We start from the raw sequence: 57671 nt of genomic DNA on the forward strand, positions 1-57671 counted from the left end.
CTCAGGTGCATATTCAACTTTCCGGGGTCAACAACGTGCTGACCATCCCGCTCTCGGCACTCGGCGATGCGGTTGGAGATAATCGTTACAACGTGCGCCTGCTGCGTAATGGCGAGGTGAAAGAGCGCGAAGTGACCATCGGTACGCGCAACGACACCGACGTTGAAGTGGTGCAAGGGCTGGCAGAGGGCGACGAAGTGATTACCGGCGAGGGCAAACCCGGAGCGGCGAAATGACGGCGCTGCTTGAGCTGAGCGATATTCGTCGAAGCTATCCGTCCGGGGAGCAGAGCGTGGAGGTGCTGAAGGGCATCACGCTCAGCATCAATGCCGGGGAAATGGTGGCGATCGTCGGGGCGTCCGGCTCCGGAAAATCGACGCTGATGAACATTCTCGGCTGTCTTGATAAACCCACCAGCGGCACCTACCGCGTGGCGGGTACCGACGTGGCGACGCTGAGCGGTGATGCGCTGGCCCGTCTGCGTCGGGAGCACTTTGGCTTTATCTTCCAGCGCTACCATCTGCTGTCGCATTTGACCGCCGCGCAAAACGTAGAAGTGCCAGCGGTGTATGCGGGCACCGAGCGCAAGCGCCGTCTGGAACGTGCGCAGCAGCTGTTACAGCGGCTCGGGTTGGGCGATCGCGTGGAGTATCAGCCGTCACAACTTTCCGGCGGCCAGCAGCAGCGGGTGAGTATCGCCCGGGCGCTGATGAACGGCGGACAGGTTATTCTGGCCGATGAACCGACCGGGGCGCTGGATACCCATTCCGGCGAGGAAGTGATGGCTATCCTGCATCAGCTAAAATCGCAGGGCCATACGGTAATTATTGTGACCCACGATCCGGCGGTGGCGGTGCAGGCCGAGCGGATTATAGAGATTCGCGACGGGGAAATTATCAGTAATCCCCCGCCGAAAACGGCCGTACCGGGGGCGGCGAAAATCGCAGCGGCGGTGGAAATCACCGGCTGGCGGCAGTTTGTCAGCGGTTTTCGCGAAGCATTAACCATGGCGTGGCTGGCAATGGCCGCCAATAAAATGCGCACCCTGTTAACCATGCTCGGGATCATCATCGGCATTACCTCGGTGGTGTCGATTGTGGTGGTCGGAGATGCTGCCAAACAGATGGTGCTGGCGGATATCCGTGCGATTGGCACCAACACCATCGACGTCTATCCCGGTAAAGATTTTGGCGACGACGACCCGCAGTATCAGCAGGCGCTGAAATATGACGATCTGCTGGCTATCCAAAAACAGCCGTGGGTGCGTTCGGCGACGCCCGCCATCTCAAAAAGCCTGCGTTTGCGGGTGGGTAATACTGATGTGTCGGCAAGCGTTGAAGGCGTAGGCGCGCAGTACTTTAACGTCTACGGCATGACCTTCAGCGAAGGCAACACTTTCAATGAGGTACAGCTCAACGGCCGGGCGCAGGTGGTGGTGCTCGACAGCAACACCCGTCGCCAGCTGTACCCGAACAAAGCCAACGTGGTCGGCGAAATTCTGCTGGTGGGCAACACGCCCGCTACGGTGATCGGCGTGGCGGATGAGAAACAGTCGATGTTTGGCAGCAGTAAAATTCTGCGCGTCTGGCTGCCGTATACCACCATGGCCGGACGGGTGATGGGCCAGTCATGGCTGAACTCAATCACGGTGCGGGTCAACGAAGGCTACGACAGTTCCCTGGCGGATCAACAGCTGACCCGACTGCTCAGTTTGCGCCATGGGAAGAAGGATTTCTTCACCTGGAATATGGACAGCATCTTGAAAACCGCCGAGCGGACCACACATACACTACAGTTGTTCTTAACGCTGGTGGCGATAATCTCGCTGGTGGTTGGAGGCATCGGGGTGATGAATATCATGCTGGTGTCGGTCACCGAGCGGACCCGGGAAATCGGTATTCGAATGGCGGTCGGGGCGCGAGCCAGCGATGTGCTGCAACAGTTTTTGATTGAGGCGGTGCTGGTGTGCCTGGTGGGCGGGGCGTTGGGCGTGAGCCTTTCGCTGATTATCGCCTTCACCTTACAGTTATTCCTGCCGGACTGGGGCATTGGTTTTTCCCCGCTGGCACTGGTGATGGCGTTTATCTGTTCGACGCTGACCGGGGTGCTGTTCGGCTGGTTACCGGCGCGGAATGCGGCCCGGCTAGACCCGGTCGATGCCCTGGCGCGTGAATAAAAGACAGAAAAATGCCAGTCGTCAGGACTGGCATTTTGGTACACAATAAAGCGTAAGCGTTACGCAACTGCGGCGGCTTCAGCCTCGACAGGAACAATCACGCTAGCGTGGTTGCCTTTGGGTCCCTGATGGACATCAAACCGAACGGGCTGTCCGGCTTTTAACGTTCTGTAGCCATCCATCTGGATGGTGGAGTAATGCGCGAAGATATCTTCGCCGCCGCCTTCAGGGCAGATGAAGCCGAACCCTTTAGCATTGTTGAACCACTTAACAGTACCCATTTCCATACATCGACATCCTTCGAGAATCTTTATAATCAGATGGAAAGAACCGGTGGTGAAATCGGCAGGCTGTTCAAAACCTCGCCAACTCTCGCTTGTACAATTTAGATAAATCAGGCAACGCGTCAAGCGACAGTTAACGAAGTTCGGTGAAAAATGCACCAAAATTTGAAGCAGTTAACGCTATTGCAAGGAATGTGACGAAAGTCGCGAATAGCAGGAATGGCGAATGGCAGTAATAGAGGATAGTTATCTACGCTTTACTGTAGATTCATGAGAACTCGCTCTGGGAAGCCGACGGGATGTGTCCCGCCGGAGCGGCAACCGAAGATGAACACTGACAATGGGTAAGACGCGAGATTGGCTGGATTTTGACCAGCTTGCAGAAGACAAAGTGCGCGACGCGCTACAGCCGCCGTCGATGTATAAAGTGATTTTGCTCAATGATGATTACACGCCGATGGAGTTTGTTATTGACGTGTTACAGAAATTCTTTTCTTATGATGTAGAACGTGCAACGCAACTGATGCTCGCCGTTCACTATCAGGGGAAAGCGATTTGCGGGGTGTTTACCGCGGAAGTCGCCGAAACCAAAGTTGCGATGGTGAACCTGTACGCCAAGGAGAACGAGCATCCGTTGTTGTGTACGCTGGAACAGGCCTGATTTCAGGCATTCAAATTGGGGGAGGTGCCTATGCTCAATCAAGAACTGGAACTCAGTTTAAACATGGCTTTCGCCAGAGCGCGCGAGCACCGTCATGAGTTTATGACCGTCGAGCATCTGTTGCTGGCTCTGCTCAGCAACCCATCTGCCCGCGAAGCGCTGGAAGCCTGCTCCGTGGATCTGGTGGCGCTGCGTCAGGAACTCGAAGCCTTCATCGAACAGACCACGCCGGTACTGCCTGCCAGCGAAGAAGAGCGCGACACTCAGCCGACGCTCAGCTTCCAGCGCGTATTACAGCGTGCCGTATTCCACGTTCAATCGTCCGGTCGCAGCGAAGTCACCGGGGCGAATGTGCTGGTGGCCATCTTCAGCGAGCAGGAATCCCAGGCAGCCTATCTGCTGCGTAAGCACGAAGTCAGCCGTCTCGATGTGGTGAACTTCATCTCCCACGGCACGCGTAAAGACGAGCCGAGCCAGTCTTCCGATTCCGGAAGCCAACCGAACACTGAAGAGCAAGCAGGCGGGGAGGATCGTATGGAAAACTTCACCACCAATCTGAATCAGCTTGCTCGCGTAGGCGGCATCGACCCGCTGATTGGTCGCGATAAAGAGCTGGAACGCGCCATTCAGGTCCTATGCCGTCGTCGTAAAAATAACCCGCTGCTGGTCGGTGAGTCCGGCGTCGGTAAAACCGCGATTGCGGAAGGCCTCGCCTGGCGTATTGTGCAGGGCGACGTGCCGGAAGTGATCGCCGATTGCACCCTTTATTCGCTGGATATTGGCTCGCTGTTAGCGGGCACCAAATATCGTGGTGATTTTGAAAAACGCTTCAAAGCGCTGCTCAAACAGCTGGAGCAGGATACCAACAGCATCCTGTTTATCGACGAGATCCACACCATTATCGGTGCGGGTGCGGCGTCGGGCGGCCAGGTGGATGCGGCAAACCTGATCAAACCGCTGCTCTCCAGCGGCAAAATCCGGGTGATCGGTTCCACGACCTATCAGGAATTCAGCAATATTTTCGAAAAAGACCGTGCCCTCGCGCGTCGCTTCCAGAAAATTGATATTACTGAGCCGTCAGTGGAAGAGACCGTGCAGATTATCAACGGGCTGAAGCCGAAGTATGAAGCGCACCACGACGTGCGTTACACCGCTAAAGCGGTACGTGCGGCGGTGGAGCTGGCGGTGAAATACATTAACGACCGTCATTTGCCGGACAAAGCGATAGACGTGATTGATGAAGCGGGCGCGCGTGCGCGTTTGATGCCAATCAGCAAACGCAAGAAAACGATCAACGTTGCGGACATTGAAACCGTGGTGGCGCGCATTGCGCGTATCCCGGAGAAAAGCGTCTCGCAGAGCGACAGAGATACCCTGAAAAATCTCGGCGACCGCCTGAAAATGCTGGTCTTTGGTCAGGATAAAGCCATCGAGGCCTTAACCGAAGCCATCAAGATGAGTCGGGCAGGGCTGGGCCAGGATCATAAGCCGGTCGGTTCCTTCCTGTTCGCCGGGCCAACCGGGGTCGGGAAAACCGAAGTCACCGTGCAGCTGTCGAAAGCGCTCGGCATTGAGCTGCTGCGTTTCGATATGTCGGAGTACATGGAGCGCCACACCGTCAGTCGCCTGATTGGTGCGCCTCCGGGCTACGTGGGCTTTGATCAGGGCGGTCTGCTGACCGATGCGGTGATTAAACATCCGCACGCGGTACTGCTGCTGGATGAAATCGAGAAAGCGCACCCGGACGTCTTCAACCTGCTGTTGCAGGTGATGGACAACGGCACGCTGACCGATAACAACGGCCGCAAGGCAGACTTCCGCAACGTGGTGCTGGTGATGACCACCAACGCCGGGGTGCGTGAAACCGAGCGTAAATCCATCGGCCTGATCCACCAGGATAACAGCACCGATGCGATGGAAGAGATTAAAAAAATCTTCACGCCGGAATTCCGTAACCGTCTGGACAACATCATCTGGTTCGATCATTTGTCGACCGAGGTTATCCATCAGGTTGTCGACAAGTTCATCGTCGAACTTCAGGTGCAGCTGGATCAGAAAGGCGTATCGCTGGAAGTCAGTCAGGAAGCCCGCAACTGGCTGGCAGAGAAAGGCTACGACCGTGCGATGGGGGCGCGTCCAATGGTGCGCGTCATTCAGGACAACCTGAAAAAACCGCTCGCCAACGAACTGCTGTTTGGTTCACTTGTCGACGGCGGTCAGGTGACCGTCGCGCTCGATGCCGAAGCCAATGCGCTGACCTATGACTTCCAGGCGGCGCAGAAGCGCAAAGCGGAAGCGGCGCACTAAGCCTCCCGCCCGGCAGCGCTTGCTTGCCGGGCCTACGATCAGGTTATGAAACCGAACCGGGCGAAAGCCCGGTTTTTTTATGCCTTAAGATTTTGTAGGCCTGATAAGCGCCAGCGCCATCAGGCAACAACACCCAGGGGGCGAGCCAGACCCAGGCGCAAGCGTGATTTATGTGCCTTAAGCGAAATTTTGCGAGCAGCTTTCCAGAATGTTAATGATGATCTCGCTGGACATAAAAACAGTGGTAACGTTGCGACGCACCTGCAAAATCAGGTGCCGGGATTGGCGTCCTGAACATACACGGGAAAAATGACAAATATTTTGTCATTGGATTTCGGCATTGTTAAGGACTCTAACTGATGGAAAATACGCAAGACATTATCCCAGAACTGTACAGTGAGCTTAATTTCGGCACTCCCGATGTTATCGATCTTGCGGAGCGCTGCGAGCTACTGGCGCAAATTCTTCTCGACTGCAGAACCATCGAACAATACCAGCCGGTATGTCGCTGCCTGATTGCTTACCTTGATGCCCTGAAACCGGCGCTCAATGAGACATTGAGCGATCTGCGTATTATTGAACTGACCGTGGATGAAATGCCGCCGGAAACGAAAGACTGGCTGTTAGTCGACTCCGATACGCAGTGCGATTATTGCATGGTGACGGCGTACTCACTGCTGCAAACCACAGATAAAGCCGACGCGGCAACGACCGCCGGGCTACTGCACGATCTGGTTTGCTATATGGGTGACGAACTCAAAGCCCCTCGTTTTCTTTCCTCAGAGCCACAAACTGCTTAAATAAGGCATTCACGCCGGGGCATGTTCCCGGCGTATGACCGATTATATCCCTGAGTCTGCAAACCCTTTTTTTTGCACGTTTTGTAATATGTTGATTTTAAACATTTTTAGACTTGAGACATAAAAAGGGTTATTGACGAGTAAATTGCCTTTCTTGATGAAAAATAACGGGGTATGTTGGAAACCTTCCAGTTCACTGCCGAACAGGCAGCTTAGAAATGACAGTCCAGGAGACAAGAAAGGGGATTCTCGTTCACTGCCGAACAGGCAGCTTAGAAAGAGCAGAACACGCTTGAGACGTCGTGGAGCGAGTTCACTGCCGAACAGGCAGCTTAGAAAGTTCGAGTGTCCAGGTCACTTCTACGTTATCGGTTCACTGCCGAACAGGCAGCTTAGAAATTGCGGGTGATACCGTTTATTTTGACGTTACTGTTCACTGCCGAACAGGCAGCTTAGAAAATATAGTGCGAGGTGCTCAGCACGCGCCCCCTGTTCACTGCCGAACAGGCAGCTTAGAAAAGTAAATCCGGTGTGCTGAAATTAATCAGGCGGTTCACTGCCGAACAGGCAGCTTAGAAATCACCGCCAAAGCACTTGCCGACCTCGCTATTGTTCACTGCCGAACAGGCAGCTTAGAAAATTTATGGATGCTGCAGGTGTGGCCATGGACCGTTCACTGCCGAACAGGCAGCTTAGAAACCGTAGTCTGAGAGGGAGGCCTTCGGGCGACTGTTCACTGCCGTACAGGCAGCTTAGAAATGCATCTCCAGCGCTGGCGCCCAACCCTCGTAGTTCACTGCCGTACAGGCAGCTTAGAAATCCATCGCCTAGCGCAGGCGAGCAGACAAATCGTTCACTGCCGTACAGGCAGCTTAGAAACCGCAGTTTCGCGAGGAATGAGAACGGATCGTGTTCACTGCCGTACAGGCAGCTTAGAAATGTTTGCCGACCGTAAGAAACCATTCCGTATTGTTCACTGCCGTACAGGCAGCTTAGAAACACGTCGTGCCATTGATGTAGGTAACATCAACGTTCACTGCCGTACAGGCAGCTTAGAAAAGAGGAAGAAGAACCGAACTTTAAGGATATGTGTTCACTGCCGTACAGGCAGCTTAGAAATCTCAGAAAGAGCGGGGTTACAACCCCGCCTGGTTCACTGCCGTACAGGCAGCTTAGAAACCTGGCCAAGTAACGCGTTGCGAAGTGCCAATGGTTCACTGCCGTACAGGCAGCTTAGAAATCGCTACCGTTGCACCGTTGGCGTTAAAAGTGGTTCACTACCGTACAGGCAGCTTAGAAAACCAGCAAATCCACATTCCATTGTGACTTCACTGTTCACTGCCGTACAGGCAGCTTAGAAATAATGCTGAAGCGATAGAAGGAACTTGCCTTAGTTCACTGCCGTACAGGCAGCTTAGAAAATTCCGCTCGATGTTGGCCTGCAGCCGACGTTGTTCACTGCCGTACAGGCAGCTTAGAAAGCTTGCCAGTTATCGGGATCGGCTTCGGTAAGGTTCACTGCCGTACAGGCAGCTTAGAAAACGTAAGAAAGTGTTAATTGACCGCGTTCGTCGTTCACTGCCGCACAGGCAGCCTGAAAACACCCGGCGGCGCTGCGTTTACACGGGCTTACGTTCAAATGCTCAGGCTCCAGCACACTGCGCGTTCGTGTGCCGATAATGTATTGCCGCTTAGCTGCTCATAACGTCATTTATGAATCAAAATATTTCCTACTGCTGTATGATTAATTAACTCTTGCTTAATTTATTAGTTTCAACGGCGGTGAGATGTAAATGTATTTGTGTTATTTATTATATTTTGGATAAAGTACGAATTGGAAATATCTTGACTTACATCATCTTCATTTTTTCACTAGCAGCGCTAAAGTGTCTTCTAACTTAATTTGTCCGTTTACGAACATGGAATTGTAAAATGGATATTACCCCATCAGATTTAAAAACGATCCTGCATTCAAAACGCGCCAACATTTACTATCTCGAAAAATGCCGACTGCAGGTGAATGGTGGGCGGGTCGAATATGTGACCAAGGAAGGAAGTACCTCGAGTTACTGGAATATTCCCATCGCCAATACCACGGCGGTGATGCTCGGGATGGGAACCTCCGTGACGCAGGCGGCAATGCGGGAATTTGCCAGAGCGGGGGTGATGGTCGGTTTCTGCGGAACTGACGGAACACCGTTGTTTGCCGCCAATGAAATGGAAGTCCCGGTCTCCTGGCTGTCGCCGCAGAGCGAATATCGGCCCACGGAATATCTCCAGCACTGGGTGTCGTTCTGGTTTGATAATCAAAAGCGACTGCTGGCCGCAAAGCGGTTTCAGCAATTACGGCTGGCGCAGATTGAAAAGCAGTGGTTGAGCAGTCATATGAAACGTGAATTATCCTTTCAGCCCGCAGAAGATAAATTACGGACTCTGTTGCAGCAGGCCAATGAAAATATGGCAAACGCAGGCGATCATACCACTCTTATGTTAAAGGAAGCGCTGCTGACGAAAGCGCTTTATAAGCTCGTCAGCCAGACGGTCGGCTACGGTGATTTCAGCCGGGCAAAGCGCGGAGGCGGGATCGATCTGGCAAACCGTTTTCTCGACCAGGGAAATTATCTGGCTTACGGACTTGCCGCCGTTGCCGCATGGGTCACCGGTATTCCGCACGGGCTGGCGGTGATGCATGGGAAAACGCGTCGCGGCGGGCTGGTTTTCGATATTGCCGATCTTATTAAAGATGCGCTGGTCATGCCCCAGGCGTTTAAGTCCGCGATGCAGGGGGATGATGCGCAGACATTTCGCCAGGCCTGTATCGCCAACTTCCAGCGTGCCGACGCGCTCGATTTTATGATTACCACTCTCCAGCAAACGGCTGCTGAAATTGCCGGGAGCAGGGAATGAATATCCTGCTGGTGTCGCAGTGTACGAAAAAAGCCAGGGAGCAGAGCTGCCGTATTATCGACCAGTTCGCAGAACGAATGGGCGACAGCTGTTGGCAAACGGCGATTACGCTTGAAGGGCTAACCACCCTGCGCAAATTGTTGCGTAAAACTGCACGGCGAAACACCGCTGTGGCCTGCCACTGGATCAAGAAAAGCGGTCAGTCTGAACTGTTGTGGATAGTGGGGAATCAGCGCCGCTTCAACACTCAGGGCCGTGTGCCAACCAACCGGACGTCACGCCCAGTCGATGTAAATGACAATCTGCGCTGGCAAAGCGCCGAGAGCATCGCGCTTCTGGCGGCGCTGGCGGGGCTGTTTCACGATTTCGGCAAGGCCGGGGCGAGTTTCCAGAAAACCCTTCAGGGTGAAACCCCAAAACGTTACCAGCCTTATCGCCACGAATGGATCTCGGTGCGATTGTTTCAGGCCTTTGTCGGGGAGCAAACCGATGCGGCGTGGCTGGCTAAAATTGGCATGCTGTCCTCTAAAGATGATCGGGCGTTGCTGGCCCGGTTGAAAAGGGATAATCCGAAATGTAGCGACAGCCCGTTCACGACGCTGCCACCGCTGGCGGCGGCGGTGGCGTGGCTGATTGTCTCTCACCACCGCTTACCGCGAAATCTGCATTCTGACAGTAAGCATATGCGCGTTTCGGATTGCGGTGACTGGCTTCGGCAGCAGCTTAACGCCGACTGGAATGCGCTGAATCACGAGGATAAAGACTGGACGGCACGCGCCTTGAGCGATGTCTGGCGCTTCCCCGCCGGAACGCCGTTGCTGAGCGCCACCTGGCGGGAGAAAGCAAGGCAGATAGCCCGTCGCGCCATCAATGCCGGGAATCTGAGCCTGTATGGAACAATGGATAATCCCTTCACGCTGCATATGGCTCGCTTTTGCCTGATGCTGGCGGATCACTTTTACTCTTCCGGCGAACCCCAAACCAAATGGCAGGATCCGCAGTATCACGTCTGGGCTAACAGCGATCGTAATACCGGGGCGCTCAAACAGCGGGTGGATGAGCATCTGAACGGTGTGGCACATCATGCTTTGTTGTTGGGTCGACAACTGATGCATACCCGGGCGTCACTACCGTCGATAGGCAGGCACAACGGTTTTCGCGAGCGGGCAACCAATGCCCGTTACCTTTGGCAAAACAAGGCCTGGGATACCGCCGTGGCGCTACGGGAACGGAGTCGGGAAGGGGGATTTTTCGGCGTCAATATGGCGTCAACTGGCTGCGGAAAAACGTTCGCCAATGCGCGGATCATGTATGCGCTGGCAGACGAGCAGGAGGGCTGCCGTTTTACCGTTGCGCTGGGCCTGCGGACGCTGACGCTCCAAACCGGCGATGCGCTTCGCGAACGCTTGCACCTTGCGCAGGATGACCTGGCGATTTTGACCGGTTCTTCTGCAGTAAGAACGCTCTGGCAGCAGACCCAGAAAGAGGACGCATCAGAAGAGAGAAATGATCAAGGCAGCGCCTCAGCGGAGGGCTTTGCGGACGAGCAGTTATATGTGCATTACGACGGCAGTGCTCAGGCAGGTGTGTTGCAGAAATGGCTGGAGGGCGACCACAAGCTGGGCACCCTGGTCAGCGCACCGGTGCTGGTGTCGACCCTTGACCACCTGATCCCCGCCACCGAAGGCGTGCGTGGCGGCCAACAGTTACCCGCCATGCTGCGCCTGTTGACCAGCGATCTGGTACTGGATGAACCAGACGATTTTGACATCAGCGATCTGCATGCCGTCTGTCGGCTGATGAACTGGGCGGGAATGCTCGGGACGCGGGTATTGCTCTCTTCCGCCACGCTGTCACCGGAACTGGTGCAGGCGCTGTTTGCGGCCTATCTGACGGGGAGACGAATATGGCACAGCGCCTGCGGGGTATCCGAACGCCCGGCCCCGGTATGCTGCGCCTGGTTCGATGAATATCACGCGCAGGCAGAACAGGCAGATGACGATGATGCATTCCGCCTGATGCATGACGCTTACGCGCAAAAGCGGGCGGAGAATCTGCGGAAAAAGGAACGGCTGCATTTTGGTCGCATCGTTGCGCTGCGTTCGCCTTCGTCCTCGGTAGCAGATGTAGTGGCCGCAGTGGCGGGTACGCTGCATAAAGAAATGCTGGCGCTGCACGAGGCGCATAAAGAAACGCCCCGCAGCGGCAAAAGCGTTTCATTGGGGCTGGTACGTTTCGCCAATACCAATCCGATGGTTGCGGTAGCCCGCGCGCTGATGGCGCTTCCGTCGCCGGAGGATGTGCATATTCACTACTGCGTTTATCACAGCAGACATCCGCTGGTCGTCCGTTCGGCAATTGAAAAATGTCTCGATAACGCCTTCAACCGCCATCAGCGGGAAGCGCTGTGGCAGGTGCCGGAAATCAAAACCGCGCTGGAATGTAACCCTGAAAAGCAGCATCTTTTTGTTGTTCTGGGAACCTCAGTGCTGGAAGTGGGCAGAGACTGGGACGCCAGTTGGGGGATTATCGAACCCAGCTCAATGCGCTCGATCATCCAGTTTGCCGGACGTATTCAGCGCCATCGGCGGATCGCGCCCGAGCGCGAGAATCTGGCTATCCTCAGCCACAACGTCAAGGGATTGCAGCAGCGGTCCCCGGCATTCTGCAAACCGGGTTTTGAAACGCAAGAACACCGTTTATCCAGCCACTCTTTGGCTGAACTGCTCACACCGCAGGACTACGAAAACATCACCTCGATATCACGTATTTCGCCTTTAGCCAGCCCGAAGAATCAGCTAGCGGCGCTTGAACATCAGCGTCTGAAACTTGAGTTGATGGGCACGGAGGATAACAAGCCGGTTGCCGCCGATTTCTGGCGTAAGTCGATGCACTGGAACGCGCATATGCAGCATTTGACGCCGTTTCGTCATTCGCAGCCGGAGGCGATATTTTTCCTCCACATGCCTGACGACGATGAGGAACCCCGTTTTGCCTTTCATGCTACCGACGGCAGCGTTAAAGAGACTGAGCAATTCCGCAATCAAGATTTGTATGTCGCACCCGGAGTGAGTGTGTGGGGCTGTGTCGATCCGAAGGCGGTTCTCCTTGAGCAGGCAGATAGGCTTGAGATGGACATTGAAAAGGTTGGACCGGTTTTTGGCGAGATTCGGTTGCCGAGTCACGAAGGAGAGAATGAAACAGAAGACTGGCTTTATCACCCGTGGTTAGGGGTGTTTCGCGCCCTCTGAAAGAAAAAGAGGGCGCGAGCTGCTTGTACAGCAGTTAAGGTGAAATACAGAAGCAATCATCTCTATTTCTAAGCTGTCTTTCGACAGTACCGAGTGGAATGGTAGTGCACAACTCGTTGACAGACAATAAGAGCTGGGTATATAACGGCACTTCAGTATGTGTTTTAACCTAAAAACAGAAGAAATCATCTCTAGGTGGAAAATGTTCAATAACTTTAACAACTGCATTCTGATCGTAACAGTATGTGTTGTGGTGCTGAGGCCTTTTTGGGCTGAGATTATTCAGCATGAACCCACTAATATCACCGCAAATTTTAGCTTAACGATTAAGTAAGAGCCCAAAGGAGTTTGTATGGAAGGAAGGGCGCTGGTCCATTTTATCACCGATTACATTGCCTCCCGAAAGCAGGCAAAGCTCGAAAAGTTTGAGAAAGAAGCCGCCAAACGGTCCGCGCAGAGTGATGATGCCATCACCTTTGCCGCAGAACGTCAGGCTATCGAAACGCAATATGCCCCCCGGACCTGGCTGACAGATGCCGCCCGACGGGCCGGGCAAATCAGCCTTGTTACCCATGCGGCAAAGTTTACCCATGGCGATGCGAAATGCAGCAGTATTTATCTCGACACGCAGGGCGATGACCGCTATCTCAGCAGTGCTTCTCTCCCAACGCTGACGGCAGATGCCGTGGGCAATGCCGCGGCATTGGACGTGGCAAAGCTTTTACAAACACAAGTAGAAGGCGACTCTTTACTGGCTTGTCTGAAGCGGGGTGACCATCGGGCTTTACGTGCACTCGCGCAAGACGATGCGCAGCTGGCGCTATGGGTGGAAGGATTCAACCGGGCATTGATCCCGGCAGACCCTGCTTCACACAAGCTTGCAAAGCAGGTCTGGTTCCCGGTAGAGGATGGTTACCATCTGCTGTGTCCGCTTTTTGCCACCTCCTTTGCGCAGGGCGTGCATGAAAAAATGGTGGCAGCGCGTTTTAGTGATGAAGCCAAATCTATCCGCGAGGCGCATAAAAGCAGACAGTGGTATCCCCAGCCGCTGGTGATGTTTCGTGATTTGGCGGTGATGAATTTTGGTGGCACTAAACCGCAGAATATCTCCGCGCTGAACAGCGCCCGGGGGGGAAGAGTCTGGCTGCTTAGCGCTCAGCCGCCGGTCTGGAAAAAGACGGACAATCCTCCCGTCTCTATGCGTTCGATTTTTGCTTCTCGCGGGCAATTCCAGATTGAGGCGCGAACAGTGCTGACCCGGCTCTCACAATTAATGAGCCGGAGTGAGAGTTACTCAAATATGCCTATTCGCAAGGCCGTGGATGGCTATGTAGATGCGCTCATCGACACGCTGTTCATGCATGCCTCTACCCTCCAGCAGGAAAAATGGCAGGGCTGGACGCAAGACGCCCGTCAATTGAACGATCACCAGCAGCTGTGGCTTGATCCGTGGCGATGTCAATCCGATGACGTTTTCCGCCAAAATCGTGAGAGAAACGAGTGGCAGGAAAAGGTGGCGGATGATTTTGCCCGCTGGCTGAACAGTAATCTGCGCCAAAAAATTCCGGATGTGGCGAAGGCCGAGTTCCAACACTGGAAAACGCGCCCCCGGTTTCGCCAGCGTATGCGGGAAATGGAAGCGGTGATCCAGGAGGTGCTGCAATGAGTTATCTGCTGTTGTTACCGCATATCCGCATCGAAAACGCTAATGCCGTCGCAGGCCTGACCTGGGGATTCCCGGCGATAACCCACTTCCTCGGTTATGTTCACGCGCTGTCACGCAAGGTCAGCCAGACGCACGCGGTGCGGCTTTCCGGCTGTGCGGTTATCGCCCATGAACATCAGGTGCATGCTCATACCTCCGGGCGGGAATATCTGTTTGCGTTAACCCGCAATCCGCTTACCAAAGAAGGCAGAACGGCCTCTTTTAATGAAGAGGGGCGTATGCACCTGACGGTCTCGCTACTGGTGCAGTGTGAAGGGACTATCCCGAACGGTAAATACGGTATGGCGGCGCTCGTCGAGCATTTGAACCAGCTTTGTCCGGGTCAAAAGCTGGCGGGGGGCAGTATCGTCAGCATGCGCGAGCCGCAGATTTTTTATACGCCGACGGATGCGCCGCAGTGGCGGAAAATCCTCTGGCGGCTGATGCCAGGGTTTGCGCTCTGCGATCGTAGCGAATGGCTTAAGGAACATCATGGCCAGCTCCGGGAGGTATCGCCCGACAGCACGCTGCTTGATGCCTGGCTCGATTTCTCCACGCAAAAATTTCAGGCCGGTGAAGCCGAAACGAAAGATGGGCTGGTGCCCTGGCATTATCAGCCAAAACCGATGCCGGGTTATCTGGTGCCGCTGATGTGCGGTTTTCAACGCGTCTCACGGCTTTATGCCCCGGGAGAAGTGGCGAATACCCGTGATAGCTCGGTGCCGTTCGCGTTTGTTGAAGCCGTTTATGGCGTCGGCGAATGGCGAGGATTACACCGTATTTCCGACGTTCAGGCGCTGTTCTGGCGCTATCAAACCAGTGAAACCGGCTACTTCTGTGCAGCGCAGCCGGTTTCTGAAGATTACCCAGTCAATGACGATGATGATTCAAAATAAGGACACGACTATGGCAAAGGCTCCGACTACGGTGAAAACCGCATCTGTACTGGCTTTCGAGCGCAAAATGGCGACCTCCGATGCAATGATGTACTCCGGTACCTGGCAAGGAGAACAGTGGCAGCCGATCCGAATTCAGGAAAAAGCCGTGCGTGGTACGATCTCCAACCGGCTGAAAAACGCGGCAAAGCTCGATGCCGATATTCAGAAGCCCAACCTGCAACGTGTGGACACGGCAGCACTTCCAGCGGATGCTGATACGCTCAAAGTTGTGTTCACCCTGCGTGTGCTTGGCTCACTGGCAACACCGTCGGTGTGCAACGATATGGCCTATCAGGATGCACTACAGCAGGTGATCAACGGCTACATTAGCGAATACGGGTTCGGTGAGCTGGCGCACCGTTATGCCAGCAATCTGGCAAATGGTCGCTTTTTGTGGCGTAACCGCATTGGTGCGGAACAGATCCAGGTGACGATAAGCGCAGGCGACAAGCACTGGACGTTTAACGGGCATGACTACTCGCTGCGTGAATTTACGCAGCAGGACAAGGCACTTGCTGAGCTGGGGGAAATCGTTGCTCAGGGGCTGAATGGTCAGTCTTGGGTGATGCTGACCGTCGAGGCGCAGGTGCGCTTGGGGGCCGGGCAGGAGGTCTTCCCGTCTCAGGAACTGGTGCTGGACAGCAACAGCACCAAAAGCCGGCTTCTGTATCAGGTGGCTAATGTGGCGGGTATGCACTCGCAAAAGATTGGCAACGCCGTACGCACCATCGATACCTGGCATCCTAAAGTTGATGAGTTGGGGGCGATTGCGGTCGAACCTTATGGCTCGGTAACCAGTCGCGGCATCGCCTGTCGCCAGCCGAAAGAGAATATGGATTTCTATACCCTGTTGGATAACTGGGTCATCAAAGGCAAGAAGCCTGACGTTGAGCAACAGCACTACGTGATGGCGGTACTGATCCGGGGTGGTGTCTTCGGTGAGAAAGGCGAATAAGGAGGCGACATGGAGAGTTACCTGGAGATCCGGGTGTTATCCGATCCTGAATTCAGCGACGAGATGTTGATGGCTGCGTTGGTGGCGAAGCTACACCGTGCCCTCGGTGAGCGAGGCAAGGGCGATATTGGCATCAGTTTTCCCCATGTAAATCTTAAGCTCGGGGAGTGTCTGCGCCTGCACGGCACCGCGGCTGCTTTACAGGAACTGGAGGCAAAAGGTTGGCGAAAAGGGCTGAATGATTACGTGGCGTGCCAGACGATTGCCCCGGTTCCACAAAATGCACTGTGGCGAACTGTAAGCCGCGTACAGCCTAAAGGGAGCCAGGAGCGTCTGCTGCGCCGCTCGGTACGAAAAGGATGGCTGACTCAGCTAGAGGCTGACAGACGACTATCTGATGCAGTGGATCAACAGATGCTGTCGCTGCCGTTTTTAAATATGAAAAGTTTGTCGAACAAGAATTCTTTCCGTTTGTTTATTCAACATGGTGAGGTGGTCGATCAGCCAGTTGCCGGGACGTTCAGTACATACGGGCTGAGCCCTGTGGCGACGATCCCCTGGTTTTAAATGACGATACGTGAGTGATAAAAAAATCGGTCCATGCATATGCATGGACCCTTCAGAGAGCTGACCATGTTCTAAAGCGCCCGGCACAGGCATCAGTCCAGAATAATACGCTTAGAAGCTAATTTTTACCCCTGCAACGGCCTGCCAGTAATCCACGCCTTCATCTTCAAGTCGGTGCTGATACTGAAGCCCCGTATTCAATGACACATTTGGGACCGGATTGCTGATAATCCCCAAATCGATCATCGCAGAACTTCCGGCTGCACCGCTGCGGAAACTGTTGCTGACGTTGCTGTATTTGTCTCCAATCTCCAGCGTCATGTCATCACTAAGATCTTTGATAAACAGAGTATTCGCCGTTATAGCCCATTTCCCTGCGTTTGCCGTATCCCAATCATAGCGATAACGCATTCCCAGTCGCACTGTCGGACGAGTGATATCATCGTAGTGCACCTTAGTGTTATCAGTGTCAGTGAAATCATCCACTTGTAGATACTGGATGCCTACACCCGCGGTTGGCGTCAGTTGATGATCTCCCAGATTGAATCGATATCCAATATCAACAGAGCCGCTGAAAGAGGTGGCATTGATATCTGCAACTTCACTGCCACGCAGGTCGGTAGAAACATTGCCGTCATAGATGGCAACGTCTGACGCGAGATCAACGATTAACCCGCTCTTGTTTTGATATGACAACAGGGAGGATAAGCCCCAGGCGGTATATTCCGTTTTGCTATTGCCATCTGCAGCATCGGGGGTGACATCCAGATTGGCGCTAGAAACACCCAGGTTCAATGCCAGAGAGTGTGTATCATCCTCCAGATGCATCACCTTCCCGCCAAATAACCAGCCTTCCTCTTTCTGCTTATAGTCGTAACCATAATTCATAAAGCCCAGGGTGGAATGATAGTTGTCTTCCCCGTTGAGATACTGGAAGAAGATACTCAGCTTATTGTCATCGTGCGCTAACGCCAGGTTGCGGAACGTTTCACTCACCCGACTGTTGTAACTCAGCAAGGCCGAAGGTAAGGACAGATAGGAAGGCACCTGCGGCGTTACCGCCGGACGTGCATTTTTCCCATTGTCATCGTCATTGTCATCAGGCGTTGGTGCGGGTGGCACTGGCGTGTTATCGCCATCATCCGGGGCTGGATCGGGAACCGGCGTATCATCCCCGTCATCTGGCGTCGGGTCTGGGACCGGCGTGTCATCGCCGTCATCTGGTGTCGGGGCAGGCACCGGTGTGTCATTGCCATCATCTGGTGTCGGGTCAGGCACTGGCGTATTGTCAATCGGTACGGTGTTATCTCCTTCGGTCAGCATATTATTTTGCAAACGATAGTCCCAGAACCGATCGCCATCCCCTGTCACTTCACGCTGTTCTTCAGCGCTGCGACCCGGTGCAAAAGCATAAAGGCTGTAGGCATACGCGCCACGCGCAACATACTCGCCGACCAGTTTAAAGCTATCTTTTGCAGCGTTACCCGCTACCTGAATCAGTGAGATACCTTCCTGATTGTCTGCCGCTCCGTCATTATCCACATCCGTGAAGTATCCTGCTCCTGACGGCGTAACCTGAACACGGATTGGGCTACTGGAAACAACGTCACCGTCGATCAGCAACCTGTCTGTTTGTGCTGAGTCCGGCTCGAAATGCGTCCGTAAGCTGAGCAGGTTATTGTGGCCTGCGGACAGCGAGCCGTTAACGGTTTGTGTTGCTGGCGCAAAGAGATCGTTCTCGGTTTCAGTTGGCCAGTAAGGAAGCAACTGCACATCATCTTTCAGGATGAGATTCTTGACTGTGCTTTCACCCGCTAACACGGTGTTTTGTTCCATAGTGACGGCTGAGGCAAGAGAACCGTTGAGGATCAGTGCGCCGCTGTAAATGTGTGTTGAGCCGGTGAAGGTGTTGTCACTGTTGATATACAACGCCCCTGGCGCCATTTTTTTCAGCGTCCCGTTGCCGGACATCACGGCATCAATGACGACATCATTCGTGCCGTCAGTGCTGCTGGTTTTACTGTCAGTCTGATCCACAGAAATCACACTGCCGGTGGCAAGTTCAACCTGACCGCTCAAATGTGACTTGCTGTTCAACAGCATGTTTGCCTGTTCATTAAGCTTAATGCTGGCATCCAGTCTGGCATGCTCATTCACCCGCAGGGTGGCATGGCTAGCGACGTCAAGCTGGTTGATGTTGTAGGTCTCATCAATCCAGTCATCGCTGAAAACGGTGCCCCCGGCATGGGGAGTCGGGCGTCCGGACAGTCTAAGAATGCCGTTTTGCACGGAAAGTTGATTCAGATCGGCCCCACCGGCCAATTCCCAGATGCCCGATGCAGAATCAGGGACATAATCGACGTTTAAATTGTTGGCCGTTTCCTGACTGCCGAGATGACCGATGAATAACTGATTGTCGGTATTATTTAAGGTCAGCGTGCTGACCTGGTCTGTATTGCTGTTAATAATCGCCGCACCAGAATCACTGTGATTAATGGTGTCGAAAGCCATGTCATAGCCATTCAAATCCAGGTTGCCGCCGCGATAACCGAAATAAATGTCGCTGCTCTCAATCTGGTTTTCACCGCCGATTTGCACGGTTGGGCGACCACTTACGATGGTGACTTTGGAGAAGGCGTGTTGTTCACCCGCGTCATTGGCCTGCTGGGCTAACACCACCATACCGTCGCCAACATTCAGCGCACCGCCATTATTACCCACGGCATTGACGTACAGCGTGCCTTCACCAATTTTATGCAGGGTATCGCCAGCCAGCCCATTCACTTCCCAGTCAACGGTTTTACCGGCATCGACTTCAATGCCGCCGCCCACCCAGGTGCTGTTTGTATCTTCAGCTGACACCACCCGATAATCACTGGAGAACTGAAGTTTCGCGGCACCGTGGTTGACTGCGTTGTCGAGTACGATCAGGCCACCATCACCGGCAAAGCGCAGATCTTTCGATGCATTGAGCGCTTCATTGGTGGCCTGTGAAGGCAGTACAGTATCGACCCCATGCCACAGCCAGCTATTTTCGCCCTGCGTAATATTGGCTGTAGTCCAGTGAATAGCGCCCTCAGCAGCCACATCCGTCACATCCGGATCGGTATTTTCAGCGATAACGCCCTTGAGGAAATTGAGTTGCATATCCAGCGTATAGCTGGTGTTGCCGTAGGGAAGGTTGGTCGCACCCCAAGGGGAGACGCCATAAATCTTCCATTCTTTTTCAACATTATCGTAGACATAGACCGGGCTTCCACTGTCTCCGGATTGGATAGCGGAACTGAAAGGTTGAGCGCGTGGATCAGGTGGGCCGTAGTTCGTCCAACGAAGTCGCCAGCTTTCAAATGTTGGGTTTACAAATGTCCCACCACTTTTCCAGTTATAGGCTCCGGTAATATAGACCGGCTTTTGGGTGATCGGGTCGACCTGATATTGTGTTCCGGACCCAGCCCGAGCGAAATACACATAGCGTTCACGGTTATTTCGCACATCATCCGGATTTACCATAGGCATCGGTGCAGCATCAGTAACCACTTTATTCAGGCGCGGGACATGAAAGTCTTTGCCCCATTGTTCATAAGCAGGATGAACGTTGCGGCTAATTAATTTATAAGTGGTTCTGTATTTTGCGTGATTTCCGAAATCAACAGAGGTATAACCGGTATTATGCGCGACGCTGGCAACATAAGAGGGGGAAATTAATGTAGCAAAGCCCTGGCTATTAATTGCACCAAAATCCGGCATTGGGAAATTAAGAATGCCTGCCGATGTGCCATCCATCTTAAAAACTTCGATGTTTTCTTCACCGACCTCGTACTTGCCGAGGTTCTCCGCAAAGTCGCGATAGTCCTGCACGGACACGTCTTCGCGCATGATCCCGGCGTCGGCATCAAACAGCGCCAATGCAATTAGGCTACTCAGTAGCCTTGGCTTCCATTTCATTTATTCTTCCTTGAACGTTGAATAATTAAATTTGGTTAAATAGTCAATAATGCTAGCAGGGGAGGGAGGTGTGCGGCAATGGACATTGGCCGGACTAAAGATGGGGTGATGTGAAATATTTAGTTTGCAGAGGAACTAATCGTAAATAAAACAGTCTTCTAGTGGGCGAATACATATATCTTAAATGTATTGTTAGCGATGCTTAATTTTCGATTGTTATGAAAAAGGTAAATGATTTTGCAGGGCCCTTTTTCGCTACCGTCATTAAAAAACGAGAGCCACATCCTGTTGATCAGAGATACCAGTGCTGTGCGTATCTGCCATCAGATAATTTACTCGCATACCGCCCGTAACGGGGGAGTCGTTCGCCTCCAACTGTAACCCGGGCTTGTACAGATTTTTTACTGGCAAATGCCGACGGTTGGTGGCTCAGATACCTTAGGTATGAGATGGCGGTGGGAGGAGTCGGTACAAGTGGAAATGAAAAAGGCCAGGAGCTATCCCGGCCTTTCAGCATACTGCTAGCCTTGCGGCATGAGGTCAATCAGCGACTACGGAAGACAATGCGGCCTTTGCTCAGGTCGTACGGGGTCAGCTCAACAGTCACTTTGTCGCCCGTCAGAATGCGGATGTAGTTTTTACGCATTTTACCGGAGATATGCGCAGTTACCACGTGACCGTTTTCCAGTTCTACGCGGAACATAGTGTTAGGTAACGTTTCGAGAACGGTACCCTGCATTTCAATATTGTCTTCTTTGGCCATCTAGTCCTCGGGGGGTATCACTACCATTGTTTTGAACCGGCAAGATAATGCCGAAATTCAGCAATTAAGTAAAGATTTACCCGTCACCTTTCGGCGTAATGCCGCTGTGCAGGGTAAAAAAGAGATCGTTTTTGCGCATTACCCGTCTGTCACACATGAGTACCGTATGACGAGCGCAAACGTATTGAGGGATATTCCTGAAACGATGGCGGGGCAACAGGCAGAAACGACTTCAGGCGCAATTATATCACCCTGACAAAAAATGTGCCGAAAACATTTACACTTGAGGTGAAAAGAGCGTGCGCGGCACCCAGAAATGCCCGGGCAGCGGCTGTGCTCGCAGTTCAGCAAGGTATTCCAGGTACTCACGGCGCGGGATTTCGACGGCGCCCAGCGAGGCGGTGTGATTGTTCAACACCTGGCAATCCATCAGTTTGCCGCCCTGGCTGGCAAAAGCCTGGGTGAACACCAGCAGTGCGCTTTTTGAGGCATTGACTGCCCGGCTGAACATCGACTCGCCGCAGAACAGCGCGCCTTGCGCCACGCCGTACATGCCACCCACCAGTTCGCTCCCGAGCCACACCTCGACCGAATGTGCATGGCCCAGTTCGTGTAAGCGGTGATACGCCTGCACGATGCTCTCCGTTATCCAGGTACCTTCATCCCGGTCATCGGCGCAGCCTTCTATCACCTGGCCGAAAGCATGGTTGAGCGTAATGCGATAGGGCGACGACTTATGAAAACGTTTCATGCTGCGGCTGAGGTGAAAATCTGCGGGCCACAGCACGGCGCGCGGATCCGGCGACCACCACAAAATAGGGTCGCCGGGAGAGAACCAGGGAAAAATACCGCGCTGATAGGCCATCAGCAGGCGCGCTGGGCTGAGATCGCCCCCGAGCGCGAGCAAACCGTTAGGTTCGCGCAGGGCACCTTCCGGCGATGGGAAGGTAATGGAATGACGTGATAACTGGACCAGCCGCATACTTCACAACTCCACGCCTGATAATAATCAATAGTAGTTTAGATACGCTGTCTGAACTGGTAATAACGCCCCTGTTGCGCCAGCAATTCTGCGTGATTACCTTGCTCAATAATGTGTCCGTTGTCCATCACAATTATTTTCTCAAAACGGGCCAGGCCGCGCAGGCGATGGGTGACCATCAGCACGGTTTTCTCGCGCATCACATCCGCCAGTAAATCAAGAATTTGGCTCTCGGTGGTGGCATCCAGCCCTTCTGTCGGTTCGTCGAGTAACATCAGCGGCGCATCGTGGAGCAGGGCGCGGGCAATCGCCAGACGACGCAGCTCTCCGCCGGAGAGTTGTCGGCCACCTTCGCCGAGCCAACTGTTGAGCCCGCTGTCCTCGAGCAGTTTCTCCAGCCCGGTGCGTGTGAGGACGGTTGCCAGCTCGTCATCCGTTGCGTCCGGGGCTGCCAGCAGCAGATTGTCGCGCAGCGTGGCGCTGAACAGGTGAACGCGCTGCGGAACCACGCTCATGCTGCGGCGCAGCGTCATTTCATCGAGGGCGGCAATCGGCTGCTGATTTAACAACAGTTCCCCGTGCTGCGGATCCCACGCGCGGGTCAGCAACTGGAGCAATGTCGATTTACCGCAGCCGGTTCGGCCCAGAATAGCAATATGTTCCCCGGCGTTGACCTGTAAATGGATATTCGCCAGGGCAGGCTGTGTCTGCTGCGGGTAGCTGAAGCTAACGTTGTTCAGGGTCAAACTCACCTGTTTTGGTGCTTCAGAGGCAGCCTGTGGGAAGCCCACCTCCGGTTTCTGCTCGGTCAGTTCGGTAATACGCGCGGCCGAGGCCATCACTTGCCCAAGATGCTGGAATGCCGCTGTGACGGGGGCCAGCGCCTCAAAGGCGGCAAGTGCACAGAAAACAAACAGCGCAATCAGCGGGCCTGGCTGGCTGTTATCCCCCACGCCACCCGCAGCCATCCACAGCATGACGATAACTGCAGCTGAACCCATCAGCAGCATCAGTGCCTGAGAAAGTGCGGTCAGTTCCGACTGGCGGCGCTGGGCTTCATGCCAGCTGAGTTCGGTCTGCTCCATTTGCTCACGATAGCGGGTGCTGGCCCCGAAGATGCTGAGCTCAGCCTGGCCGTGCAGCCACGAGGTCAGCTGTTGGCGGTATTCGCCGCGAAGCTGGGTCAGGCTTTCGCCGGTCGGCTTCCCGGCGCGATAAAACAGCGGCGGCAAGGCGACCAGCGTCAGCAGCATAATGCCGCCAAGTGTCAGCGCCAGCGTGATGTCGAGGAAACTCAGACCAAAGGTGACCACGGCGATCACCACCAGGGCGCTGACCAACGGCGAAATCACGCGTAAATATAAATGATCGAGGGTATCAACATCGGCGACAACGCGGTTGAGTAAATCGCCCTGACGAAAACGTGCCAGCCCGGCCGGGGAGAGTGGCATCAGCTTGCTGAAGGTGAACACCCGCAGATGTTGCAGCACGCGGAACGTCGCGTCGTGGCTGACCAGACGCTCGAAATAGCGACCGGCGGTACGTACGATGGCGGCTCCCCGCACACCCGCGGCGGGCAGCATGTAGTTAAAGGTGTAAGCGCCAGCAAAACCGACGGCGGCAGACGCCGACAGGAACCAGCCCGACAGGGTGATCAGGCCAATACTCGCCAATAGGGTGACAATTGCCAGGATAACGCCAAGGGACAACAACCATTTGTGACGCTTATACAGCGCCAGGTAGGGGGCTAACACGCGCATTTAAATCTCCTCCTGACGGTGAGCGAGCAGGCGGGCAAAATGCCCCTGCACCGCAGCAAGCTCGGCAAACTGACCCTGTTCAACGATCTGACCCTGATGCATCACCCATACCGCATCCCACTGAGCGAGATTTTCTAACTGATGGGTGACCATTAAGGTGGTCTGATTGGCGGAAGCTTCGGTCAGCGCCTGCATGACGCGCTGTTCACTATGTGCGTCGAGGCTAGCGGCAGGTTCATCAAGCAACATCAACCGGCTAGGGGAGAGCAAGGCCCGCGCCACGGCTACGCGCTGCGCCTGGCCGACGGACAACCGGCTGGCCTGATCCCCGACCGGGGTGTCAATGCCCTGTGGAAGCTGGCTGACAAATTCGTTAACCCACGCACGCTCGAGAGCGTGGTGAAGTTGCGCCTCGCTGGCCTGCGGATCGGCCAGCAGCACATTGTCACGCAGCGTATGCGCCGGGAGCTGCGGGTTTTGCCCCACCCAGCTTAACAGGCGCCGCCATGCGTCGGGATCGAGGTCACTGAGCTCGGTGCCGTTAACCTTCAACGAGCCGTCATAGGGCAGAAAACCGGCCAGGGTGTTGAGCAGCGAACTCTTACCCGAGCCGCTCTGGCCAACCAGCACCACGCGCTCCCCGGCGGCAAGGCTAAAGCTCATCGGACCGGCGAGGACCTTACCTTCTGGCGACTTAATGATCAGGTCCTGCGCCTCCAGGCTGACTGACAGACTGTCATCTGGCTTCATAGTGCCACGCTGCGGCTGAGCCAGAGGTGTTTCAAGGAAGGTTTTCAGGCTGTCGGCGGCACCCACGGCCTGCGCTTTAGCGTGGTAAAACGTGCCGAGATCGCGTAGCGGCTGGAAAAATTCCGGGGCCAGGATCAGCGCCAGAAAACCGGAGAACAGCGTCACGCCAGTGCCGTAGCTGCCGAAATTCAGCTGCCCAAGGTAGGAGAATCCGAAGTACACCGCGACGACGGCAATTGACAGTGAGGTGAAAAATTCCAGAACACCGGAAGAGAGAAACGCAAGTCGCAGAACTTCCATTGTGCGCTGGCGAAAATTCTCCGATGCCTGACGAATAGTGTCCGTTTCAGCGGCACCTCGACCAAAAATGCGTAAGGTGTCCATGCCGCGCAGACGGTCAAGGAAATGACCGCTCAGGCGCCCAAGGGCAAGGAAGTTACGACGGTTTGCATCGGCAGCACCCATACCGACCAGTGCCATAAACATCGGGATCAGCGGGGCGGTACACAGCAGAATCAATGCGGCGGTCCAGTTGGACGGGAAGATAGCCAGCACGATAAGCAAGGGAACCGATGCGGCCAACGCCATCTGTGGCAGATAGCGGGCATAGTAGTCGTGCATATCGTCTATTTGTTCAAGGATAAGCGTCGCCCAACTTCCGGCAGGCTTGCCCTGGATCCAGGCGGGGCCGGCCTGTTGCAACCGGTCGAGCACGATTTTGCGAATTTCATAGCGAATATGTTGCCCTGCATGAAACCCGACACGCTCGCGTAGCCACACCACCCAGGCACGCAAAATAAACACCAACACCAGCACCACAAACGGCATCAGCAGCGCTTCACGGGGAATGTTCTCCATGATCATATGGTGCAGAATTCGGGCCAGAATATACGCCTGGGCGATAATCAGCACTCCGCTGACCGCACCGAGCAGACGGGAAAGCATCAGCCAGCGACGGGATATTACGCTTTGCTGTTTTAACCAGCGGGTAAGCTCTTGTTGACGGGTTTTATTCATGGCGTGCTTAGCAGGTGTCTTATTAGGAATCATTAGGCACGGCAATGTTACAACGAGGAAAAAATAAAGGCGACTTATCGTCGCCTTCTTTACCTTTGTTACTGACTTGTAAAGATTATTTTGCCTGATCGGCCAGACCGTCAAGATAACGCTCGGCGTCCAGCGCGGCCATGCAGCCGGTGCCCGCTGAGGTGATTGCCTGACGATAAATGTGGTCCATAACGTCACCAGCCGCGAACACGCCCGGGATGCTGGTTTGGGTCGCGTTGCCGTGGATGCCGGACTGTACTTTGATGTAGCCGTTTTCCAGTTCCAGTTGGCCGTCGAAAATGGCGGTATTTGGACTGTGGCCGATAGCCACGAACAGACCCGCAACGTCCAGAGACTCGATGTTGTCACCGTTCTGGGTATCGCGCAGACGCAACCCGCTGACGCCCATCTGGTCACCGGTCACTTCTTCCAGGGTACGATGGGTATGCAGCACGATATTGCCGCTTTCGACTTTATCCATCAGACGTTTGATCAGGATTTTTTCCGCACGGAAGGTGTCACGACGGTGAATCAGATGCACTTCAGAGGCGATATTGGCCAGATAAAGCGCTTCTTCAACCGCCGTGTTGCCGCCACCGATAACCGCGACTTTCTGGTTACGGTAGAAGAAACCGTCGCAGGTGGCGCAGGCAGACACGCCGCGGCCTTTGAATGCTTCTTCTGAAGGCAGGCCCAGATAACGGGCGGAAGCACCAGTGGCGATAATCAGGGCATCACAGGTGTATTCGCCGCTGTCGCCGGTCAGACGGAACGGACGATTCTGTAAATCGACCTTGTTAATGTGGTCGAACAGGATTTCGGTTTCAAATTTCACCGCGTGCTCATGCATACGTTCCATTAGCAGCGGACCGGTCAGATCGCTCGGGTCGCCTGGCCAGTTTTCCACTTCTGTGGTGGTGGTCAACTGACCGCCTTTTTCCATGCCGGTAATCAGTACCGGTTGCAGGTTAGCGCGTGCAGCATAGACCGCAGCGGTATAGCCCGCTGGTCCAGAACCAAGAATAAGCAGTTTACTGTGTTTGGCCGTGCCCATGAGATCCCCATAAATGTTGGCAGACAATGGGCGGGATTGTAGGGAATTTGCGGAGGTAATAAAAGAGTGCAGAAATTTTGTTAACGATATGTGTAATAGATGGCGTCAATGAATTGGTGGTTTTATCAACGACTGTGATAACTCATTCTACTGCGAACCGGGGGATTATAAGGAGATAACATGATGATCAACCGGGACTGATAATGAATATCTGGCATGTTGTACTAAAAATCGATGTTTTGCTTTGACAATCCCCTGTGCTTTTGCGAAAACATTGATGGGAGAAAAAAGCAGTGTTTGTTGTGTAGTGAATGTTCATGCACGCAAATGCCATTTTTAACCGGGTCAGCATTATCGACGCATGGCGTGGACAGACGCCATACGAGATAACGATGACTGCCATCAGGCAACGGCTTCTCAACACGTACCCTTGGGTTATGCAATACATCTGGTGACAGATTTGTAGCGCAGGCGACGGGCACAGGCTCTGAACAGTGAAGTGCACAGGGTCAAGACAGGAGTAGGGAAGGAATACAGAGAGACAATAATAATGGTAGATAGCAAGAAGCGCCCAGGCAAAGATCTCGACCGCATCGATCGCAACATTTTGAACGAATTGCAAAAGGATGGGCGAATTTCCAACGTTGAGCTTTCTAAACGAGTGGGACTTTCTCCGACGCCTTGCCTTGAGCGTGTTCGTCGGCTGGAAAGACAAGGGTTTATTCAGGGATACACCGCGCTGCTGAACCCGCATTATCTGGATGCATCGCTGCTGGTCTTTGTTGAGATAACTCTGAATCGTGGCGCCCCGGATGTGTTTGAGCAATTTAACTCCGCTGTGCAAAAACTTGAAGAAATTCAAGAGTGTCACTTGGTTTCCGGTGATTTCGACTACCTGTTGAAAACCCGTGTACCGGACATGTCAGCGTACCGTAAGTTGTTAGGTGAAACCCTGCTGCGCCTGCCAGGCGTGAATGACACCCGTACCTACGTGGTTATGGAAGAGGTTAAGCAGAGTAATCGTCTGGTAATTAAGACGCGCTAACACGGAACAGGTGCAAAATCAGCGTAAGTTGATTACACTCCTGGTAATCCATACAGCAACAGTGCCGGGGAGACCCGGCGCTGTTGTCCGTTTTAGCATCAAGGACCTGGAGAGCCTTTCTTGAGCCAGGAATACACTGAAGAAAAAGAAGTCACCATTAACAGATTAAGCAGCGGGCGCCGACTCCTGGAAGCGTTCCTAATCCTCTGTTCTCTTTTTGCCATCTGGCTGATGGCAGCATTGCTTAGTTTCAACCCTTCCGATCCCAGTTGGTCACAAACCGCCTGGCATGAACCGATCCATAATCTTGGTGGAATGCCAGGGGCGTGGTTCGCGGATACGCTGTTCTTCATTTTCGGCATCATGGCTTATACCCTGCCGGTGATGATTATCGGCGCGTGCTGGTTTGCATACCGGCATCAGGCCAGTGACGAATACGTCGATTACTTTGCCGTTGCGCTACGCCTGATTGGCGTGCTGGCGATGATCCTCACCATGTGCGGACTTGCCGCAATCAACGCGGATGATATCTGGTATTTCGCTTCCGGCGGTGTGATCGGCAGCCTGCTGAGCACGGCGTTACAGCCGATGTTGCACAGCAGCGGCGGCACCCTGGCACTGTTGTGCATCTGGGCCGCTGGCCTGACGCTGTTCACCGGCTGGTCCTGGGTGAGCATTGCTGAGAAAATCGGCAACTGGATCCTCAATATTCTGACCTTCGCCAGCAATCGGACGCGTCGCGACGACACCTGGATTGATGAAGAAGAGTTTGAAGACGACGAAGATGAGTATGTCGCCGAACCGCGTAAAGAAGGGCGTCGGGCCCGTATTCTTCGCGGTGCGCTGGCTCGTCGGCAGCGCATTGCTGATAAGTTCAGCAACCCGATGGGACGCAAAACCGACGCGGCGCTGTTCTCTGGTCGTCGAATGGATGAACCTGAGAGTGATGTTCATTATAGCGCTCGCGGTCAGGCCGCCGATGCGGATGATGTGTTGTTCTCTGGCACTACCGCGGTTCATCCACCGGCGTGGGATGATAACGACCCGTTGATGAACGGCCACTCTATTGCGGCCCCGGTTGCTGCAGCCGCCGCCGCGACTGCGTCAGTCCAGACCTGGGCTGAAACGGCCGCTCCGGCGATGGTTGCACCCGCAGTGACGGATGTTGCTTCTGGCGATGCCATGGGGGCTGTATCGGGTGTCGAAATGGCACCGCAGAGTGTCGAATGGCAGCCAGTCCCGACGCCGCATACCCCTGAACCCGTTATTGCGCCGTCGCCGGACAATTGGCCACCGCAGGCTCCGGTGACGCAACCTGAATACGTCCAACCGGAAGCCTTCCGTCAACCCCCTTCCATTGAAGAACTGTGGCCGGAACCGGAACAGCCGCAATACGCGCCACCTGAGCAGCACTGGCAGCCAGAGCCTGAGTATCACGCTCAGCCTGCGTATGTGCCACCAGTGGAGCAGACTCCGCCGCCGATGCCAGAAGTCGCTCCGGAAGAAGAAATCAAACCGCAGCGTCCACCGCTTTACTACTTCGAAGAAGTGGAAGAGAAGCGGGCGCGTGAGCGTGAGCAGCTTGCCGCGTGGTATCAGCCAACGCCTGAACCGGCGACCGTGATACCGACCACGCCAATGCCAACCATGCCTGTACCCCCTGCCCCGGCGATTGATCCGATGGCAGCCGTTGCACCTGTGGCCGCCAGCGTTCATCAGGCAACAGCGGCGGCCAGCGCGGCAACCGCTGCGGCGTCAGCAGCACAGATGTTCAGCCCGGCTGACGCCCCGCGTCCACAAATCAAAGAGGGCATTGGCCCGCAGTTACCGCGTCCGAATCGGGTGCGCGTGCCTACTCGCCGCGAGCTGGCGTCGGCTTCGTTTGGCATTAAGTTGCCTTCGCAGCGCATGGCAGAAGAGCGCGCACGTGAAGAGGGGCTTAATCAGCATTACACCGATGAGCTGATGGGCGATGAAGAAGCCGATGAGATGCATCAGGACCAACTGGCCCGTCAGTTTGCGGCGACGCAGCAGCAGCGTTACGGCGAACAGTACGAAGAACCATCGCAGGAAGACCAAGATAACGCCGCGGAAGCCGAGCTGGCTCGCCAGTTTGCGGCGACGCAGCAGCAACGTTATTCCAGCGAACAGCCGCAAGGGGCGAGTCCGTTCTCAACGGCAGATTATGAATTCTCGCCGATGAAAACCCTGGTTGATGAGTCGCCAAGAGCACCGTTGTTCACCCCAAGCGCAATGCCGGAACAGCCGCAGCAGGCTTACCAGCAGCCGCAGCCGATGGCACCGCAGCAGGCTTATCAGCAACCACAGCAGGTTGTTCAGCCTCAGCAGCAGCAGACGTATCAGCCACAGGCTTATCAACAGCCACAACAAGCGCCAGCGCCCCAGCCGCAGGAAAGCCTCATTCACCCGCTGCTGATGCGTAACGGGGACGACCGTCCGCTGCAAAAACCGACCACGCCGCTGCCATCGCTGGATCTGTTGACCCCGCCGCCGAGCGAAGTTGAGCCGGTTGATACCTTTGCCCTTGAGCAGACAGCCCGTCTGGTTGAAACGCGTCTGGCCGATTTCCGCATCAAAGCGGACGTGGTGAACTATTCCCCAGGCCCGGTGATCACCCGTTTTGAGCTGAATCTGGCTCCTGGCGTTAAGGCCGCGCGCATTTCGAACCTGTCTCGTGACCTGGCACGTTCCTTGTCTACGGTGGCGGTGCGTGTGGTTGAAGTTATCCCAGGCAAGCCGTATGTGGGCCTGGAATTGCCGAACAAAAAGCGTCAGACCGTTTACCTGCGTGAAGTGTTGGACTGCGCCAAGTTCCGTGAAAGCCCGTCCCCGCTGACCATCGTGTTGGGTAAAGACATTGCCGGTGAACCGGTGATTGCCGACCTGGCGAAAATGCCTCACCTGCTGGTGGCCGGTACTACCGGTTCCGGTAAATCGGTGGGCGTCAACGCCATGATCCTCAGTATGCTGTATAAAGCGACGCCGGAAGACGTGCGCTTTATCATGATCGACCCCAAAATGTTGGAGCTGTCGGTTTACGAAGGGATCCCACACTTGCTGACTGAAGTAGTGACGGACATGAAGGATGCTGCCAACGCCCTGCGCTGGAGCGTCAATGAAATGGAACGTCGTTATAAACTGATGTCCGCGCTCGGGGTGCGTAACCTTGCAGGCTACAACGAGAAGATTGCGCAGGCGGCTCAAATGGGTCGCCCAATTCCGGATCCGTACTGGAAACCGGGCGACAGCATGGATGCAGTGCATCCGACGCTGGAAAAACTGCCGTACATTGTGGTGCTGGTGGATGAATTTGCAGACCTGATGATGACCGTCGGTAAGAAGGTGGAAGAGCTTATCGCCCGCCTGGCGCAGAAAGCGCGTGCCGCTGGTATTCACCTGGTTCTTGCCACGCAGCGTCCGTCGGTTGACGTCATCACGGGGCTGATTAAAGCCAATATTCCGACCCGTATCGCCTTTACCGTGTCGAGCAAAATTGACTCCCGCACCATTCTCGATCAGGGCGGCGCGGAATCACTGCTGGGGATGGGTGACATGCTCTATTCTGGCCCGAACTCCAGCGCAGCACCGACGCGTGTTCACGGCGCTTTTGTTCGTGACCAGGAAGTGCATGCCGTGGTTCAGGACTGGAAGGCGCGCGGTCGTCCACAATACGTTGACGGCATTACCTCTGATAGCGAAAGCGAGGGCGGGTCTGCCGCTCTGGACAACGGCGAAGAGCTTGATCAACTGTTCGATCAGGCGGTGAATTTTGTCACCGAAAAACGTAAGGCATCCATTTCCGGCGTTCAGCGTCAGTTCCGCATCGGCTATAACCGCGCCGCGCGTATCATCGAACAGATGGAAGCGCAGGGCATCGTCAGTGAAGCGGGCCATAACGGCAACCGTGAAGTGCTTGCCCCACCGCCGTTTGACTAAACGCTGCGTTTGAAAAGTTGCGTAAACAACCAAAAAATCAGTATTTTCTCCTGTCTCACTGTAGGCGCTAAGCCTACAGTGGGGACAAAGAGACTTCCCGCGTCGGGAGTGACGCATTTAAGGAATGAAGATGAAAAAATTTGCCATCACCTGTGCCTTACTGACCAGTTTTGTCGTGAGCCAAGCTTGGGCCGATGCGGCCAGCGATCTGAAAAGCCGTCTGGATAAAGTCAGCAGCTTTAACGCCAGCTTCACCCAAAAAGTGACCGATGGCAGCGGCAGCGCGGTACAGGACGGGCAGGGTGAGTTATCCGTCAAGCGTCCTAACCTCTTTAACTGGCACATGACGCAGCCGGATGAAAGTATTCTGGTGTCTGACGGTAAAACGCTGTGGTTCTACAACCCGTTTGTTGAGCAGGCCACCGCCACCTGGCTGAAAGACGCCACCAGCAATACGCCGTTTATGCTGATTGCTCGCAATCAGTCCAGCGACTGGCAGCAGTACAATATTAAGCAGAGCGGTGATGACTTCGTGCTGACGCCGAAAGGCAATAACGGGAACCTGAAAGAGTTCACCATCAACGTCAGCCGTGACGGCACCATTCATCAGTTCAGCGCCATTGAGCAGGACGATCAGCGCAGCAGCTATCAGCTGAAGTCCCAGCAGAACGGCGCGGTGGACGCATCTAAATTTACCTTTACTCCGCCTAAAGGAGTAACGGTGGACGATCAGCGTAAATAAGAGGCGCGCGTGAGCAATCTTTCGCTCGATTTTTCGGATAATGCGTTTCAACCTCTGGCCGCCCGTATGCGGCCAGAAAATTTAGCGCAGTACATTGGCCAGCAGCATCTGCTGGCTAACGGCAAACCGCTGCCACGGGCCATCGAAGCAGGGCATCTGCATTCGATGATTTTGTGGGGGCCGCCGGGCACCGGGAAAACGACGCTGGCGGAAGTCATTGCCCGCTATGCCAACGCCGACGTGGAACGCATTTCTGCGGTTACGTCCGGTGTGAAAGAGATCCGTGAAGCTATCGAACGTGCCCGGCAGAATCGCAACGCCGGGCGACGTACCATTCTGTTCGTCGATGAAGTCCATCGCTTCAACAAAAGCCAGCAGGATGCCTTCCTGCCGCATATTGAAGACGGCACCATCTTTTTCATCGGCGCGACTACCGAAAATCCCTCTTTTGAACTCAACTCGGCATTGCTATCGCGGGCCCGCGTTTATCTGCTGAAATCGTTGACCGTCGAGGATATCGAGCAGGTGTTAACCCAGGCGATGACCGACAGCACGCGTGGTTACGGCGGGCAGGATATTGTGTTACCCGACGATACCCGGCGTGCGATTGCGGAACTGGTCAACGGGGATGCCCGTCGCGCGCTGAATACGCTGGAAATGATGGCCGACATGGCGGAACTGGATGCATCCGGTAAACGTGTACTAAAGCCTGAATTACTTACCGAAATCGCCGGGGAACGCAGCGCGCGTTTTGATAACAAAGGCGACCGTTTCTACGATTTGATCTCGGCGTTTCATAAGTCCGTTCGCGGTAGCTCGCCTGATGCCGCCCTTTACTGGTATGCGCGCATTATCACCGCCGGTGGCGACCCGTTATACGTCGCCCGTCGTTGTCTGGCGATTGCCTCGGAAGATGTGGGTAATGCCGATCCACGCGCGATGCAGGTGGCTATTTCGGCATGGGATTGCTTCACCCGCGTTGGCCCGTCCGAAGGTGAACGCGCTATCGCGCAGGCGATTGTGTATCTGGCCTGTGCGCCGAAGAGCAACGCGGTCTACACCGCTTTTAAAGCGGCAATGGCCGATGCGCTGGAACGTCCGGATTACGACGTGCCGGTACATCTGCGCAATGCCCCGACGAAACTGATGAAAGAAATGGGTTACGGTCAGGAGTATCGTTACGCCCACGATGAGCCAAACGCCTACGCGGCGGGCGAGGTCTATTTCCCGCAAGAAATGTCGCAAACGCGCTATTACACCCCTTCATCTCGTGGCCTTGAAGGTAAGATTGGTGAAAAGCTCGCCTGGCTTACCGAGCAGGATCAAAATAGCCCCACAAAACGCTACCGCTAAACAGGGCGTTGCGGTAAGGTTATCGCTGAATCTCTAATGACCGCAGGCTGCGGTCGTTTTCTCATTTTACTAATTCGATAAGCACAGGATAAGCATGCTCGATCCCAATCTGCTGCGTACCGAGCCAGACGCAGTCGCAGAAAAACTGGCACGCCGGGGCTTTAAGCTGGATGTAGATAAGCTGGTCGCTCTTGAAGAGCGTCGTAAAGTTCTGCAGGTAAACACTGAAAACCTGCAGGCAGAACGCAACTCGCGATCGAAATCCATTGGCCAGGCGAAAGCGCGCGGGGAAGACATCGAGCCATTACGCCTGGAAGTCAACAAGCTGGGTGAAGAGCTGGATGCCGCGAAAGCTGAGCTCGATGAGCTGCAGGCTGAAATTCGTGATATCGCGTTGACCCTGCCAAACATCCCTGATGACTGCGTACCTAACGGTAAAGATGACAGCGATAACGTTGAAGTCAGCCGCTGGGGCGAGCCGCGTAAATTTGACTTCGAAGTCCGCGATCACGTTACGTTAGGCGAAATGGCGAAAGGCCTGGATTTTGCGGCGGCGGTTAAGCTGACCGGTTCCCGTTTTGTTGTCATGCAGGGCCAAATCGCCCGTATGCATCGTGCGCTGAGCCAGTTCATGCTGGATCTGCACACCGAACAGCACGGCTACATGGAAAACTATGTCCCGTACCTGGTGAATCAGGACACGTTATATGGCACCGGGCAACTGCCTAAGTTTGGTGGCGACCTGTTCCATACCCGTCCACTGGATGAAGAAGCAGACAGCAGCAACTACGCGTTGATCCCAACCGCTGAAGTCCCGCTGACCAACCTTGTGCGCGATGAAATCATCGACGAAGACGACTTGCCGATCAAAATGACCGCGCATACGCCGTGCTTCCGCTCCGAAGCGGGTTCTTACGGGCGTGACACGCGTGGTCTGATCCGTATGCACCAGTTCGACAAAGTTGAGATGGTACAGATCGTACGTCCTGAAGATTCGATGGACGCACTGGAAGAAATGACCGGTCACGCAGAAAAAGTGCTGCAGCTGCTCGGCCTGCCATACCGTAAAGTGCTGCTGTGCAGTGGCGATATCGGCTTTGGCGCACGTAAAACCTATGACCTCGAAGTCTGGTTGCCGGCGCAAGACACCTATCGTGAAATCTCTTCTATCTCTAACTGCTGGGATTTCCAGGCGCGTCGTATGCAGGCTCGCTGCCGCAGCAAGTCTGACAAGAAAACCCGTCTGGTTCACACCCTGAATGGTTCTGGTCTGGCGGTAGGGCGTACGTTGGTTGCCGTGCTGGAAAACTACCAGCAGGCTGACGGTCGTATTGCCGTGCCAGAAGTGCTGCGTCCGTACATGAACGGTCTTGAGTTCATCGGCTAAGCTGACGCTGTCACAATCCTTCCTGAAAAAGCGCCTCCGGGCGCTTTTTTTATACCTGTCTTGATACTGAACAATAACCCTTCAGTCGAAAGCAGGGATACTCCCTTCGAATTATAAACAGTATATAAAACTCTAAAAAAGACTGATTTCGTTATATATAAAACTATATAGCGAATTGATCATTTCAATGAGCAATGAAGTGAGTATCCATGAAAATTAAAGCCCCCGACGCGCTGCTGACTGCGGAAGTCAGCCGTCGAGGTTTGATGAAAACCTCGGCTATTGGCGGACTGGCAATGGCCAGTAGCGCATTCACTTTACCCTTTACCCGTATTGCTAATGCAGCAGACGCCATCGCGCCCGCAGGGGCTGCCGGAAAAGTTGTCTGGAGCGCCTGTACGGTGAACTGTGGTAGCCGTTGCCCACTGCGTATGCATGTGGTTGATGGCGAGATCAAATATGTTGAAACCGATAACACCGGCGATGATAACTACGACGGTTTACACCAGGTACGCGCGTGTCTGCGCGGGCGCTCCATGCGCCGCCGTGTTTATAATCCGGACCGCCTGAAGTATCCGATGAAACGCGTCGGTAAACGTGGTGAAGGTAAATTCGAGCGCATTAGCTGGGAAGAGGCGTATGACACCATCGCCAATAACATGCAGCGCTTGATCAAAGATTACGGTAATGAATCTATTTACCTGAACTACGGCACCGGCACGCTGGGTGGCACCATGACCCGCTCGTGGCCACCGGGAAAAACGCTGATCGCACGTCTGATGAACTGCTGCGGCGGTTACCTGAATCATTACGGCGACTACTCTTCCGCACAGATTGCTGCAGGTCTGAATTACACCTATGGCGGCTGGGCCGACGGCAACAGTCCGTCAGATATCGAAAACAGCCAGCTGGTGGTTCTGTTCGGAAATAACCCGGGCGAAACCCGCATGAGCGGCGGCGGGGTAACCTACTATCTCGAACAGGCCCGTCAGAAATCAAACGCCCGTCTGATCATCGTCGATCCACGTTATACCGATACCGGCGCGGGCCGCGAAGATGAATGGATCCCTATTCGTCCCGGGACCGATGCGGCGTTAGTCTCGGGCCTGGCGTGGGTGATGATCAGCGAAAATCTGGTCGATCAGCCGTTCCTCGACAAATATTGTGTTGGCTACGATGAGAAAACGCTGCCTGCCAGTGCGCCAGCGAACGGTCACTATAAAGCCTACATTCTCGGTCAGGGCAAAGACGGCATCGCGAAAACCCCGCAGTGGGCATCCTCGGTCACCGGGATCCCGGCAGAGCGCATTGTTCAGCTGGCGCGCGAAATTGCCACCGCCAAACCGGCCTTTATCAGCCAGGGCTGGGGTCCGCAGCGCCATGCTAACGGTGAGATTGCCACCCGTGCAATTTCCATGCTGTCGATTCTGACCGGCAACGTCGGCATTAACGGCGGTAACACCGGTGCCCGTGAAGGCTCTTACGATCTGCCGTTTGAACGTATGCCGACCCTGGAAAACCCGGTTGAAACCAGCATTTCGATGTTTATGTGGACCGATGCTATTGAGCGCGGCCCGGAAATGACCGCCACACGCGATGGCGTGCGCGGCAAAGATAAACTCGATGTGCCGATCAAGATGATCTGGAACTACGCCGGGAACTGCATCATTAACCAGCACTCCGACATCAACCGCACCCATGACATCCTACAGGATGACAAAAAATGTGAGCTGATTGTGGTGGTGGACTGCCATATGACCTCCTCGGCGAAATATGCCGATATCCTGCTGCCAGACTGCACCGCGTCTGAACAGATGGACTTCGCGCTGGATGCGTCCTGCGGCAATATGTCGTATGTCATCTTCGCCGATCAGGTCATCAAGCCTCGTTTTGAATGCAAAACCATCTATGAAATGACCAGCCAGCTGGCAAAACGGATGGGTGTCGAGCAGAAATTCACCGAGGGCCGTACTCAGGAAGAGTGGATGCGCCATCTGTATGAGCAGTCACGTCAACAGATCCCTGGCCTGCCTTCATTTGATGAGTTCCGCCAGCAGGGCATCTATAAACAGCGCGACCCGGAAGGGCATCACGTCGCTTATAAGGCATTCCGTGAGAACCCGGCGGCTAATCCGCTGACCACTCCATCTGGCAAAATCGAAATCTATTCGGCGCAGCTGGTTGAGATTGCCGCCGCCTGGCAACTGCCGGAAGGCGATGTAATCGATCCCCTGCCGATCTACACCCCAGGTTTTGAAAACTACGACGATCCGCTGACCAAAGACTATCCGCTCCAGCTGACTGGTTTCCACTACAAAGCGCGCTGCCACTCGACTTACGGCAACGTGGATGTCCTGAAAGCGGCCTGCCGCCAGGAAATGTGGATCAACCCGATGGACGCTAAAAAGCGTGGTATCGCCAACGGTGATCGCGTGAAAATTTTCAACGCGCGCGGTGAAGTACACATTGAAGCGAAGGTCACCCCGCGCATGATGCCGGGCGTGGTGGCGTTAGGTGAGGGCGCATGGTATGCCCCGGATGCGAAAGGTGTGGATCAGGCGGGCTGTATTAACGTGCTGACCACCCAGCGTCCGTCCCCGTTGGCGAAGGGCAACCCCTCGCACACCAACCTCGTTCAGGTCGTTAAAGCGTAAGGAGTAACCGATGACCACTCAGTATGGATTTTTTATTGATTCCAGTCGCTGCACCGGTTGCAAAACCTGCGAGCTGGCCTGTAAAGACTACAAAGATTTAACCCCGGACGTCAGCTTCCGTCGCATTTATGAATATGCCGGTGGCGACTGGCAGGAAGATAACGGTGCCTGGCATCAAAACGTGTTCGCCTACTACCTGTCAATCGCCTGCAACCACTGCGAAGACCCGGCTTGTACCAAAGTCTGTCCGAGCGGGGCGATGCATAAGCGTGAAGATGGTTTTGTCGTGGTGAATGAAGATGTTTGCATCGGTTGTCGCTACTGCCATATGGCGTGTCCGTACGGCGCGCCGCAGTACAACGAAGCCAAAGGCCATATGACCAAGTGCGACGGTTGCCATGAGCGTGTGGCCGACGGTAAAAAGCCGGTCTGCGTTGAGTCCTGTCCACTGCGTGCGCTGGACTTCGGCCCAATTGAAGAGCTGCGTAAAACGCATGGTCAGCTGGCCGCCGTTGCGCCGTTGCCGTCGGCGCACTTCACCAAACCAAGCATTGTTATCAAACCTAACGCCAACAGCCGTCCGACGGGTGACACCACCGGCTACCTGGCAAACCCGAAGGAGGTTTAAGATGGGAAGTGGATGGCATGAATGGCCGCTGATGATCTTCACGGTCCTCGGGCAGTGCGTTGCCGGTGGTTTTATTGTTCTGGCCCTGGCGCTGATGAAAGGCGAACTCTCTCGCGAGCAGCAGCGTCTGGTGATACTGAGCATGTTTGGGCTGTGGGTGCTGATGGGGCTGGGCTTCATCGCGTCTATCCTGCACCTGGGCTCACCGCTGCGGGCGTTTAACTCATTGAACCGCATTGGCGCGTCGTCGCTGAGTAATGAAATTGCCAGCGGCTCCGTGTTCTTCGCCGTGGGCGGTATCGGCTGGCTTCTGGCGGTCATTAACAAGCTGCCGCAGTCTCTGCGTAATCTGTGGCTGGTGTTGACCATGGTGCTGGGCGTTATCTTCGTCTGGATGATGGTGCGGGTGTATAACACTATCGACACCGTACCAACCTGGTACAGCGTCTGGACGCCGATGAGCTTCTTCCTGACGATGTTCATCGGTGGGCCACTGCTGGGTTATCTGCTACTGCGCGTGGCTGGCGTCAACGGTTGGGCCATGCGTCTGTTGCCGGTGGTATCGCTGGTGGCGCTGCTGGTCAGTGCGATGGTGGTGGTGATGCAGGGCAGCGAGTTGGCCACGATCCACAGCTCCATTGTGCAGGCTTCAGCGCTGGTTCCGGCCTATGGTTCGCTGATGGCGTGGCGTCTGGTGGCTCTCGCACTGGCGCTGGTCTGCTGGGTTGCACCACAGCTGAAAGGGCGTCAACCCGCTATCCCGCTGCTGAGTCTGGCCTTTGTGCTGGTGGTGGTTGGCGAGCTGATTGGTCGTGGCGTGTTCTATGGTCTGCACATGACCGTGGGCATGGCTATCGCCAGCTAAGGCGTTTATTGCGCCGGACTGCGACGGTCCGGCGCAATAAAAAATGCGCGTGTTCCATGAAATTTTTCAACTGAAAATAAGTTGCCGTTTTACCAATTAGCTAATAAAAACAATGGAATAATTTAATAATAAATTCCATTGCCGTTCCGCTAGATAAAAAACTTCTATTGTTCCTCTGAAAACCGCGTCAGCTCTGGCCTGCGGGGAATTGACTTTGCCAATGGCAGTGGCATGATGCGCTCGAATTCTGAACTTCCTCACGGTTTTTTTATCCATGTCCACGTATTCCCGCCCAGTGCTGTTATTGCTCTGTGGCTTACTTTTGTTGACGCTGGCGATCGCAGTGCTGAACACGCTCGTTCCGCTTTGGCTCGCCCATGAGCATCTGCCCACCTGGCAGGTTGGCATGGTCGGCTCGTCCTATTTCACCGGGAATCTGGTGGGCACGCTGCTTTGCGGACGTTTAATCAAGCATTTTGGTTTTAACCGCAGCTACTATCTCGCGTCACTGATGTTCGCAGTGGGCTGCGTGGGACTGGGGCTGACCGTGGGCTTTTGGAGCTGGCTGAGCTGGCGATTCCTCGCAGGCGTCGGCTGCGCAATGATTTGGGTCGTCGTCGAAAGCGCACTGATGTGCAGCGGAACGTCACGTAACCGTGGTCGTCTGCTGGCGGCGTATATGATGGTGTATTACGTAGGCACCGTCCTGGGCCAGCTAATGGTCAGCAAATTGCCGACCGACCTGATGAGCGTGCTGCCCTGGGTCACCGGTATGGTTCTGGCCGCAATTTTACCACTGCTGTTTACCCGTATCGTTAATCAACCGCAGGAAGAGCATGCCCCGACTCAGGTCTGGCCAATGCTGAGACTGCGCCACGCGCGTTTGGGCGTTAACGGCTGCATCATCTCCGGGATCGTATTAGGTTCTCTGTATGGGCTGATGCCGCTGTGGCTTAATCACCAGGGCGTGAGCGATGCCGGAATTGGCTTCTGGATGGCGGTAATGGTCAGTGCAGGGATTGTCGGCCAATGGCCAGTCGGACGGCTGGCAGATCGCTATGGTCGTCTGCTGGTTCTGCGCGTGCAGGTGTTTGTGGTTATCCTCGGCTGTCTGGCGATGCTGAGCGGAGCGGCAATGGCCCCGACGTTGTTTATCCTGGGAGCTGCTGGCTTTACGCTCTACCCGGTGGCAATGGCCTGGGCCTGCGAAAAAGTTGAACACCATCAGCTGGTGGCGATGAACCAGGCGCTGCTGCTGAGCTATACCATCGGCAGCCTGCTTGGCCCCACGTTTACCGCGATGCTGATGCAGAACTATTCTGACAACGTGCTGTTTGTGATGATTGCCAGCGTGTCGTTTATCTATCTGCTGATGTTGCTGCGAAAAGCCGGGCACCACCCGACGCCGGTGGCGCACGCCTGATAGCCAAAGCCTGTCGCCCGACAGGCTTTTTTCTTATCTCACACTCCGGTAAGGTGTCCGCTGCATTGCGAAAAAGGACACCCAATGGAACTGCTGCGCTTTACGCTTGCCCAGATTGAAGCCTTTGCCTGCGTGTGTGAAACCGGCACGCTGACACAGGCGGCTAAAAAGCTGAAAAAAGACAGGACGACGGTCAGCGAGCTGCTGGATTACCTGGAAGTCGATCTCGGTTATACACTGTTGGACCGCACCACGCGGCCGCTCACCTTGACGCCGCAGGGTCAGCTCCTCTATCGCCAGGCCCGGCTGTTTTTGCACGAGGCCGACGCCTTTTCCCGAATTGCCAGGCAGATCCCCGACAGAATCGAAACGCGGCTGACGCTGTGCTATGACCTGTTTACGCCCCGGGCATTGTTGCTGCGGCTGGCCGAACAGCTGCAGGCGCAGCATATTCAGCTGGATATGATTGCCTGCGAACGCGTGCAGGCAGAGCAATGGCTGGATGAAGGCAGCGTTGATTTCGGTCTTTTTCAGGCGGTGAATCGCTCGGTGAACGATCATCTGCACTGGCGGGCGGTGGGCAGCGTGTCCCTTGCGGTGTACGCCCGTGAAGACTATTTCCCGAAACAGCCGGTTTCATTACTGCACCTGGCTTCTCAGCCCCAGTTGATGCCGTTTCGTGACCTGCCGCCGTCGCTGGCGGGGCGGATTCGTATTGCTGACCAACTGATTCACGTCAATGAAATCACCTTGCTGGAAGGGATGTTGCAAAGCGGATATGGCTGGGCATTCTTGCCGGATCATTTTGCCGCCGAGCGGCTGGATGGGGTCAGTCGGATCGACACCGAAATGGGGGCGCGTGGGCTGACGCATCCGCTGGTGGCGTTGTGGAAACCGGGTGTTGTGAGTGCGCCGATACTGGCTCAAATGCTCGCGGCGATGGAAGAGGGGATGTAAAAACAGCCTCCGAAGAGGCTGTCTGTCTCAGTACATGACCTTATGACCGTACTGCTCAAGGATGCCCTTGACGCGGTCCATGGTCTCTTTCTTCGGCGGATGGACGCCGTCCAGCTTGTACTCTTCGCCCATCGCCACCCATTTATGTTTACCCAACTCGTGATAAGGCAGGAGTTCAATTTTCTCGACGTTGCCCATGTCGCGGGTAAATTCGCCGAGACGATGCGCGGAATCATCGTCGTCAGACCAGCCCGGCACCACGACATAACGGATCCAGACGTTAATATTCTTATTCGCCAGATAACGGCAGAACTCCAGCGTACGATGGTTCGACACGCCGACCAGATTCTGGTGGATGTCATCGTTCATTTGTTTGAGATCGAGCATCACCAGGTCAGTCACTTCCAGTAATTCATCAATCACCGGGTCATAACGACGGACAAAACCGTTGGTGTCAAGGCAGGTATGAATGCCTTCTTTACGGCAGGCGCGGAACCAGTCGCGCACGAATTCAGCCTGCAGGATAGCTTCGCCGCCGGACGCCGTCACGCCACCACCTGACGCATTCATAAAGTGGCGATAGGTCACCACTTCTTTCATAAGTTCTTCGACCGTGATTTCTTTGCCGCCGTGGGTATCCCAGGTATCGCGGTTATGGCAATACAGGCAGCGCATCAGGCAGCCCTGGAAGAAGGTGATAAAACGGATGCCCGGGCCATCGACGGTGCCACAGGATTCAAAGGAGTGAATGCGACCAATTACTGGCTTTGCAACCTCTGAGTTATCAGTGTTTTCTTTTAAATTACAACTAGTTAAATTACTCATATCGCTCTGATTAGCTCTAGTTAACTCTGGTTTGTGGACACATTCTGGACATTTTGGACAGCGGGTTGAGTATCACTGCATCCTGTAAAAAGTCCGGGGCAAAGTGCGCGTAAATCATCGTTTGCTGGATGTTCGAGTGCCCTAGAATGCGCTGCAATGTAATTATATTACCTCCATTCATTATAAAGTGTGTGGCGAATGTATGCCTCATTACGTGTACCGCCTGCCCATCAGGCAGATCGGGCTTTATCTCTTTCAATATTCTGCGGACAGTGCTGTATTTTGCCCTAAACAGTGGACCGCTGTTTTTGGTCTTAATGCGCTCCGCCAGCTCGACAGAAATCGGCACTGAGCGTCGTTTCCCGTTTTTGGTTTTCATGAAGGTGACCACCTGCTGAATGATGTGCTCAGCCTTCAAACCTGAAACCTCGCCCCACCGGCCACCAGTAGCCAGGCAGATCAGTGCCACATTCAATTCGTCTCCTTCCAGCCGCGAGAGCAGCATCTCTATCTCATCGGTGGACAGGAACGCCATTTCTGTTTGAGCTTCTTTAAGGCGTTTCACCTCATGAAGAGGATTGCCGCCGTGATACTCGTCAGCATCAATAAGTTTGGTAAACATGCCGCTCAGTATGGCGACGTGCCTGTTTACGCTGGATGGCTTGAGTCCTTCATTCATTAGGGTTACGCGATAATCGATAATTGATTTTTTGGTCAGTTGGTCGGCCCTGTGAATGCCCATATCCCCAAACCTCGTGATTATCGTCGTCAGGCGACCCTTTTCTATCTCGCCCCTTGCGTGGGTTTTTCCATGATAGATCCACCATCGGTCCAGCAGTTCTGTCAGCTTGCGCCGGTCTGCCGGTTTCTCAAGCCATTCCTTATTGTGATAGTTAACGAGTACATGACGCTCAAACGTCTGAGCCTCGCCCTTTGTACTGAATTTCCGCCGGATGCGTTTTCCGTCTGCGCCCTGCGGTCTAACGTCCACTTCATATCGGCCATCATCGAGTTTTTTAACGGACATAGGTCACCTCGATGATACGGCTGGGTACTCTTTCACGCGTGTTTATGTAGCAATCTTCTTTTGTGCATTTACTGCACAGATAAGCCCCGTAGACCGTTAGCCAGTCTTTTGGTCGGAGTGGGATGATGTTTCGTTTTCTGGCCCAAAGTGTGCGAGTGCCGGCGCAATTTGCCCGGATGATGGATCCACTTCGTCAAATAAAAACCAATCACGGTACTTACGGAAACGCGTTGGCTTGAAAAGCTTTTGGACGTTTTCAAGAGACATCCGGGCTTTCCCCTGTTCATACCCAGCGTATGTAGTGTAGTTAATCCCTGTAATTTCAGAGAGTTCCTTCATTTTTAGACGCTCTGACTCACGCATGAGCTTCAGTTTCTCAGCTACTTGTGTTGACATAAAATACGTAACTCCGTAATCTTTACGTTAGTTGATAAGTTCCCATCGGCGCTAATTGACTCTAACTGGCTCTAATTGGCGTGGAAACAATATGGAGGATAGCAAAGTGAGTACGAGATCTGAAATTTCAAACGAAGTTAGAGAGGAAATCTCTGATCATGAAAAACCGAAGCATCACAGTGTCAAGTTGTCACCAGCTCCGTCAGACCTGCTTTCAAAGGAGGGCTTCGCGCTGTATATCGGCAAAACCCCTCGTGCTGTGGTTGAGATGGCAAAGGCTGGCAAGTTGCCTGCGTTTTACATGACTGACCCTCTGAAACCGGGTGGGAAAGCTGAGCTGTGGGTTAACCGTCGCGAATGGGATAAATACGCCGCCCAACTAGTCGAGGATGCACCGACCGAGTGGCATGACTGGAAAAATCGCATCAGCTACGGCAAGTCTGGCCGTGGTCGAGTTGCAGCATAAGGAGCAGTTTAATGAAAGAGCCTCGTTGCATTGCTCAGCTTTTGCGTAACCAGCAGAACCTGACTCCGATTAATTTCACCATCACCCACGGTCGCGGCCATAAAGGAATCATTATCCGCACCCGCAAGCCGAGTGTGATCGGTTCGGCCATCACCTTCATGAAAAACCAGAGGTTATGGAAATGGCTGTGATGACGCTCGGTGTGGTTGCTCAGCAACCGGAAGGTTTGCGCGGTCTGGTTGGTCGATATCTTGCTGCTCCGCGCTGGCAGGAAAGTTGCGATTTCTATAACAAGATGATGGAGCGTGAGCGCCTTACGGTCTGTTTTCATGCGCAGTTAAAACAGCGCCACGCAACTATGCGATTTGAAGAGATGGGTGACGTGGACCGTGAACGTCTGGCCTGCGCGATTGATGAGCTGCGTGCAGCATTTTCAAAACGTCGTCAGGTGGGGGCGAGTGAAATTGCTTATATCAGTTATTTAACTGTCAGCCAGCGTCGCAGTTTATTTATGCATGCCGGTTTAACCGAGAAAGAATTTAATCAGCCCTACTGGCGTATTGATGAGGATGCATGTTATTGGCGCGAAAAATTATTCCGCGCATTGCGTGAATTATTCAGCTTGTTTGAACATGCTCCAACAATTTTGACATCGGTTAAGCCCGAGCAATATCTGCATTAATTAATTACCCGTGTTTTTAACGCACTTGATTGTGCGGGGCTTCCTTTTATCTGGAGAAAGTCGTTATGACTAAAACAGGAAAGCAGTGCGCTAAGTTCTCTTTGTTGTTACAGCAGGCCAGAGCTGAGGCGAAGGCGGATGCAGCGACTAAATTCTCATCTCATATTGACGGGCTGATTCGCCACATCGCCGAGCGTGAGCTGAACAAGGTTGAAATTATCGAGTTACTCAGTCAGGAGTCGACGCAGTTTCATAACGCAGGGCTGTTGCGTGGGGAGTGCTGCTAATGGCTAAGCACAAGTCCGTATTACTGAATAACTGGCTAAAGGTCACTGTAATGGATAACGGTGATTTAGCGCTGAAGGATATTAAACGCGATAAAGGCACCGGCGAAAAAATCGAGGCTGTTATTGCTATCTACGCGAACCAATTAAATCTCTTGTCGGACATGGTCAATTTGCTTCTTAAACGCTCCATCTATTTAAAGCAGATAACCAGTTTTGATGAGTTTGCCAAATTAACCGAAGAGTTGAGCGCCGCCTGTCGGACTGAGCTCAACAAGCTGAATGCATAAAGGAGTTAAGACAATGCCAGATTATATGGATCACGTTCAGGAGCTACAGGCCGAATCACTGGCCCGTCATGTCGATGCCGCACGACTGAAATCGGGTGGCGCTGCTGTTTTGGTTTGCGTTGATTGTGACCGGCCAATTCCGGCTGAACGTCGCGCCGCCCATCCAACAGCTTTACGTTGTGTTTATTGTCAGTCGCTGCTGGAAGCCAACGCCAGACACTACCGGGGGCAGGCATGAGCATTCGCATAGAAATTGGCGACCGCTATGTCGTCACCAGTGATCAGTTTCAGTTTATTTTGCATGAGAAGAAAACAGCTAAAACCGGGAAAAATGCCGGTAATGAATGGCTGGATGTTGTCGGCTATTACACTAAGTTGGATCAGCTCGTTAAGACTCTGATGTTGCATGATGCATTAACGGGCGAAGCCCGCGCTTTCGCTGAGCTAGCAGCGCAAATTGAGCAAGTCAGTCAGGCGTGTGCGGAGGCGTTTGGCGTTAATGACCGCTGAAAGAATGGGGCGCATTGCCCCTACACCTCCACCGCCATTTTCCAAAAGCACCGACAAGCCATTTGTCGGTGCTTACCCGTTCAACGCGCCCCGCGAGGCCATCGGGCGCGAGAGACCTCTTACACGTGACGAACTGCGTCAGGTGCAAGGCGTTTTATCAAAGATTGACTACCTGCCATATTTCCTGAGTTCGCTCTTTACCTCGCGCTACGACTATATCCGCCGGAACAAAAGCCCGATGCATGGGCTGTATTTTCTCAAGTCGACATTCCTGCGTCGTTTATGGCCGCGCATCGAGCGCGTCAATCAGCGTAACGAAATGAATGCTGATGCCTCTCTGCTGTTCCTGACCGAGCGCGAGAACTACGCCCGACTGCCGGGAATGAATGACAAAGAGCTGAAGAAATTCGCTGCCCGCATCGCCGCGCAGCTTTTCATCATGTATGAGGAATTAAGCGATGCCTGGGCGGAAGCGCGCGACGGCAAAGAATCGCTATTTACTGATGAGGCGCAGGCTCACCTTTATGGTCATGTGGCTGGCGCGGCGCGTGCATTCAATATCACACCACTTTTCTGGAAGAAATACCGCAAAGGTCAGATGACAATCCGCCAGGCATTTTCCGCCGTGGCGCGTCTCATCAATGACGAGTGGTGGATTAACCAGTTTAAGGCGCAGCGTATGCGCTGGCATGAATCGCTGCTAATTGCTGCCGGTGAAGTCAATAAAGACCGCTCACCGTATGCCAGCAAAAGCGCCATCCGTGATGTGCATTCTCGCCGTCTGGCTAACCTCGAATACCTGAAATCCTGCGAACTCGAAAATAAAGTCACCGGTGAGCGTATCGATCTCATCAGTAAGGTGATGGGGAGTATTTCTAACCCTGAGATCCGCCGTATGGAGCTTATGAATACCATCGCCGGTATCGAGCGTTATGCCGCTAATGAGGGTGATGTCGGGATGTTTATCACGCTGACCGCACCGTCGAAATATCACCCGACTCGTCAGGTCGGCAAAGGGCAAAGTAAAACCGTTCAGCTTAATCATGGCTGGAATGATGAGGCGTACACCCCGAAAGATACGCAGCGCTATCTGTGCCACATCTGGAGCCTGATGCGTACAGCGTTTAAGGATAACGATTTACAGGTTTACGGAATGCGCGTGGTTGAGCCGCATCATGACGGCACGCCACACTGGCACATGATGCTGTTTTGCAAACCCGGCCAGCGCAAAGAAATTACCGACATCATGCGCCGCTATGCCCTGAAAGAGGATGGTGACGAGCGGGGCGCTGCGAAACAGCGCTTTCAGGCGAAGCATCTCAATCAGGGTGGTGCTGCGGGCTATATCGCGAAGTACATCGCAAAAAATATCGACGGTTACGCCCTCGATGGCCAGCTCGATCATGACACAGGCAAACCACTACAGGATACCGCTGCCGCTGTAACGGCGTGGGCGTCGACGTGGCGCATACCTCAATTTAAACCGATTGGCTTGCCGACAATGGGCGCTTATCGCGAGCTGCGCAAACTGCCTCGTGGCGTCAGTATCGCTTCGGAATTTGACGAGCGCGTCGAAGCGGCTCGTGCTGCTGCCGATGAAGGAGAGTTTGATTTATACATCGCTGCGCAGGGCGGGGCGAATGTGCCACGCGATAGCCAGACTGTCAGGGTGGCCCGCAACGTGACTGATGAGGTCAACGACTACGAAGAAGATATCGAGCGCATCGTCGGGATTTATGCCCCGCACATCGGCGCTAATCACGTTCACGTTACCCGATCAGCAGACTGGCGCATTGTTCCAAAGCTTTTGGCCGTTGAGCCTTTGACTTTAAAAAGCGGTATCACCGCGCCTCGGAGTCCTGTCAATAACTGTAGAAAGCTCACCGCTGGTGATAAGCCAGTTATGACGCCTACACCGTCTGAGCACGCCGCAGCGGTGTTAAATCTGGTTGATAGTGGCGTTATCGGGTGGGATGACCCGGAAGTCGTGACGGTGCTCAGGAATGTATTAAAACGTGACGCAGTGCAGCAAAATGTTCGGATAGTAGGAATCAATCAGAGTGGTCAGGACAATACATTATAACTGAGCAGCGGTGCGACCAGTAAACAGAAAGGCAGTAAAATCAAATTATTACGAATATTTTGTGAAATTTACGAGATAGATATGGTATAAAAAGCAATTTAACTGTATATTTAAACAGTGGTGTGAGTGTTAGGAATCACAATATTACAAATAATACAATATCCATTCGTCTTACAGTTGTGCATGTTATTGATAATCACTATGATGTTCTGTAACTTTAACTCCTTATAGGGACTTTTTGAATGGAATGGGTTACTCACATCATTACTCTTTTAGCTGGTTTAGGGGCTGGTTGGACACTTCGGGTTGTATATACGTCTCGTAAAACAGCTGTTGAGATTAAATCAAACGACAATAACTACAACGTAAGCCAAAACCGAAACAAAGTATCGAACGGTAACATTGTTGGTCGTGATCAATCCGATTCTCATCACTGAGAGGTTAGGTTGTGTTCACCACTCATCAATCAGAACAACTTACGCAACAGAAAGACAATAAAGTCGATGGTGGCGGAAGTATTGTCGGCCGTGACCAGCATAATCATTTTTATGCACATCAAGGTATAAGTAGAGAGCTCCTTGATTTATATGAACGCTTAAAGATAGATGGTGTTGGTGAGCGCAGCATTGAGTTTTGTGAAAAACTTAATCACTACATGACGCCACAGACTGAAACTGACGTAAGAGGGCTTGATGCGAAGCTAGCTGATGGTAATCGTAATGATTTATTAATGGCTGCGAAGCTTATGAAAGAGCAAGCGACCAAAGCCATTATGAAGCGACAAACGTCTAAAACAGCACAAAGAATATTTGTTTTGATACTTGATCGCATATATTTTGATTTTCTATTAAAGGTTACTCCATTAATACAATGTGATAGCGATAGAGTCATTGTGGATGATAAAATAAGTCAAATCATTGAGTCGCTTTATTCAACGTTAGGAGAGAATCTTCTCGAGCTAACAGCTATTGATTTGTTGGGCCTGTTATTTTTTCTTGGTGGAAATTGTCATATAAGGTGGGATAAATGTTAATTTATCATCCTGCATTTGATGCATATCATTGTCTATTTCGTATGATCGCGCTTATTGATCATTTAAATGCAGTTGAAGTAGAAAAAATACGCATTTTGGATTTTTATATGATTTTCCCTGCATTGGTTTCCAAGATCAGAATGCCAGCAACTCATAATGATGCTAAGGCAGAGGCTAAGAAATATGTTAATGAGTACAGAGATCCAATAAGCCCATTGGCAACTTTTCGTGATATGCACCAAATTCAAATCTCAGCGTTAAAGTGTCTTGCGGCAGCTGGCCTAATAGATGTGGAGAAGTTAGAGCATGGTGTTATTATTAGAACTCCAATGGAAATACCTGATGGATTATTACTTGAAATGAAAGGTTTTCTAAATGAAAAAGCTTCAATATATGATTTCATTATTGAGAAGCTTTCACAGTTTCATCTATTGGGTAAGGATGGTTTAAAGGATAGAACACAGCTAATGGAGTATCGATATGACTTTTCTTAGTCCAACATTTCGAGTCAGTGAATTAAGAGTGTTCCAGCAAGGGCATCAGGCATTTAGTTGTAAGTTCCATAAAGGAGTTAATGTCCTGCGTGGTCGTAATAGCTCAGGAAAAACTACTATTATGGATTTGCTTGCCTATTCTTTGGGGGCGGAGAATATCCCATGGAAGCCGGAGGCTTTGCTCTGTACTGAAACATTAACCGAAGTCTATCTTAATGATGTTCCTGTGTGTTTCAAACGAGAGTTAGTTGCTAATGAAAACCAAAAACCTATTGTTTTTTATATGGGTGGGATTGAATTAGCATTGAAATCATCGCCTAGTGAGTGGCAAAAACACCCTTTCAAACGTTCTGAGAAATCATTAAGTTTCTCTCAAATAATTTTCAACATATTAGGTATGCCGTTAGCCCAGGGGGATGGTGCTTCAATACTGACGATGCACCAAATTTTACGAGTTTTGTATGCAGATCAGCCATCTCTCCATAGCCCTATATTTCGTGTGGATAGCTTTGATCGAGCTTTGACTCGTGAAACTGTTGGCGATTATCTTTGTGGTATTTATGATGATGATTTATATACTTCACAGATTCGGTTGAAGCAGGTTGATTCTGATTTAACTAAAAGCATCGGTGAGCTTAAAAGCATATTTAAAATATTAGGCCGTTCTGGTCAATCTGAAAGCATTCATTTTATTGATGAGCGTATTTTGGAATTAAAAACAAAAAAAGAAGAACTGCTTGCAAAACTTAATGAGATTAAACTCGGGCAGGGGAGTGAAAGTGATGGGTTACAGAATGATAAAGAAAAAACTGAGGCGTTAAGAAAATCTCTCAATAAAGCAAAGTCTCTTGAGCTTAAGAATAGAGACGAAATAGATCGTCTCTCATTTGATATTGCTGATTCGGAAATGTTTATTGCTGAATTAGAGTCCAGACTGCGCAATCTCAATGAGTCTGGCAAGGCTAGAGAGTATTTTAATGGAGTGCAATTTCAATTTTGCCCGAGTTGTCTAAGTGAACTTCACTCTGAGAATAATGCTGGTTGTCATTTGTGTAAGTCAAATTTAGATGATGGTGATGGTGCATCTAAATTATTGAGGATGAAGAACGAAATTGCTATTCAGCTAAAAGAATCAAAGTTTTTATTAGAGCACAAGAATAAAGAGCTTCAGAAATTAAAGAAAAACTCACCAGCATTGAAAAAAAACTATAAGAAATTAAGTGAAGAATATTCTTCTGTCTCGAATAATTGGCAAACTGTTTATGAAATTGAGTTTGAAAGTGTCTCGAGGGAATTGGGGGCTATTGATGCTGCAATCGATCAGGCTTATGAGCATCAGAAGCTTAATTCGGTAATTGAGGATCTTCAGCGGTCAAGAGATGGACTCCAATCCGAGAAAGAAAGACTGGAAAGTTATATAGAATCTCTTGAGTCGAAAGAAGAGAAACTTAAATCTGATGTGTCGGATGAAATCGAATCTACAACCATTAGACTTTTGAAGCAAGATTTCCATCTTCAGGCAGAGTTTATAGATCCTAAACAAGTCAAATTCAGCTTTGAGGATAATACTGTTTATGTTAATGGCTCGAAGAATTTTTCAGAAAGTTCTGCGGTTATTTTACGGCATCTTTTCCATTTGGCGCTATTAACTACAAGTTTGAAAAAACCATACATGAGACTCCCACGTTTTATGATGCTTGATGGTATAGATGACGGAGGAATGGAAAAAGGGCGAAGCCATAATCTGCAGAAAATAATAGTAAATGAAACTGCTAATTATGAGCATGATTTTCAGCTGATATTTGCAACCTCAGAGATCAATCCTGATTATGAGGATACTGAGTTAACTGTAGGTAGATATTACAATCCATCCGCTCGTTCTTTAGACGTTCGATATGTTGGTATTACACCAAATCTACTTGATGGAGCTTGAAGGTAGCACCATTCACATGCAGCATTCCCATGCTGCATGATTCCGCATGACTATTTTAGCTTCTGTATATCTAATGCCCGCCATAATTGACGGGCTTTTTTCATGTCATGCAACTGCATTAAAACCGCCCCCTAAAGCGGGCAGGCGTGGCGGGGAAAGCATTGCGCGCCCGGCATGGTGCTGATAATTATTTTCTCGCGTCTGAGCGTGTCGCTGTGAGGTCGTAATCTTTGCGGATGAGCGGTAAGGTGTCGCGGTGTATTGTCGGCGTGTGGCGCTGCTGTGAGCGTCTGATGCGGGGCAGTAAAAAGCCGCCTTTCGGCGGCTGCGATCGTTACTCGTCCTCGGGCTCGAGTGAGTATTTTTTAAAGCGGATAACCTCTTCGCCTGCCCATTCGTTCAGCTCCATGAAGCGTGACTGTAGCGGGCTGAGCTCGTTCCGTACAAAGACCTTCGCCACCTTCTCAACGTCACCCACTGAGCCCACGTTTTCCGGCTTGCCTCCCATGAGCTGGAACGGGATGCGATGTGCATCGAGCATATCGGCGGCGCTGACTTTCTTGATGTTAAAGAAATCATCTTTCGTCGCGACCTCGCTCAGCGGCACGATTTTGATACCATCTGCCTTACCGTTCGGCGCGTAGAAAAACAGGTTCTTAAAATTCCCCAATCCTTTCGAGTCACGCATCGCCTTGCGCAGCGCTTCGACGTCGGTGCTGCTTTGCGCGGCGTCGGTCACGTACATGATGTACCCGGCGTGCGCCCCGTTCTGGTAATACTTGCGGCGAAATAGGGTAGCGGATTCATTCAGCCAGGCGGAATTGAGTGCGCTCAGGTATTCCGGCAGGCCGTAGAGCTCCTGATTGATGTCCGGCTCCAGCAGGTGAAATACCGAGCCGGGGGCGAACTGATGGGCATGCGCGAATGACTGAATGTACCAGTAAGCATCATCCTCGACGCCGCGCCGGGTGTATTTGGCCGGAGAGGTCTCAAATTTGACGGCCTTGCCGCTCAGGCTGCGGCGCATTTCGAGAAAGGCGTTACCGAAGACCAGAAAATCGAGCACAAAACGGCTGAAGTCCTGTCGGGATAATTTCGGGTGCGGAATGTAGGTCGACACCAGAATATTACGCTTCACGTAAATCGGTGAGCTGTGGTGCACGGCGGCCCGCATACTTTTCGCCAGCCCCGAGAAACTCACCGGCGGCTCGTACCACTGGCCATTATCGACGCACTCGACGTAATCGAGAATGTCGCGCCGGTCGAGTACCGCCGTCGGTTCGCCGAAGGTGAACGCCTCCATGCTCTGAGCGGGCGCGGCGGTATGCTGGCACGGCTTCGCGATGTACGGGTTTTTCTTGCTGCGTTTGCTCATTAATAAAATTCCATAATCGAGGATGAAGGCTGGCCGCTGGCGGCGGTCAGGGGTTCGTTAATCAATACGTGCATGGTCGCCCAGGCGAGATCGGCATGACTGGCTTCCTCGGTGCGGCTGGCCTCATAGGTGGCGCTGCGTCCGCTGCTGGTCATGGTTTTGCGGATGGACATAAACGACTGCGTGAGGTCGGTTGCGCCGACGTCATATTCGAGACAGCCGCGCGTGATGGTGTCTTTGGCTTTCAGCACCATCGCGGTCTTCATTTCCGGGGTGTAGCGGATTTCACGCGCGGCCGGGTAGAACGAGCGCACGAGCTGGAAGACGCCCTGACCGAGGCCGGTCGCATCGATGCCGATGTACTCGACGTTATATTTCAGCGTCAGCTCGCGGATGGATTCGGCCTGCTGCGCGAAGTCCATGCCTTTCCACTGGTGACGCTCAAGGATGCGGAATTTGCCCCCGGCGACCACCGGTGGCGCGATAACCACGCATCCGGCACTGTCGCCGCGTAATGACGGGTCATAGCCGACCCAGACCGGACGATGACCGAATGGCCGGTCGGCGAACGGCGCGACGTCCTCCCATTTCTCCAGACTGTCGACCATGCAGCGCTGTAATTCCTCGAACGGGAATACCGAGGCTTTATCGTCGACGAACTCGCACATAAACAAATTACGGAAGTCATCGACGCTGTTTTCCCGGCGCAGGGTGTCGATATTAAACAGGGTACAGCCTTTGGCGAGCGCGTCCTCAAGGGTGACAATCTGTCGCCACTGGCCGTCCGGGCAGGCGACGCCTTTCGCCAGTGCCGCGTGCGTGATATCGATATCGACGCGCTCGCTGGCATTTGACCGGCCACGGTTGAATTGCTCGCCGGACCAGAACGGATAAGCCCCGTGAGCTAGTGAGGACGGCGTCGAAAAATAGGTGGTGCGCAGGTGCTCCTGCGATGACATCCCGGAGGAGACTTTTTTCAGTTGCTGGAAGTTGGGGATCCAGAAGATTTCATCGACGTACAAATCACCGTTATGGCTTTGCGCGGTGTTGGAATTGGTGCCGAGAAAAATCAGCTTCGCGCCGTTGTTGCCGATGACAATCGGATCGCCGGTGAGCTCGACTTCAGCCAGCTTCGCAAACTGGATGATGTATTCACGGAACACGTAAGCCTGCGTTTTACTGGCCGACAGGAAAATCTGGTTGTTGCCGGTCTTCAGCGCCCGCATCAGCGCCTCGCGGGCAAAATAATACGTCGCGCCAATCTGGCGGGATTTGAGGATGTGGCGGATACGGTGCGCCAGCCCGGCGCGGTACCAGTCGAGCTGATACTCGAATGACTGGCCGAGGAAAATCTCCTCGAGCTTTTCGATAGCCTCATCGCTGAAAAAGTTTTTTTTCGGCTTCTTCTTCTCGCCCTTATTGCGGTTGGCGACGTTGGAATTTAAATCCGCCTCGTTGCCGGTCTGGCTGTAGCGGTTAACCCGCGCCAGACGCTCCATTTGTCGCGCCAGAAAGTCGGCGACCTTGAAATCGTGTGCCGTCAGGTCGGGCTTTGCATACAGCTGAATCAGCCGTGCTTCGAGCGTGGTTTCGACGCGCGTCAGCGGCGCGGTCGCTTCCCATTTGTCGCGCTGTTTCCAGCTTTGCACTGTGGGGCGTTTGGTCTGCAACATCTCCGCGATTTGCGGCACGGAAAAGCCCTGCCAGAACAGCAGCGCCGCCTGTCGTCGTGGGTCGCTCAGGAGAGTGGTCTCAGTGGTGATGGTCATGTTTGCCTCGCCGTGGTTGATACAGGGCAAGGCTAAAGAAACAGGGGCGGTGAATCGCTAAAGCCCTGTTGTGTCAGGGGTACGCCATCCGCAATCGATAGCCGCTGCGGGGGTGAGTCGGGAAACTAAGCCTGACCCGAAAACCCAACCTCAGGACACCTGACTCATGGCAAAAAAAGCCTCCAAAATCTCGAAATGGTTTCGCATCGGCGTCGAGGGTGACACCTGCGACGGTCGCGTCATCAGCGCCTCAGACATTCAGGAAATGGCCGACACTTTTGACCCTCGTGTCTACGGTTGCCGCATTAATCTCGAACATATCCGCAGTATCAACCCCGACGGCCAGTACGGCCGCTATGGCGACGTTGCCGAGGTGAAAGCCGAAGTCATCGATGATGACTCAGCGCTGAAAGGCAAGCTGGCGCTGTTTGGCAGAATCACCCCGCTCGATAACCTCATCGACATGGTGGCGAAAGGCCAGAAGGTTTACACCTCGATGGAAATTCGCCCGAACTTCGCCAACTCCGGCAAGTGCTATCTCACCGGGCTGGCCGTCACCGATGACCCGGCCAGCCTCGGCACTGAGTACCTCGAATTTTGCAGCCGCGCCACGGCGAACCCGCTGAACGGCAAGAAAGAGCAGCCGGGCGACCTGTTTTCGGTGGCGACCCTCGCCGAGCTGGAGTTTGAAGACCAGCCCGAAACCCTGCTCAACAAGCTGACCGACACCGTCAAAACCATTTTCGGCCGCAGGCAACAGAGCGATGACGCCCGTTTCGCCGACGTGCATGAAGCCGTGACCTCCATCGCCGAACGTGTACAGACCGGCGATGAAGCGGTTGAAGCCCGTTTTGCGGCACTGGAAACCGAACTCGCGACCCTGAAGCAGGACGTCGCCGCGCAGGGGAATGAAACGGCGCAGCAGTTCAGCACCATTAAAACCACTCTGGACAAAACCGAAAGCATTAAACAGCCGCGTCGCCTGCTGAGCACCGGCGGGGATGCGGCGGATGTGACGCTGACCGACTGCTGATTTACCCATTTCAAACAGGATAAAAATCAATGCGTAAAGAGACCCGTTTTAAATTCAACAAATACCTGAGCCGCCTCGCCGAGCTGAACGGTGTGGAGGTGCCGGACCTCGATAAAAAATTCAACGTCGAGCCGTCCGTCACGCAGAAACTCTTCGACAAAATCCAGCAGTCGTCCTCGTTCCTGCAACTCATCAACATGGTGACCGTGGGCGAGCTGACCGAGGAAAAAGTCGGCATCGATGTCACCGGCACCATCGCCAGCACCACCGACACCGACGGCGGTACCGAGCGTAAAACGGCGGACTTCTCGAAGCTGGACGCATTCCGCTACTTCTGCAAACCGGTCAACTTCGATTACAACCTGAAGTACAACAAGCTCGACCTGTGGGCGCGATTTGAAGATTTTCAGATCCGTATTCGTAACGCCATCATCAAGCGTCAGGCGCTGGATTACATCACTATCGGGTTTAACGGCACGAGCCGCGCACCCACCTCCGACCGGACGAAAAACCCGTTGCTTCAGGACGTGGCTGTCGGCTGGCTGCAAAAGTACCGCAACGATGCGCCAGAGCGCGTGATGTCACACGTCGTCGATGATGACGGTACGGTCATTTCCGACACGATTAAAGTCGGTAAAGGCGGGCATTACGCCAACCTCGACGCGCTGGTGATGGATGCGCACGAATCCCTGATTGAAGAAATTCACCGCGAAAACCCGGAGATGGTCGTTATCTGCGGCCGTCGTATCCTGACCGACAAATATTTCCCGATGATTAACAAGTTCCAGGCCAACAGCGAACAGCTCGCCGCAGAGCTGATTGTCAGCCAGAAAACCATCGGTCAGCTTCAGGCGGTGCGTGCGCCGTTCTTCCCGGCGAACAGCGTGTTCATCACCACGCTGGATAACATTTCCATCTACCTGTACGAAGACGGCCACCGCCGCCACATCGTCGAAAATCCGAAACTCGACCAGGTGGAAAACTACGAGCAGGTGAAAGTCGATTTCGTTATCGAGGATTACGCGGCCGGTTGCCTGATTGAAAACATCGAAATCCTCGAGCAGGACGAAGAGGCCACCCCGGAAGCGGCGAGCGCGAAAGTGTTTGCGGCCGAAATGGTGAAAGCCATGCAGGCGCTGACGGACGGGGTCGTCACTCAACATGCAGACGCCCCAAATGCTGACGTGCATACCGACGGCGGGGAGGCGTAACCGATGGCGAGCCCCGCACGGCGTCACGTGATGCGGGTCTCGGCCGAACAGGCATCGCAGCGGGAACAGCGCCCGCTGCGCCATGCCACGGCTTACGAGCAAATGCTCGTTAAGCTGGCCGCAGACCGCAGGACGCTTTCACAAATCCATTCACGGGAACGCAAGGCAGAGAAAAAGCGCGAGCTGCTGCCGTTTTACCTGCCGTGGGTAACCGGCGTGCTCGAGACCGGCACCGGGGCGCAGGATGACATCCTGATGACCGTGCTGCTGTGGCGTCTCGATGCCGGGGATATTCCCGGCGCGATTGAGATTGCCCGCTACGCGCTGCGTTTTGGCCTGTCGATGCCAGACGGTCACGCGCGCACCGCGCCGTACATGCTGGCCGAAGAGGTGGCGC

The 57671-nt window shown here is 53.5% G+C and carries 48 protein-coding genes and 1 CRISPR repeat array (2 of these 49 running past the window's edge); of the genes, 35 read left to right on the plus strand and 13 right to left on the minus strand.

Going from position 1 to position 57671, the window contains the following annotated elements:
* Together macA and macB are read left to right on the plus strand one after the other, a co-directional pair.
* A protein-coding gene (gene macA / locus ACG0Z5_RS10125; protein ID WP_394446944.1) for a macrolide transporter subunit MacA crosses the window boundary here: on the plus strand, positions 1 to 236 show its 3' end. 880 nt of this gene lie to the left of the window's left edge; the window shows 236 of its 1116 coding nt (coding positions 881–1116); its start codon lies beyond the left edge, outside the window; it ends in the stop codon at positions 234 to 236.
* Complete coding sequence (macB, locus tag ACG0Z5_RS10130; RefSeq protein ID WP_394446946.1) at positions 233 to 2176, plus strand: macrolide ABC transporter ATP-binding protein/permease MacB; 1944 nt, start codon at positions 233 to 235, stop codon at positions 2174 to 2176. Before macA ends, macB begins: the two co-directional genes overlap by 4 nt.
* A 59-nt stretch (positions 2177 to 2235) precedes the next feature.
* Here the strand turns inward: macB and cspD are convergent, their stop codons facing one another.
* Positions 2236 to 2463 carry a cold shock-like protein CspD gene (gene cspD, locus ACG0Z5_RS10135; protein WP_319629806.1) on the minus strand — a complete coding sequence of 76 codons (228 nt, stop codon included), beginning with the start codon at positions 2461 to 2463 and terminating at the stop codon, positions 2236 to 2238.
* A 337-nt stretch (positions 2464 to 2800) separates the two neighbouring features.
* On the opposite strand from cspD, the gene clpS reads away from it, so the two are divergent.
* The 9 genes from clpS (at position 2801) to cas6f (ending at position 16551) form a co-directional block, all read left to right on the plus strand.
* Positions 2801 to 3121, plus strand: coding sequence for an ATP-dependent Clp protease adapter ClpS (gene clpS, locus ACG0Z5_RS10140; RefSeq protein ID WP_319629807.1), 321 nt, complete (start codon positions 2801 to 2803; stop codon positions 3119 to 3121).
* A 30-nt stretch (positions 3122 to 3151) separates the two neighbouring features.
* On the plus strand, positions 3152 to 5428 hold the full coding sequence (clpA, locus tag ACG0Z5_RS10145; protein ID WP_319629808.1) for an ATP-dependent Clp protease ATP-binding subunit ClpA: 2277 nt from the start codon (positions 3152 to 3154) through the stop codon (positions 5426 to 5428).
* A gap of 359 nt (positions 5429 to 5787) precedes the next feature.
* Complete coding sequence (locus ACG0Z5_RS10150; protein ID WP_394446949.1) at positions 5788 to 6228, plus strand: hypothetical protein; 441 nt, start codon at positions 5788 to 5790, stop codon at positions 6226 to 6228.
* 191 nt (positions 6229 to 6419) lie between these two features.
* Positions 6420 to 7829: direct repeats of the CRISPR family, unit length 28 nt; unit sequence GTTCACTGCCGTACAGGCAGCTTAGAAA.
* A gap of 331 nt (positions 7830 to 8160) precedes the next feature.
* The gene (gene cas1f, locus ACG0Z5_RS10155) at positions 8161 to 9135 is read left to right on the plus strand and encodes a type I-F CRISPR-associated endonuclease Cas1f (protein WP_394446951.1); all 975 of its coding nucleotides are present in this window, start codon (positions 8161 to 8163) and stop codon (positions 9133 to 9135) included.
* Positions 9132 to 12386, plus strand: coding sequence for a type I-F CRISPR-associated helicase Cas3f (gene cas3f, locus ACG0Z5_RS10160; protein ID WP_394446954.1), 3255 nt, complete (start codon positions 9132 to 9134; stop codon positions 12384 to 12386). Before cas1f ends, cas3f begins: the two co-directional genes overlap by 4 nt.
* A 352-nt stretch (positions 12387 to 12738) precedes the next feature.
* Positions 12739 to 14052, plus strand: a complete 1314-nt coding sequence (gene csy1, locus ACG0Z5_RS10165; RefSeq protein ID WP_394446956.1) for a type I-F CRISPR-associated protein Csy1 — start codon at positions 12739 to 12741, stop codon at positions 14050 to 14052.
* Positions 14049 to 14987 (plus strand): type I-F CRISPR-associated protein Csy2, encoded by a 939-nt coding sequence (gene csy2 / locus ACG0Z5_RS10170; protein WP_394446958.1) that lies wholly within the window; start codon positions 14049 to 14051, stop codon positions 14985 to 14987. Before csy1 ends, csy2 begins: the two co-directional genes overlap by 4 nt.
* 10 nt (positions 14988 to 14997) lie before the next feature.
* Positions 14998 to 15984 carry a type I-F CRISPR-associated protein Csy3 gene (gene csy3, locus ACG0Z5_RS10175; RefSeq protein ID WP_394446959.1) on the plus strand — a complete coding sequence of 329 codons (987 nt, stop codon included), beginning with the start codon at positions 14998 to 15000 and terminating at the stop codon, positions 15982 to 15984.
* Positions 15985 to 15993: 9 nt separating this feature from the next.
* Positions 15994 to 16551 carry a type I-F CRISPR-associated endoribonuclease Cas6/Csy4 gene (gene cas6f, locus ACG0Z5_RS10180; protein ID WP_394446961.1) on the plus strand — a complete coding sequence of 186 codons (558 nt, stop codon included), beginning with the start codon at positions 15994 to 15996 and terminating at the stop codon, positions 16549 to 16551.
* A 111-nt stretch (positions 16552 to 16662) separates the two neighbouring features.
* Here the strand turns inward: cas6f and ACG0Z5_RS10185 are convergent, their stop codons facing one another.
* The 6 genes from ACG0Z5_RS10185 to trxB all read right to left on the minus strand — a co-directional run bounded on the left by ACG0Z5_RS10185 (position 16663) and on the right by trxB (position 26852).
* Positions 16663 to 20457, minus strand: coding sequence for a S6 family peptidase (locus ACG0Z5_RS10185; RefSeq protein WP_394446964.1), 3795 nt, complete (start codon positions 20455 to 20457; stop codon positions 16663 to 16665).
* Positions 20458 to 21040: 583 nt separating this feature from the next.
* Positions 21041 to 21259, minus strand: coding sequence for a translation initiation factor IF-1 (infA, locus tag ACG0Z5_RS10190; protein ID WP_001040187.1), 219 nt, complete (start codon positions 21257 to 21259; stop codon positions 21041 to 21043).
* Positions 21260 to 21536: 277 nt separating this feature from the next.
* On the minus strand, positions 21537 to 22241 hold the full coding sequence (gene aat, locus ACG0Z5_RS10195; RefSeq protein ID WP_394447002.1) for a leucyl/phenylalanyl-tRNA--protein transferase: 705 nt from the start codon (positions 22239 to 22241) through the stop codon (positions 21537 to 21539).
* A gap of 38 nt (positions 22242 to 22279) precedes the next feature.
* Complete coding sequence (gene cydC / locus ACG0Z5_RS10200; RefSeq protein ID WP_394447005.1) at positions 22280 to 24001, minus strand: heme ABC transporter ATP-binding protein/permease CydC; 1722 nt, start codon at positions 23999 to 24001, stop codon at positions 22280 to 22282.
* A complete protein-coding gene (gene cydD, locus ACG0Z5_RS10205; protein ID WP_394447007.1) occupies positions 24002 to 25768 on the minus strand; it encodes a heme ABC transporter permease/ATP-binding protein CydD in 1767 nt (588 codons plus the stop codon).
* A 115-nt stretch (positions 25769 to 25883) separates the two neighbouring features.
* A complete protein-coding gene (gene trxB / locus ACG0Z5_RS10210) occupies positions 25884 to 26852 on the minus strand; it encodes a thioredoxin-disulfide reductase (RefSeq protein WP_394447009.1) in 969 nt (322 codons plus the stop codon).
* A gap of 550 nt (positions 26853 to 27402) precedes the next feature.
* Between trxB and lrp the strand changes: the two genes are divergently transcribed.
* From lrp to ACG0Z5_RS10250, 8 genes are all read left to right on the plus strand, one after another.
* Positions 27403 to 27897 (plus strand): leucine-responsive transcriptional regulator Lrp, encoded by a 495-nt coding sequence (lrp, locus tag ACG0Z5_RS10215; RefSeq protein ID WP_002439523.1) that lies wholly within the window; start codon positions 27403 to 27405, stop codon positions 27895 to 27897.
* Between the two features lie 120 nt (positions 27898 to 28017).
* The gene (locus tag ACG0Z5_RS10220; RefSeq protein WP_394447012.1) at positions 28018 to 31854 is read left to right on the plus strand and encodes a DNA translocase FtsK 4TM domain-containing protein; all 3837 of its coding nucleotides are present in this window, start codon (positions 28018 to 28020) and stop codon (positions 31852 to 31854) included.
* 130 nt (positions 31855 to 31984) lie between these two features.
* Positions 31985 to 32596, plus strand: coding sequence for an outer membrane lipoprotein chaperone LolA (gene lolA, locus ACG0Z5_RS10225; RefSeq protein WP_394447014.1), 612 nt, complete (start codon positions 31985 to 31987; stop codon positions 32594 to 32596).
* 9 nt (positions 32597 to 32605) lie between these two features.
* Positions 32606 to 33949, plus strand: coding sequence for a replication-associated recombination protein RarA (gene rarA, locus ACG0Z5_RS10230; RefSeq protein ID WP_394447016.1), 1344 nt, complete (start codon positions 32606 to 32608; stop codon positions 33947 to 33949).
* Positions 33950 to 34043: 94 nt separating this feature from the next.
* Positions 34044 to 35336 carry a serine--tRNA ligase gene (gene serS / locus ACG0Z5_RS10235; RefSeq protein ID WP_394447018.1) on the plus strand — a complete coding sequence of 431 codons (1293 nt, stop codon included), beginning with the start codon at positions 34044 to 34046 and terminating at the stop codon, positions 35334 to 35336.
* A gap of 209 nt (positions 35337 to 35545) precedes the next feature.
* Complete coding sequence (dmsA, locus tag ACG0Z5_RS10240) at positions 35546 to 37990, plus strand: dimethylsulfoxide reductase subunit A (protein WP_394447020.1); 2445 nt, start codon at positions 35546 to 35548, stop codon at positions 37988 to 37990.
* A gap of 10 nt (positions 37991 to 38000) precedes the next feature.
* A complete protein-coding gene (locus tag ACG0Z5_RS10245; RefSeq protein WP_394447022.1) occupies positions 38001 to 38618 on the plus strand; it encodes a DMSO/selenate family reductase complex B subunit in 618 nt (205 codons plus the stop codon).
* A gap of 1 nt (position 38619) precedes the next feature.
* Positions 38620 to 39483 (plus strand): dimethyl sulfoxide reductase anchor subunit family protein, encoded by an 864-nt coding sequence (locus ACG0Z5_RS10250; RefSeq protein WP_394447024.1) that lies wholly within the window; start codon positions 38620 to 38622, stop codon positions 39481 to 39483.
* A gap of 96 nt (positions 39484 to 39579) precedes the next feature.
* Here ACG0Z5_RS10250 and ACG0Z5_RS10255 read toward each other — a convergent pair whose 3' ends face one another.
* Positions 39580 to 39759, minus strand: a complete 180-nt coding sequence (locus ACG0Z5_RS10255) for a hypothetical protein (RefSeq protein ID WP_394447026.1) — start codon at positions 39757 to 39759, stop codon at positions 39580 to 39582.
* Here ACG0Z5_RS10255 and ACG0Z5_RS10260 point away from each other — a divergent pair.
* Together ACG0Z5_RS10260 and ACG0Z5_RS10265 are read left to right on the plus strand one after the other, a co-directional pair.
* Positions 39758 to 40906, plus strand: a complete 1149-nt coding sequence (locus ACG0Z5_RS10260; RefSeq protein ID WP_394447029.1) for an MFS transporter — start codon at positions 39758 to 39760, stop codon at positions 40904 to 40906. The two genes, ACG0Z5_RS10255 and ACG0Z5_RS10260, sit on opposite strands and share 2 nt — an antisense overlap.
* An 84-nt stretch (positions 40907 to 40990) precedes the next feature.
* A complete protein-coding gene (locus ACG0Z5_RS10265; protein WP_394447031.1) occupies positions 40991 to 41863 on the plus strand; it encodes a LysR family transcriptional regulator in 873 nt (290 codons plus the stop codon).
* A 27-nt stretch (positions 41864 to 41890) separates the two neighbouring features.
* Here the strand turns inward: ACG0Z5_RS10265 and pflA are convergent, their stop codons facing one another.
* The 3 genes from pflA to ACG0Z5_RS10280 all read right to left on the minus strand — a co-directional run bounded on the left by pflA (position 41891) and on the right by ACG0Z5_RS10280 (position 44111).
* Complete coding sequence (gene pflA, locus ACG0Z5_RS10270) at positions 41891 to 42688, minus strand: pyruvate formate lyase 1-activating protein (RefSeq protein WP_394447033.1); 798 nt, start codon at positions 42686 to 42688, stop codon at positions 41891 to 41893.
* A 16-nt stretch (positions 42689 to 42704) separates the two neighbouring features.
* A complete protein-coding gene (locus ACG0Z5_RS10275) occupies positions 42705 to 43715 on the minus strand; it encodes a tyrosine-type recombinase/integrase (RefSeq protein ID WP_258989809.1) in 1011 nt (336 codons plus the stop codon).
* A 96-nt stretch (positions 43716 to 43811) separates the two neighbouring features.
* Complete coding sequence (locus tag ACG0Z5_RS10280; RefSeq protein WP_258989808.1) at positions 43812 to 44111, minus strand: helix-turn-helix domain-containing protein; 300 nt, start codon at positions 44109 to 44111, stop codon at positions 43812 to 43814.
* A gap of 106 nt (positions 44112 to 44217) precedes the next feature.
* Here ACG0Z5_RS10280 and ACG0Z5_RS10285 point away from each other — a divergent pair, with 106 nt between their 5' ends.
* The 11 genes from ACG0Z5_RS10285 (at position 44218) to ACG0Z5_RS10335 (ending at position 51886) form a co-directional block, all read left to right on the plus strand.
* Positions 44218 to 44577, plus strand: a complete 360-nt coding sequence (locus ACG0Z5_RS10285; protein ID WP_374684769.1) for a Cox family DNA-binding protein — start codon at positions 44218 to 44220, stop codon at positions 44575 to 44577.
* A gap of 11 nt (positions 44578 to 44588) precedes the next feature.
* Complete coding sequence (locus ACG0Z5_RS10290; protein ID WP_258989806.1) at positions 44589 to 44768, plus strand: hypothetical protein; 180 nt, start codon at positions 44589 to 44591, stop codon at positions 44766 to 44768.
* The gene (locus ACG0Z5_RS10295; RefSeq protein ID WP_258989805.1) at positions 44759 to 45259 is read left to right on the plus strand and encodes a replication protein B; all 501 of its coding nucleotides are present in this window, start codon (positions 44759 to 44761) and stop codon (positions 45257 to 45259) included. The genes ACG0Z5_RS10290 and ACG0Z5_RS10295 overlap by 10 nt, the downstream gene beginning before the upstream one ends.
* A 65-nt stretch (positions 45260 to 45324) precedes the next feature.
* A complete protein-coding gene (locus tag ACG0Z5_RS10300) occupies positions 45325 to 45546 on the plus strand; it encodes a DUF2732 family protein (RefSeq protein ID WP_394447037.1) in 222 nt (73 codons plus the stop codon).
* Complete coding sequence (locus tag ACG0Z5_RS10305) at positions 45546 to 45833, plus strand: DUF5405 family protein (protein WP_394447039.1); 288 nt, start codon at positions 45546 to 45548, stop codon at positions 45831 to 45833. The genes ACG0Z5_RS10300 and ACG0Z5_RS10305 overlap by 1 nt, the downstream gene beginning before the upstream one ends.
* Before the next feature lie 13 nt (positions 45834 to 45846).
* Complete coding sequence (locus tag ACG0Z5_RS10310; RefSeq protein WP_394447041.1) at positions 45847 to 46071, plus strand: TraR/DksA C4-type zinc finger protein; 225 nt, start codon at positions 45847 to 45849, stop codon at positions 46069 to 46071.
* Entirely contained in the window at positions 46068 to 46343 is a 276-nt protein-coding gene (locus ACG0Z5_RS10315; protein WP_394447043.1) for a DUF5405 family protein, read from the plus strand. The genes ACG0Z5_RS10310 and ACG0Z5_RS10315 overlap by 4 nt, the downstream gene beginning before the upstream one ends.
* Positions 46333 to 48426 (plus strand): replication endonuclease, encoded by a 2094-nt coding sequence (locus ACG0Z5_RS10320; RefSeq protein WP_394447045.1) that lies wholly within the window; start codon positions 46333 to 46335, stop codon positions 48424 to 48426. The genes ACG0Z5_RS10315 and ACG0Z5_RS10320 overlap by 11 nt, the downstream gene beginning before the upstream one ends.
* 448 nt (positions 48427 to 48874) lie before the next feature.
* Entirely contained in the window at positions 48875 to 49459 is a 585-nt protein-coding gene (locus ACG0Z5_RS10325) for an ABC-three component system protein (protein WP_394447047.1), read from the plus strand.
* Positions 49453 to 49953 (plus strand): ABC-three component system middle component 5, encoded by a 501-nt coding sequence (locus tag ACG0Z5_RS10330; protein ID WP_394447049.1) that lies wholly within the window; start codon positions 49453 to 49455, stop codon positions 49951 to 49953. The genes ACG0Z5_RS10325 and ACG0Z5_RS10330 overlap by 7 nt, the downstream gene beginning before the upstream one ends.
* Positions 49940 to 51886 (plus strand): AAA family ATPase, encoded by a 1947-nt coding sequence (locus ACG0Z5_RS10335; protein WP_394447051.1) that lies wholly within the window; start codon positions 49940 to 49942, stop codon positions 51884 to 51886. The genes ACG0Z5_RS10330 and ACG0Z5_RS10335 overlap by 14 nt, the downstream gene beginning before the upstream one ends.
* A gap of 334 nt (positions 51887 to 52220) precedes the next feature.
* Here the strand turns inward: ACG0Z5_RS10335 and ACG0Z5_RS10340 are convergent, their stop codons facing one another.
* The gene (locus tag ACG0Z5_RS10340) at positions 52221 to 53261 is read right to left on the minus strand and encodes a phage portal protein (protein WP_394447053.1); all 1041 of its coding nucleotides are present in this window, start codon (positions 53259 to 53261) and stop codon (positions 52221 to 52223) included.
* Positions 53261 to 55030: a terminase ATPase subunit family protein gene (locus ACG0Z5_RS10345; protein WP_394447055.1), complete on the minus strand. Its 1770-nt coding sequence runs from the start codon at positions 55028 to 55030 to the stop codon at positions 53261 to 53263. The genes ACG0Z5_RS10340 and ACG0Z5_RS10345 overlap by 1 nt, the downstream gene beginning before the upstream one ends.
* Before the next feature lie 166 nt (positions 55031 to 55196).
* Between ACG0Z5_RS10345 and ACG0Z5_RS10350 the strand changes: the two genes are divergently transcribed.
* The 3 genes in view from ACG0Z5_RS10350 to ACG0Z5_RS10360 are tightly spaced (at most 29 nt apart) and all read left to right on the plus strand, a layout consistent with a single transcriptional unit that may run on beyond the window.
* Entirely contained in the window at positions 55197 to 56063 is an 867-nt protein-coding gene (locus tag ACG0Z5_RS10350; protein ID WP_394447057.1) for a GPO family capsid scaffolding protein, read from the plus strand.
* A 29-nt stretch (positions 56064 to 56092) separates the two neighbouring features.
* Positions 56093 to 57274, plus strand: coding sequence for a phage major capsid protein, P2 family (locus tag ACG0Z5_RS10355; protein ID WP_394447059.1), 1182 nt, complete (start codon positions 56093 to 56095; stop codon positions 57272 to 57274).
* A 3-nt stretch (positions 57275 to 57277) separates the two neighbouring features.
* On the plus strand, positions 57278 to 57671 hold the 5' portion of the coding sequence (locus ACG0Z5_RS10360; protein WP_394447061.1) for a terminase endonuclease subunit. It continues 368 nt past the right edge of the window; only the first 394 of its 762 coding nucleotides appear in the window; its start codon is at positions 57278 to 57280; the stop codon falls past the right edge of the window.

The organism is Scandinavium sp. M-37 (assembly GCF_043558715.1).
In the GTDB taxonomy this organism is placed as follows: domain Bacteria; phylum Pseudomonadota; class Gammaproteobacteria; order Enterobacterales; family Enterobacteriaceae; genus Scandinavium; species Scandinavium vulneris_A.

Excerpts from the sequence above, each read along its gene's own strand:
- macB (WP_394446946.1), top strand. The coding sequence starts at position 233 with ATGACGGCGCTGCTTGAGCTGAGCGATATTCGTCGAAGCTATCCGTCC.
- cspD (WP_319629806.1), bottom strand. The coding sequence starts at position 2,463 with ATGGAAATGGGTACTGTTAAGTGGTTCAACAATGCTAAAGGGTTCGGC.
- clpS (WP_319629807.1), top strand. The coding sequence starts at position 2,801 with ATGGGTAAGACGCGAGATTGGCTGGATTTTGACCAGCTTGCAGAAGAC.
- clpA (WP_319629808.1), top strand. The coding sequence starts at position 3,152 with ATGCTCAATCAAGAACTGGAACTCAGTTTAAACATGGCTTTCGCCAGA.
- ACG0Z5_RS10150 (WP_394446949.1), top strand. The coding sequence starts at position 5,788 with ATGGAAAATACGCAAGACATTATCCCAGAACTGTACAGTGAGCTTAAT.
- cas1f (WP_394446951.1), top strand. The coding sequence starts at position 8,161 with ATGGATATTACCCCATCAGATTTAAAAACGATCCTGCATTCAAAACGC.
- cas3f (WP_394446954.1), top strand. The coding sequence starts at position 9,132 with ATGAATATCCTGCTGGTGTCGCAGTGTACGAAAAAAGCCAGGGAGCAG.
- csy1 (WP_394446956.1), top strand. The coding sequence starts at position 12,739 with ATGGAAGGAAGGGCGCTGGTCCATTTTATCACCGATTACATTGCCTCC.
- csy2 (WP_394446958.1), top strand. The coding sequence starts at position 14,049 with ATGAGTTATCTGCTGTTGTTACCGCATATCCGCATCGAAAACGCTAAT.
- csy3 (WP_394446959.1), top strand. The coding sequence starts at position 14,998 with ATGGCAAAGGCTCCGACTACGGTGAAAACCGCATCTGTACTGGCTTTC.
- cas6f (WP_394446961.1), top strand. The coding sequence starts at position 15,994 with ATGGAGAGTTACCTGGAGATCCGGGTGTTATCCGATCCTGAATTCAGC.
- infA (WP_001040187.1), bottom strand. The coding sequence starts at position 21,259 with ATGGCCAAAGAAGACAATATTGAAATGCAGGGTACCGTTCTCGAAACG.
- aat (WP_394447002.1), bottom strand. The coding sequence starts at position 22,241 with ATGCGGCTGGTCCAGTTATCACGTCATTCCATTACCTTCCCATCGCCG.
- cydC (WP_394447005.1), bottom strand. The coding sequence starts at position 24,001 with ATGCGCGTGTTAGCCCCCTACCTGGCGCTGTATAAGCGTCACAAATGG.
- cydD (WP_394447007.1), bottom strand. The coding sequence starts at position 25,768 with ATGAATAAAACCCGTCAACAAGAGCTTACCCGCTGGTTAAAACAGCAA.
- trxB (WP_394447009.1), bottom strand. The coding sequence starts at position 26,852 with ATGGGCACGGCCAAACACAGTAAACTGCTTATTCTTGGTTCTGGACCA.
- lrp (WP_002439523.1), top strand. The coding sequence starts at position 27,403 with ATGGTAGATAGCAAGAAGCGCCCAGGCAAAGATCTCGACCGCATCGAT.
- lolA (WP_394447014.1), top strand. The coding sequence starts at position 31,985 with ATGAAAAAATTTGCCATCACCTGTGCCTTACTGACCAGTTTTGTCGTG.
- serS (WP_394447018.1), top strand. The coding sequence starts at position 34,044 with ATGCTCGATCCCAATCTGCTGCGTACCGAGCCAGACGCAGTCGCAGAA.
- dmsA (WP_394447020.1), top strand. The coding sequence starts at position 35,546 with ATGAAAATTAAAGCCCCCGACGCGCTGCTGACTGCGGAAGTCAGCCGT.
- ACG0Z5_RS10245 (WP_394447022.1), top strand. The coding sequence starts at position 38,001 with ATGACCACTCAGTATGGATTTTTTATTGATTCCAGTCGCTGCACCGGT.
- ACG0Z5_RS10250 (WP_394447024.1), top strand. The coding sequence starts at position 38,620 with ATGGGAAGTGGATGGCATGAATGGCCGCTGATGATCTTCACGGTCCTC.
- ACG0Z5_RS10260 (WP_394447029.1), top strand. The coding sequence starts at position 39,758 with ATGTCCACGTATTCCCGCCCAGTGCTGTTATTGCTCTGTGGCTTACTT.
- ACG0Z5_RS10255 (WP_394447026.1), bottom strand. The coding sequence starts at position 39,759 with ATGGATAAAAAAACCGTGAGGAAGTTCAGAATTCGAGCGCATCATGCC.
- ACG0Z5_RS10265 (WP_394447031.1), top strand. The coding sequence starts at position 40,991 with ATGGAACTGCTGCGCTTTACGCTTGCCCAGATTGAAGCCTTTGCCTGC.
- pflA (WP_394447033.1), bottom strand. The coding sequence starts at position 42,688 with ATGAGTAATTTAACTAGTTGTAATTTAAAAGAAAACACTGATAACTCA.
- ACG0Z5_RS10275 (WP_258989809.1), bottom strand. The coding sequence starts at position 43,715 with ATGTCCGTTAAAAAACTCGATGATGGCCGATATGAAGTGGACGTTAGA.
- ACG0Z5_RS10280 (WP_258989808.1), bottom strand. The coding sequence starts at position 44,111 with ATGTCAACACAAGTAGCTGAGAAACTGAAGCTCATGCGTGAGTCAGAG.
- ACG0Z5_RS10290 (WP_258989806.1), top strand. The coding sequence starts at position 44,589 with ATGAAAGAGCCTCGTTGCATTGCTCAGCTTTTGCGTAACCAGCAGAAC.
- ACG0Z5_RS10295 (WP_258989805.1), top strand. The coding sequence starts at position 44,759 with ATGGCTGTGATGACGCTCGGTGTGGTTGCTCAGCAACCGGAAGGTTTG.
- ACG0Z5_RS10300 (WP_394447037.1), top strand. The coding sequence starts at position 45,325 with ATGACTAAAACAGGAAAGCAGTGCGCTAAGTTCTCTTTGTTGTTACAG.
- ACG0Z5_RS10305 (WP_394447039.1), top strand. The coding sequence starts at position 45,546 with ATGGCTAAGCACAAGTCCGTATTACTGAATAACTGGCTAAAGGTCACT.
- ACG0Z5_RS10310 (WP_394447041.1), top strand. The coding sequence starts at position 45,847 with ATGCCAGATTATATGGATCACGTTCAGGAGCTACAGGCCGAATCACTG.
- ACG0Z5_RS10315 (WP_394447043.1), top strand. The coding sequence starts at position 46,068 with ATGAGCATTCGCATAGAAATTGGCGACCGCTATGTCGTCACCAGTGAT.
- ACG0Z5_RS10320 (WP_394447045.1), top strand. The coding sequence starts at position 46,333 with ATGACCGCTGAAAGAATGGGGCGCATTGCCCCTACACCTCCACCGCCA.
- ACG0Z5_RS10330 (WP_394447049.1), top strand. The coding sequence starts at position 49,453 with ATGTTAATTTATCATCCTGCATTTGATGCATATCATTGTCTATTTCGT.
- ACG0Z5_RS10335 (WP_394447051.1), top strand. The coding sequence starts at position 49,940 with ATGACTTTTCTTAGTCCAACATTTCGAGTCAGTGAATTAAGAGTGTTC.
- ACG0Z5_RS10340 (WP_394447053.1), bottom strand. The coding sequence starts at position 53,261 with ATGAGCAAACGCAGCAAGAAAAACCCGTACATCGCGAAGCCGTGCCAG.
- ACG0Z5_RS10345 (WP_394447055.1), bottom strand. The coding sequence starts at position 55,030 with ATGACCATCACCACTGAGACCACTCTCCTGAGCGACCCACGACGACAG.
- ACG0Z5_RS10350 (WP_394447057.1), top strand. The coding sequence starts at position 55,197 with ATGGCAAAAAAAGCCTCCAAAATCTCGAAATGGTTTCGCATCGGCGTC.
- ACG0Z5_RS10355 (WP_394447059.1), top strand. The coding sequence starts at position 56,093 with ATGCGTAAAGAGACCCGTTTTAAATTCAACAAATACCTGAGCCGCCTC.